The organism is Micromonospora sp. NPDC047762 (assembly GCF_043204655.1).
GTDB lineage: Bacteria > Actinomycetota > Actinomycetes > Mycobacteriales > Micromonosporaceae > Micromonospora.
In genome coordinates, this window is the sequence record NZ_JBIDCQ010000003.1 from 558,458 (window position 1) to 616,128 (window position 57,671).

A 57,671-nucleotide genomic window follows, 5' to 3' on the forward strand; every position below is an offset into this window, starting at 1 on the left:
CAACTCGTACGCGACTACAGCCCGTTGCAGACGGGCCTGCTCTTCCTTCCCTTCGCCGGCGCCCAGCTGGTCTTCGCGCCGCGCAGCGCCGCGATGGTCCGCCGCTACGGCGGTAAGGCCGTCGCCGCCGTCGGGTTGGCGTTGACGGTGGTGTCCCTCGCTGCCTTCGTCTTCATCGGCGCCTCCACCCCGATCTGGATCGTGCTGCTGGTCTTCCTCATCCAGGGCGCCGGGATGGCCAACATCATGCCGCCGGCCACCGAGTCGATCATGTCGGCGCTGCCCCGGGAGAAGGCCGGAGTGGGCTCCGCGGTCAGCAACACCATCCGCCAGGTGGCCGGCGCGCTCGGCGTTGCCGTCCTCGGCTCGGTGCTCTCAGCGGTCTACCGCAGCGACATCGGTGACGCCCTGACCGGTCTGCCCACCCAGGCCCAGGACGCGGCCAACGAGTCGATCTCCGGGGCGTACGCGGCGGCGGGCCAGCTCGGCCCGGCGGCGCCGGGGCTGATCTCGGCGGCCAACGACGCCTTCGTCACCGCCATGCACTGGGCGGCCGGGCTGTCCGCGGTGATCGCCGCACTCGGGATGATCGTGGTGCTGCGCTGGATGCCGGGCAAGGAGGACGCGAGCGTCGCCCCGGCGGCGCCGGTCGCCGAGCCCGAGTTGGCCGGCACGGCATAGGTCCGGGAAGAATGACGGAAATGACGTCCACTGCTGATGCTCCGCGGTCGCCCGGTCGACCGCGGAGCATCCGCGCCGACGAGGCCATCATCGAGGCCACCCTCGACCTGCTCGCCGAGGGCAGCACCATCGAGGCGCTCTCGATCGAGGCGATCGCCGCCCGCGCCGGAGTCGGCAAGGCCACCATCTACCGCCGCTGGGCCGGCAAGGACGCGTTGCTGCTGGACGCGTTGCGCCGCCTCAAGGGCGTCATGGCCCAGCCGGCGGGCCACTCCGTCCGCGACGACCTGGTGCTGCTGGTCGGCGCGATCGGCAAGAACGTCGACCCGCGAGCAGCCAAGATCATGCCCTGCCTGGCACCCGCGGTGAACCGCAGCGCCGACCAGTTCCAGCTCTACCAGAACATCATCTCGCCCCGACGGCAGCTGATGCGCGAGGTGCTGCGGCGCGGCATCGACGAGGGGGTGCTGCGCGCCGACATCGACGTCGAGGTGACGATGGCGCTGCTCACCGGGCCGATGCTGATCCAGCGGGTGCTCCAGTGGAACCCGGACCTGGACGAGCAGACCCTGCCCGAACGGGTCGTCGACGCCGTGCTGGAGGGCATCCGGGCCCGCTGACGCCGGGTGCTCGGTCGGCGGCGTTCCTGCCGCCGGCCGGCGTTGGTCAGCCGGCTGGTGTGCGCAGTCGGTGCAGGCGCAGCGCGAGCTGCACCTCCAGCGCCCGCTCGGGCCGCTGCCAGTCGACGCCGAGCAACTGCCCGACCCGCTCCAACCGCTGGGTCACCGTGTTGACGTGCACGTGCAGTTGCTCGGCGGCCCGGGCCAGGCTGCCGCCCACACCGAAGTACGCCTCCAGCGTCTTCACCAGAGCCGTGCCGCGTCGGGCGTCGTAGTCGAGCACCGGCCCGACGGTGGCGGTGAGAAACTCGGTCACGTCCTTCTCGCCCCGGTCCCCGACCGTGCCCAGCAACAACCCGACGAAGCCCAACTCCACGGTGCTCGCGCCCTGCCCGGCGCGGCCCAGCGCGCCCAGCGCCGTCAGGCACCGGTCCGCCTCCTGAAACGTCCCGGCCAGCGCCGACGGCGTGTTCGACGGGCCACTCGCCCCGGCGGTCACCGGTCGGCCGGTCACCCGGGACAGGTCCCGGGCCACCGCGCGGGCGCTGCCGCCCGCGTCCAACCCCGGCAGCATCAGCACCACCCGACCGTCGCGCGCCGCGGCCAGCCCGCCGCGCGCCGACGCGTACGTGGTGGCCCAGGAGAGCACCCGCTGCCGAGCCGAGCCGGTCGCGGCGATCGCGTCGTCGCCCACCGCCACCAGCACGTGCGGCGCGTCCAGGTCCACCCCGAGCCGACGGGCCCGACTGCGAAGCGCGTCGGTGTCGCGCAGCGGGCGGGCGATCAGGTCGTCCAGCAACTCGCCACGCACCCGCCCCTCCGCCTCCGCGACCGTCCGGCGGAACAGCAGCAGCAGCGCGGTCACCAACGCGGCCCGCTCCAGGATGCGCTGGTCGGCGTCGACCAACTCGTCGTCCGGGCGTAGCACCAGGGCGCCCAGGTTCTCCGCGCCCGCCACCACCGCCGCGTACCAGAGCGGACCCCGGCGCACGCTGCGCCCCTCGGTCCGGGACGCGGCCACCGCCTCGACGATGTCCGCGCGGTCCGGCTCCTCGATCTCACCCACCCGGGCCAGCAGGCGGCCCTCGGCGTCCAGCGCCAGCAGCGCGCCGCCCAGCACCTCGGTCACCGCGGCCGCCACGTCCTCCACGCCGCCGCCGCGCAGCACCAGCGCGGTCATCCGGTCGTGTGCCGCGGCGGCCCGCTCCACCGAGCTGCTGTGCGCCCGAATGGTGGTGTTCGCCGCCGACAACTCGGCCAACGCCGAACGGGTCTCGGTCAGCAGCCGGGCGGTGTCGATCGCCACCGCGGCGTGCGCGGCCAGCGACACCAGCAGCGCCACCTCCTCCCGAACGAACGGCCGGGCCGAACGGTTGGCCGCGTAGAGCACCCCGATGGAGGTCGAACCGAGCCGCAGCGGCACCCCCAGGATCGCCACCAGACCCTCCTCGCCCACCCCGGCGTCGATCTCGCCGGTGTGGTGGAAGCGCGCGTCCTCGCCGTAGTTGGCGGTGACGTACGGGGCACCGGACTGGGCCACCAGGCCACCGAGACCGGCACCCATCGGCAGACGCAGCCGCTGGAAACGGGCCGAGACCGACCCGTCGGTCACCCGCATGTAGGTGTCGCCACGTTCGTCGTCGTTTAGCGTCATGTACGCCACGTCCGCACTCAGCAGATGACGGGCCCGGTGCACGATCGCCCGCAACACGTCGTCCAGATCGCGCAGCCCCGCCAGGTCGCTGACCGTGTCGTACAGGCCGGACAGCTCGCTCTCCCGGCGGCGGCGACGCTCCAGCAGCGCGCGGACCCGCAACGCCACCGACTTGGCCTGCTCCAGCTCGGCCAGCCGGTCCGGCGGTAGCCCGGCGGCCCGCGCGGCCACCAGCGGTCCCTCGAACTCGACCGCCGCGGCCTCTCGGGCGAGCAGCTCCAGGAACTCCACCGGCGAAGACATGGTCGACATTGTGCTCAGCCCCACTAGTTGGCCGTCCAGCCCCCGTCGAGGGCGATCGACGCCCCGGTGATGAACGCCGCCGGCGGCGAGCAGAGGTACGCCAGCAGCTCGGCCACCTCCTCCGGCTCGATCAACCGTTTGATCGCGGCCCGGGCCAGCATGATCTTCTCGATCACCTCGGCCTCGTCGATGCCGTGACTGGCCGCCTGGTCGGCGATCTGGCTCTCCACCAGCGCGGTACGCACGTACGCCGGGTTGATGCAGTTGGCGGTGACGCCGTGCGCGGCGCCCTCCAACGCGACCACCTTCGACAGCCCCTCCAGGGCGTGCTTGGCCGATACGTAGGCCGCCTTGTACGGCGAGGCGCGCAACCCGTGCACCGAGGAGATGTTGACGATCCGCCCCCAGCCCCGCGCGTACATGTGCGGCAGCGCCCGGCGGATCAGCAGGAACGGCGCCTCCACCATCACCCGCTGGATGTACTCGAACCGCTCGACGGGAAAGTCCTGCAACGGTGCGACGTGCTGGAGCCCGGCGTTGTTCACCACGATGTCCACGTCCACGTCGAGCGAATCCACCGCGGCGGCGTCGGACAGGTCCACGCCCTCGGCCCGGCCACCGGCCTCGGCGGCCACCGCCTTGGCCGCCTCCAGGTTGCGGTCCACCACGAGCACCTTGGCGCCGGCCGCGCCCAGCCGCAGGGCGCACGCCCGCCCGATGCCGCCGCCACCCCCGGTGACCAGGGCGGTCCGACCGGAGAGGTCGAGCTGTACGACGTGGGGGACCACCACGGGTTCTGCCGTCATGGCGCAAGAAGTTACGAGCTGTGTGCTCCCCGGCACATGGGCCAGCGACACATACTCCGTACCAAAGCTGTGTGGCCCCACCCGTCCCCTACTACCCGATCCCACCCACCGCCCCCTTCCACCCGCTCCCGTGCCGCCCCGTCTCGCCGCCCCGCCCCGTCTCGCCTCGCCGTCCCGTCGCCCCGCCCGCCCGGCTCATCCCGTCTCGCCGCGCCTTGCGCCGCGCCGTCCCGTCTCGCCGCCGCCCCTGCTGGGCCTCGCGCCGCCCCTGCTGGGCCTCGCGCCGCCGGGCCTGGCCTCTGCCACACCCCGCCACGCCGTGCGCCGCAAGATCGCGCAACATCCTGGATGTAGTGGCATCCGGGCGCGTCGTGGCCACTAAATCCTGGATCGAGCGTGACCTTGACGGCGGTGCTCGCCCCGCAGGCCGCTCCCGGTCCTCGGAACGGTGTTTGTCGTCAAGATCCGCGCAATATCAGGGATGTTGCTGTCTCTCGCGCGCCGGAGGCAGCAACATCCGGCAAGTTGCGCAGATCTTGGGGCGAGGGCGAGGGCGAGGGCGAGGGCGAGGGCGAGGGCGAGGGCGTAGGGCGTCGGGGGCGTGGGGTGGGGTGTGGGGTGTGGGAGGGCGTGTCCCGTGGGGCTGGTGGGAAGGGCGCCGGTTAGGGTGTCGAACACACGTACTGCTGACGGCTGGGGAGGGGGCGGCGTGCGCGTGCTCGGTGTGGACCCGGGGTTGACCCGGTGCGGGGTGGGTGTGGTCGAGGGTGTGCCCGGCCGGCCCTGCACCCTGGTCGCCTACTACGTGGTCTACACCGACCCGGCCGACGACCTGGCGTTGCGCCTGTTGCACCTGGACCGGTCGCTGAACAAGCTGGTGGCCGAACATCAACCGGAGAGCGTCGCCGTCGAGCGCGTGTTCAGTCAGCACAACGTTCGTACCGTGATGGGCACCGCGCAGGCCAGTGGCATCGCCGTGCTGGCCGGGGCGCGGGCCGGGCTGCCGGTGCAGACGTACACCCCGAGCGAGGTGAAGGCCGCCGTGACCGGCTCCGGTCAGGCCGACAAGGCGCAGATGACCGCGATGGTGACCCGGCTGTTGCGGCTGGCCGAGCCGCCGAAGCCGGCGGACGCCGCCGACGCGCTGGCCCTGGCCATCTGCCACGTGTGGCGCGGCGGGACCCGCTCCAAGCTGGCCGCCGCGGCGGACAGGGCACGACGAGGAGGAGCACGATGATCGCCAGCGTGCGCGGCACGGTGACCGCGACGGGTCCGGACCAGGCGGTGATCGAGGTCGGCGGGGTCGGGCTCGCCGTGCACTGCGCCCCGGGGACCCTCGCGGAGCTGCGGGTCGGCCAGGTCGCCCGGCTCGCCACCAGTTTGATCGTGCGGGAAGACTCGCTGACTCTTTACGGCTTCGCCGACGACGACGCCAAGTCCCTGTTCGAGCTGCTCCAGACCGCGAGTGGCGTCGGCCCACGACTGGCCCAGGCGGTGCTGGCGGTGCACACCCCGGACGCGGTACGCAAGGCGATCGCCAACGCGGACACGGCCGCCCTGACCCGCGTACCTGGGATCGGCAAGAAGGGCGCGGAACGCCTGGTGCTGGAGCTACGGGACCGGATCGGCCCGGTGCCGATCGGCGCTGACGGGGCGGCCGGGGTGACCCGCGGCAGCTGGCCCGACCAGGTCCGGCAGGCGCTGGTGGGGCTGGGCTGGACGGCCGGGCAGGCCGATCAGGCGGTGGCCGCGGTGGCGGAGTCGATCGAGGGTGAGACCCCGCCGGTGCCGGTCCTGCTCAAGCAGGCCATCCGACTGCTGGGCCGCACCCGATGACCGCCCGGGCGGCACGATGAGCGCGAGGAGTGAGCCGGGTTTGCGAGCCCCGCAGTCGCGAATGAAGGCGGCACGATGAGTGAGACCGAGGGGCTCGTCTCGGCGTACGTCAGCGACGCCGATCGGGACGCGGAGGCCACGGTGCGGCCGAGGCGGCTGGCCGAGTTCATCGCCCAGGACCGGGTACGCGACCAGCTCGACCTGTTGTTGCAGGGCGCGATGCGGCGGGGGTCGCCGCCGGATCACATCCTGCTCTCCGGCCCACCCGGGCTGGGCAAGACGAGTCTGGCCAACATCGTCGCCGCCGAGCTGGGCGCGGGCATCAGGGTGACCAGCGGCCCGGCGATCGAGCGTTCCGGCGATCTGGCGGCGATCCTGACCAGCCTCGCCGAGGGCGACGTGCTCTTCATCGACGAGATCCATCGGATCGCGCGGCCGGCCGAGGAGTTGCTGTACAGCGCGATGGAGGACTTCCGGGTCGACGTGGTGGTGGGCAAGGGGCCCGGTGCGACGGCGATTCCGCTGGACGTCGAGCCGTTCACCCTGGTCGGCGCGACGACCCGTTCGGGTCTGTTGACCGGACCCATGCGGGACCGCTTCGGCTTCGTGGCGCATCTCGACTTCTACGCGCCGGCAGATCTGGAGACGCTGCTGCATCGTTCGGCGCGGATCCTGGGGGTGCCGATCACCCCGGAGGGCGCCACCGAGATCGCCGGTCGGTCCCGGGGCACGCCCCGGATCGCGAACCGGCTGCTGCGCCGGGTCCGCGACTATGCCGAGGTCCGGGCGGACGGGGTGGTCGATCTCGACACCGCGCGTGCGGCCCTGATCGTGTACGACGTGGACGCGCTCGGCCTGGACCGGCTGGACCGGGCGGTGTTGACCGCGTTGGTCGACTCGTTCCGGGGCGGCCCGGTCGGGTTGTCCACCCTCGCGGTGGCGGTGGGGGAGCAGCCGGACACGGTCGAGGAGGTCTGCGAGCCGTTTCTGGTGCGGGCTGGGCTGTTGGCCCGTACGCCCAGGGGTCGAGTGGCGACCGAGGCCGCTTGGCGGCATCTGGGGCGCACACCACCGAATGGTACATTTGGTGTGGATAGTCCACCTGTGCCCGACTTGTTCTCCTTGGACGTCGATCAGCCGTGATGTGAACGTGATCTGTGCCGCATTCGGCGTTCCCAGGTGCAGGGTTTAGACTTCGCCGCGGTCTGTACAGGACGTGAGAATCCGCCTCCGCTCCGGCACCCCGGTGCCGGGCAGGTGGCCAATGGGAAGGTCAGTAACCGTGCAATTGGCAGCAGCGGGTGGCGGGGCCGGCGGTTTCACGCCGATCCTGATGATCGCCCTGCTCTTCGGTGTCATGTACTTCATGATGATCCGGCCGCAGCAGAAGCGCCGCAAAGAGGCAGAGGCGATGCAGTCCAACCTCGGCCCCGGCGACGAGGTCGTGACCATCGGTGGGCTCTACGGCACTGTCACCGGCATCGAGGACGACACCGTCCTGATCGAGGTCGCCCCGGGCGTGCAGACCCGGTACGCCCGCCCGGCCATCGCGCGGGTGGTCACCCGCGCGGAGCTGCCGAGCGAGCCGGTCACCGAGGACGCGGACACCGTCAAGGAGTGACCCCTTCCCTCGGGGAGCGGCGATTGCGGCGTACGGCCGGTCGGCCGGCTTCCGGGGTCGTCGCGCCCGGACGGGGCAGCGGGCGAGACGTGAAAACTGGATAGTTGGGTCGACGCCGGGCGTCGGCACGTTCCCGTGACCGTCGGCGTTCCGCGCCGGGGGCGCCCGGTCCTCGTGTCGGCATTCCGTCGGCTCAAGGCAGACCCGTCGGGCGGGACCCCCGGCCCGACACCGCCGCCGCTGCGACAGCGGCGCGACCGTACAGGGAGACAGGACAGCCGTGGCACCACCTCAGGGACAGATGCGCCCCGGGCGGCAGCTCGCCGTGCTCGGGTTCATCTTCGTGGTCCTCTATCTTCTGGTGTTCTTCGCCGGCGCCAGCGGCAGCTGGAAGGACCGGCTCGAGCCCAAGCTCGGCCTGGACCTCATCGGCGGCACGCGGGTGACACTGGAGGCGACCAACAGCGTCGACGGCAAGCCCCCGACGGCGGAGAACCTCGAGGAGGCCCGCGAGATCATCGAGAGTCGGGTCAACGCGTTCGGCGTGGCCGAGGCCGAGGTGGTCACCGAGGGAAACCGCAACATCGTCATCTCCCTGCCCGGTGAGAACCGGAACCTCGACGACGTGGGCGAAGCCGCCGAGTTGCGCTTCCGCAAGGTGCTCAAGGCCGCGTCCGGCAGCGGGGTGGCCGAGGCGCCGCCCGCCGCCACGCCGACCCCGTCCGGCAGCGCCGCCCCGACCGGCAGCGCGACCCCGTCCGGTGCCGCGACCCCGTCCGGCAGCGCCTCGCCGAAGGTGACCTCGTCGCCCAGCGGCGGTCAGGGCGGAATGGCCCCGGCGTCGCCCAGCGCCACGCCGACCCCCTCCGCGTCCGCCACGGCCTCGCCGAGCGCCGCCGCGCCCAGCGCCAGCGCCAGTGCCGAGCCGGTGCCGGCCAGCGTCGAGGAGCAGCGCAAGGCCGTCGAGCAGAAGGTCGGCGCCGCCGCGTGGCAGGCCGCCAACGGGTTGCAGGCCCCGGCCGATCTGACCGCCGACCCGTCGCTGGCCGAGAAGCTCAAGCCGTTCGGCACGCTGTCTCCGCAGGAGGTCGCGGTGCTGCCGGCGCAGATGCAGTTCAACGTGCCGACGATCGGCTGCGCGCAGCTCGACCAGCGCCCCCCGGCGTCGATCTCCGACGCGAAGCAGCAGGTGGTCTCCTGCGAGGACGGCGCGTCGAAGTACCTGCTCGACCAGGCCAAGGTGCTGGGCACCGACGTGTCCGACGCCGACGCGGTGCTCGACCAGACCAACGCCTGGGTGGTCAGCCTGGACTTCACCGGCGACGGTCAGGGCAAGTGGACCTCGCTGACCCGTGAGGCGTTCAACAACGAGGGCCAGGCCTGCGACGCGACCGCCCTGGGCCAGGACGGCAAGTGCCGGGTGGCCGTCGTACTGGACAACAAGATCGTCTCTTCTCCGGAGATCCAGGGCGTGCTGACCGGCAACTCCCAGATCACCGGCACCTTCACCCAGAAGGACGCCAGCACCCTCGCCGGTCAGCTCCGCTACGGCGCGCTGCCGGTGACCTTCGAGCAGCAGGAAGCGCAGAACGTCACCGCCACGCTGGGTGCCAGCCACCTGCGCGCCGGTCTGCTCGCTGCCGGCATCGGCATGCTGCTGGTCATCATCTACGCGTTCTTCTACTACCGGCTGCTCGGCTCGGTGATCTTCCTGAGCCTCATCCTCTCCGCGCTGCTGGTCTTCGGCGCGCTGGTGGTGCTCGGCCGGCAGATCGGCTTCACGCTCACCCTCGCCGGCATCGCTGGAATGATCGTCTCGCTCGGTGTGGCGGCGGACTCGTTCGTCATCTACTTCGAACGACTGAAAGACGAGATCCGGGAGGGGCGCAGCCCGCGTAGCGCGGTTCCCCGCGCCTGGATCCGGGCCCGTCGGACGATCATCTCGGCCAACGCGATCACCCTGCTCTCCGCTGTGGTGCTCTACGTGGTCTCGGTCGGCACCGTCAAGGGCTTCGCGTTCGCGCTCGGCCTCGCCACCGTGCTGGACCTGGTCGTGGTCTTCCTCTTCCGACACCCGATCATGACGATGTTCGCCCGGACCCAGGCGTTCCTGTCCCCGCGGGTCAGCGGTCTGGGCCGAGCACTGCCGGCTCGCAACCAGCCGACTCAGCCCCGCAACCCGCGCGCCAAGGAGGCCTGAGATGGCTCAAAACGGTCTGGCGAGCCGCCTCTACAACGGCGAGGCCGGTCTCAACATCGTCGGTCGACGCAAGCTCTGGTTCGGCGTCGCCGGGCTCCTGGTCCTGATCGCGATCCTCAGCTTCTCGATCCGTGGGTTCAGCCTGGGCATCGAGTTCGCCGGCGGCAACTCGTTCCAGGTGCCGGCCAGCGTCGGCACCCTGGACGACGCCGAGCGGGAGGTCAACTCGGCCCTCGCCGCCGAGAACACCGGCGTCACGGTGGCCACCACGCAGAAGGTCGGCGGTCCGGGCGGCGACTCCTACGAGCTTCGTACGCCGCAGCTCACCGCCGAGCAGGCCACCGCGGTCAAGGCCCAGATCGCCGAGGACCTCGGCATCAACGCCGACCAGATCAGCGACAACCAGGTCAGTGAGGCCTGGGGCAGCCAGGTGACCGAGCGGGCCGTACTCGGTCTGGTCATCTTCATCGCGCTGGTGATGGTCTACCTGATCCTGCGCTTCGAGTGGCGGATGGCCGTGGCCGCGGTCGCCTCGCTGATCACGAACCTGATCCTCACCGCCGGCATCTACTCGCTGGTCGGCTTCGAGGTCACCCCGTCGACGATCATCGGCTTCCTCACCATCCTGGGCTTCGCGCTCTACGACGTGGTGGTGGTCTTCGACAAGGTCCAGGAGAACACCCGGGGCATCACCGCCAACAACAACCAGACGTACGCCGAGGCGTCCAACCTGGCCATCAACCAGAGCCTGATGCGGTCGTTGAACACCTCGGTGGTCGCCCTGCTGCCGGTCGGTGGTCTGCTCTTCATCGGTGCCGGCCTGCTCGGTGCCGGCACGCTGAAGGACCTGGGTCTGGTGCTGTTCGTCGGTATGGCGGTGGCGTTCCTGACCTCCATCCTGGTGGCCACCCCGCTGCTGGCGCTGTTGAAGAACTACGACCCGCGGATCCAGGCGCACAACAAGCGCGTCCTGACCCGGCGGGGCGCGATCAGCCGCGGCGAGGTCACCGGTAAGGGTGCTGCCGCGAGCCCGGTGGCCCAGGCGGACACGGCCGACGAGCCGGTCGACCAGGACTCCGCCGCGCTGGCCGGTGCCGCCCCCAAGGTGGGCGCTCGGCCGGCGGGCAAGCGGTCCACCGGTGCCCGGGGCGGTCGCCCGGGTGGTGGCGGCAACCGGCCGGGTGGCGCCAAGCGGCGCTGACCCGACAGGAAACACCCGAACGGCGTCCGGCATGCTGTTGCCGGACGCCGTTCGTCGTCGAAGGAGAGCGAAACAGCCGTGACGGAGACCCACAGCGCCGCAGCGCACGGGGACAGTGGCCCGGAGGTGGCCCGACTGGTCGCCAGTCGGGTGCTGGACGTGCCCGACTTTCCCAAGCCCGGCGTGATGTTCAAGGACCTGATGCCACTGTTCGCCGATGGCAGGGTCTTCCGTGAGGTGATCGACGGGATCGTTGCCCACCACGGGCGGGACACCTTCGACGTGGTGGTCGGCATCGAGGCGCGCGGGTTCGTCGTCGCGGCGGCCATCGCGTACGCGACCGGGGTGGGAGTGGTGCCGGTGCGCAAGGCCGGCAAGCTGCCGCGCCCCGCGCACTCGGTCTCCTACGAGTTGGAGTACGGCGAGGCAACCCTCGAAGTGCACGAGGACGCCTTCACCGCCGGGCACCGGGTGCTGGTGGTCGACGACGTGCTGGCCACCGGTGGCACGGCCGAGGCGACGCTGGACCTGGTCGAGCGGGCCGGCGGCACCGTCGCCGGCTTCACTGTGCTGCTGGAGCTCGGCTTCCTGGGTGGGCGCGAGCGACTGGCGCCGCGTCCCGTCCACGCCCTGTTGACCGTTTGAGCCGGTCGGCACTCTGCTGACCGTTTGGTCCCGGGCCGGCCGGATGGACGCGGCGCCGACCGTCCGGCGGAGCGGCAGGGGGCCGTCCGTGCGGGTAGCATTGCCCTTTGCTGACGCCGGCGGTATCCCGTCCGGCGGGCGAGACCAGGTCGGCCGATCTTCGGCCGGCGTGTTTCCGGCGAGCGGTGAGGAGGCCGGTGTCCCACGATGTCGTCCCTCCGGCGGAGGGCACGGTGCACCCGACAGGCGACGCTGACGGCTCGGTGACCGACCCGACAGGCGACGCGCCGGCCCGGGTGACGGGCAACGGCAACGGCTCCGGCCGGGTTCCCGGCGAGAGCGCGGTGAAGCCGACCAGCGGCCCGCCGAGCGTCGAGGCGTCCCCTGGCGCCGATGGCGTCGTGGTGCCGTTCCCGACCGACGCGGGCATCGACCCGTCGCCCAGCGGCGGGTTCGGGCTGTCCAACGCGCCCACCGGTCGGCGGGTCCGTGCCCGGCTGGCCCGGTTCAACGCACCCTGGCAGACCTCCCAGGTCAGCGAGGTGCTGGAGCCGCTCATCGCCAGCCACCGGGACAACCACCCCAAGGCGGACGCCCGGCTGCTCCAGCGCGCCTTCGACACGGCCGCGCGGTGGCACTCCGGGCAGTACCGCAAGTCCGGTGACCCCTACATCACCCACCCCCTCGCCGTGGCGACGATCCTCGGCAACCTGGGGATGGACACCACCACGCTGGTCGCCGCGCTGCTGCACGACACCATCGAGGACACCGAGTACACCCTCGACCAGATGCGCGCCGACTTCGGTGGCGAGGTCGCCCTGCTGGTCGACGGCGTCACCAAGCTCGACAAGGTCAAGCTGGGTGACGCGGCCAAGGCCGAGACGATCCGCAAGATGGTCGTGGCCATGGCCAAGGACCCGCGGGTGCTGGTGATCAAGCTGGCCGACCGGCTGCACAACATGCGCACCCTGACCTTCCTGCCCCGCCCCAAGCAGGAGCAGAAGGCCAAGGAGACCCTCGAGATCCTGGCGCCGCTGGCGCACCGGCTCGGTATGAACACGATCAAGTGGGAGCTGGAGGACCTGTCCTTCGGCACGCTGTTCCCGAAGCGCTACGAGGAGATCAACCGGCTGATCGGGGAGCACCAGCCGCAGCGCGAGGCGCTGCTGCGGCAGGTGACGCAGAAGGTGCAGACCGACCTGAAGGCCGCCAAGATCAAGGCGGAGACCACCGGGCGGCCGAAGCACCTCTACTCGATCTACCAGAAGATGATCGTGCGGGGCCGCGACTTCAACGACATCTACGACCTCGTCGGTGTGCGGATCCTGGTCGACACGGTTCGCGACTGCTACGCGGCGCTGGGGGTCATCCACGCCAACTGGCAGCCGGTGCCGGGCCGGTTCAAGGACTACATCGCGATGCCCAAGTTCAACATGTACCAGTCGTTGCACACGACTGTCATCGGGCCCACCGGCAAGCCGGTGGAGATGCAGATCCGCACGTACGCGATGCACCGCACCGCGGAGTTCGGCATCGCCGCGCACTGGAAGTACAAGGAGCACAAGGGCACCCAGATCGTCGGCCCGCCGGCGCACATCGACGAGATGACCTGGCTGCGGCAGTTGCTCGACTGGCAGCGTGAGGCGGCCGACCCGAGCGAGTTCCTGGACGCGCTGCGCTTCGACCTGTCCAGCCAGGAGGTGTACGTCTTCACCCCGAAGGGTGACGTCATCCCGCTGCCGACCGGGTCGACACCAGTGGACTTCGCGTACGCGGTGCACACCGAGGTGGGGCACAAGTGCATCGGCGCGCGGGTCAACGGCAAGCTGGTGCCCCTCGAGTCGACGCTGTCCAACGGCGACGTGATCGAGATCTTCACGTCGAAGTCCGAGACGGCCGGCCCGACGCAGGACTGGTTGGGCTTCGTCAAGAGCCCTCGCGCCCGGACGAAGATCCGCCAGTACTTCAACAAGGAGCGGCGCGAGGAGGCGATCGAGGCCGGCAAGGACGCGATCGTCAAGGCGATGCGCAAGCAGGGCATGCCGTTGCAGCGGATGCTCACCTCCGACGCGCTCATGTCGATCGCCCGGGACCTGCACCTGGCCGATGTGGCGTCGCTCTACGCGGCGGTCGGCGACAGCCAGGTCTCCGCGCAGTCGGTGGTGCAGAAGCTGATGGCCGCGTACGGCGGCGAGGAGGGCGCGGCGGAGGACATCGCCGAGACCGCCGTCGCCACCCGGCCGCCACGCAGCCGGCAGAGCAGCAGCGACCCGGGCGTGGTGGTCCGGGGCGTCAGCGACGTCTGGATCAAGCTGGCCCGCTGCTGCACACCGGTCCCACCGGACTCGGTGTTCGGCTTCGTCACCCGCTCCGGCGGGGTGAGCGTGCACCGCGACGACTGCGCCAACGCCGAGGACCTGCGCGCGCAGAGCGAGCGGGTCGTCGAGGTGAGTTGGAAGCTCACCTCCGCGTCGACGTTCCTGGTCGCCATCCAGGTCGAGGCCCTGGACCGGCACAAGCTGCTGGCCGACGTCACCAGGGTGCTCTCCGACGAGCGGGTCAACATCCTCTCCGCGACCGTCACCACCACCCGTGACCGGGTGGCGGTGAGCCGGTTCAGCTTCGAGATGGCCGACCCGAAGCACCTGGGCCACCTGCTGGCCACGGTTCGCAAGGTCGACGGCGTCTTCGACGCCTACCGGGTCACCTCGGGCGCCTGAGCGCCCGTACCCCGTACCCCGGGCACACGACAGCGCCCGCCGGCTCAGCCGGCGGGCGCTTCGTCGTGCGCGTGGGGTCAGCCCTGCGGGTTGCTCATCGTGAGGTCCTTGATGATGACCTCCTTCTTCGGGTGGCCGCCGCCGGCCTGCTGGGCGAACGCCCCGTCGTCGCCGGCCTTGGCCACGTCCTTGACCAGGTCCATGCCGCCGGTGATGGTGCCCAGCACGGTGTACGCCGGGTCCAGCGGCGAGTCGCCGTAGACGATGAAGAACTGGCTGCCGGTGCTCCCCGGATCCTGCGACTTGGCCATCGCGATGACGCCCTCCGGGTACGGCGGGCGCTTGTCGGTGGGCAGGTTCTCCTCGGCCATGCGGTAGCTCGGGCCGCCCTGGCCGTCGGTGTCCCGCCAGCCGTTGCCGGTGGCGCTGGGGTCACCGCACTGCAACACCTTGATGCCCTCGCTCACGAGGCGGTGGCACTTGGTGTTGTCGAAGAAGTTCTTCTCCGCGAGGTAGGTGAAGCTACCCGCCGTGCACGGCACCAACGACCGGTCGACCTTGGCCGTGATCGGGCCGAGGTTGGTGTCGATCGTCATGGTCTGCACGCCCGTGGCGGACTGCTCGTTGCTCGGCGCCCCCACGTCCTTGATCTGCGGGGGCCGCTGGTCGGTGGGCAGCGCGTTGTACGCGCACTCGGCCGCACCGGCCGCCGGCGCGGCGGTGTCGCTCTTGTCGTCGTCGTCGCCGCCGAGGCTCACCGCCAGCCAGACGGTGCCGGCGACCACGAGCACCAGCGCGGCAGCCGCGCTGACGATCGCCGTCGTCTGCCGGCGCTTGCGGGCCTTGGCCGCGCGCTCGGCCATCTCCTTCTCGAGCCGGGCGCGTGCCGCCGCGCGCTGCCGCTCTCTGGTGGACGTCACGCCTGGATCCTCCTGGCTGTCTGCTGCTGGGTGCCGCTTGGGTGGTTGGTGGCGCCCGGTCAGCCGGCGCTCGGGCTGCTGGCCGGGGTGCCGGAAGCCGAGGGAGCCGGTGCCGCACCGGTGACCGGCTCACCGACCGTGAGGCTCTGGATCGTCACATCGGTGCTGGGCTTGACCTTCGCCCCGGTCCCATTGTCCACGGTCGGGAGGGCGCCGATCTTCTCCACCACGTCAAGCCCGCCGGTCACCCGGCCGATGACCGGGTACTTCGGGTCGGCGGTGGTGAAGTCCTTGAAGAAGATCAGGAACTGGCTGCCGTTGCTGCCCGGCGGGTTGGAGACCATCGTCACCGTGCCCTTCGGGTACGTCGGCGGCTGGCCGGGGGCCGGACTGGCCGACGGCGACGCCGACGGCACGGTCGGCACCTCTTCGTCGTAGAACGAGTAGGTCGGCCCACCAAGACCCGTGCCGCTGGGGTCGCCGCAGCGCAGCGCGCCCTCGGCGGTGATCTCGTGGCACGTGGTGTTGTCGTAGAACGACCGGCTCGCCAGGTGGGCGATGCTCGCCGCCGCGCACGGAGAGTTGGTCAGGTTCAGTTCCGCGGTGATCGGCGCGCCCTGGTTGGTGGTCACGGTCATCGCCCGGGTGCCGTCGGTGGGCAGATCCTTGGTGGCCGGCGTGCCGACGTCCTTGAGGTTGGTGTTGGCCGTCGCGTCCTGCGGCGTCCAGAGGCAGGTGTCCTCCCCGGCCGTGTTCTGCTTCGGGTCGGAGTCGAAGGCCCCGAGCGCCCAGGCTGAGCCGGCCACGACCAGCACGAGGATCAGAGCGGCGCCAACTCCGGCCTGGATCTGCCGTCGGCGCCGCGTCGAGGCGGCCCGCCGGGCCAACTGCCGGTCGAGCTTGGCCCGCGCCAGTTTGCGCTGCCGGTCCCTGCTGGAAGCCACCGGTGCTCCCCTTTCCTCTACCTGGTCGTCGCCGGCGGCCGGTCGCCCCGGCCCGTCCGGGCGTCACGTGTGCCGCGCCACACGCCCGCCAGAGTGTACGGCTAGTGACTGGGAATGTGGTGTACGAGGTCCACCCCATCCCGAGCAGCGCTTATCGGAGGTTGTCACTGTGCCTGGCGGGACGTGTGGGACGGACGCGGCAAACTCGTTCGGCCCGCCCGATAGGCTGCTGTGCAGAACGACAGCTGCTCGACGGAAAGGACAGCGCCTGTGCTCGTGGCCGGCTTTCCTGCGGACGCCTTCGGCACCAACTGCTACGTGGTTGCCACCGCGCCGGGGGAGCAGTGCGTGGTGGTCGACCCGGGCATCGGGGTGCTCGACCAGCTCGACGCGCTGCTCGCCGAGCACCGCCTGCATCCGGCCGCCGTGCTGCTCACCCACGGCCACCTCGACCACACCTTCTCGGTCGCGCCGGTCTGCGGCGCACGCGGCATCACGGCGTACGTGCACCCCGGTGACCGGGAGATGCTGGCCGACCCGTCGAAGGGCCTCTCGACCGACCTGACGTCGCTCTTCGGCGGCCGGCTGAGCTACACCGAGCCGGAGGACGTGGCGGAGTTGACCGACGGCGCCACCCTCACGCTCGCCGGCCTGGAGATCGCCGTCGACCATGCCCCGGGCCATACCGGCGGGTCGGTGCTGTTCCGGCTGCCGGGCGCCGGGTCGGGCTGGGAGGCTGACGAACTGTGCCTCTCCGGCGACGTCCTCTTCGCCGGGTCGATCGGCCGCACCGACCTGCCGGGCGGGAGCATGCCGGCCATGCTCACCAGCCTGCGCGACAAGATCCTCCCGCTGGCCGACGACACCGTCGTGCTGCCCGGCCACGGCCCCAGCACCACCATCGGCCGCGAGCGCGCCAGCAACCCGTACCTCATCGAGGTGGCTGGCACGTCGCCGGCCGCTCCCACCCGGGGCCTCTAGATCTTCTGTCCGCGCCGCGCGCGGACCCACGACACCACCGCGCCAACGGCGCGGAACCGCAAGGAGTACGCCGATGAGCAAGCCCACGCCCATCTCCGGCTTCCCGGAGTGGACTCCCGGACAGCGGATGATCGAGCAGTTCGTGCTCGACAGGATCCGGGCCACCTTCGAGCTGTACGGCTTCGCGCCGCTGGAGACCCGCGCCGTGGAGCCGCTGGACCAGCTGCTGCGCAAGGGCGAGACCTCGAAGGAGGTCTACGTGATCCGGCGGCTGCACGCCGACGCCGAGGGTGCCGGTGGTGACGACCAGCTCGGCCTGCACTTCGACCTGACCGTGCCGTTCGCCCGGTACGTGTTGGAGAACGCCGGCAAGCTGAGCTTCCCGTTCCGCCGCTACCAGATCCAGAAGGTGTGGCGGGGCGAGCGGCCGCAGGAGGGCCGCTACCGGGAGTTCGTCCAGGCCGACATCGACATCGTCGACCGGGACACCCTGGCTGCGCACCACGAGGCGGAGATGCCGCTGGTCATCGGGGACGCGTTGCGGTCGTTGCCGATCCCACCGGTGACGATCCAGGTCAACAACCGCAAGATCTGCGAGGGTTTCTACCGGGGCATCGGGCTGACCGACCCGGAGGCGGCGCTGCGGGCCGTGGACAAGCTCGACAAGATCGGCCCGGCGAAGGTGGCCGAGCTGCTGGCCCAGACCGCCGGGGCGAGCGAGGCGCAGGCCAAGGCGTGCCTGGCGCTGGCCGAGATCTCCGCCCCGGACGCCTCGTTCGCCGACGCCGTCCGGGCGCTGGGGGTGAGCGACCCGCTGCTCGACGAGGGCATCGAGGAGCTGGTCCGGGTGGTGGACACCGCCGCCGAGCACTCGCCCGGCCTCTGCGTGGCGGACCTGCGCATCGCCCGTGGGCTGGATTACTACACGGGCACCGTCTACGAGACCCAGCTGCGCGGCTACGAGCGCTTCGGCTCCATCTGCTCCGGCGGCCGGTACGACAACCTGGCCAGCGCCGGCGCCGTCTCGTACCCGGGGGTGGGGATCTCGATCGGTGTGACCCGGCTGCTCGGTCTGCTCTTCGGCGCGGGGGAGCTGTCGGTCTCGCGGGAGGTGCCGACCGCAGTGCTCGTCGCGGTGACCAGCGAGGAGCACCGTACGGCCAGCAACCGGGTGGCCGAGGCGCTGCGGCGGCGTGGGGTGCCGACCGAGGTGTCGCCGAGCGCGGCGAAGTTCGGCAAGCAGATCCGTTACGCCGAGCGGCGCGGTATCCCGTACGTGTGGTTCCCCGGTGCCGAGGGAGCGCCGGACGAGGTGAAGGACATCCGCTCCGGTGAGCAGGTCACGGCCGGTGCGGGGGAGTGGACGCCACCTGCGGGAGACCTCAAACCCACTGTCGGTTGAATGCCCCCACTGGCGCTGACGGCCGCGGGGACCTACGGTAGCGTAAGTTACGCCACCGTAGGGAGTTTCTCGTGACCGTCAGCACCACAGTGAGCCAGACCGCGCTGCTCGTCGAGTTGGAGCCGGTTGTCGCCCGCAACCTGGACCGCCACCTCTCGCTCGCCAAGGAGTGGTTCCCGCACGAGTACGTGCCGTGGAGCGAAGGGCGGACCTTCGACGGCCCGCTCGGCGGCGAGGCGTGGTCACCGACCGACTCCACCATCCCGGACGTGGCCCGCACCGCGCTGATCGTGAACCTGCTGACCGAGGACAACCTGCCCTCGTACCACCACGAGATCGCCACCCTGTTCGGTCGCGACGGCGCGTGGGGCACCTGGGTGCACCGGTGGACCGCCGAGGAGGGCCGGCACGGCGTCGCGATCCGCGACTACCTGACCGTCAGCCGGGCGGTCGACCCGGTGGCGTTGGAGCGGGCCCGGATGACGCACATGTCGGAGGGCTACACCAACGCCCACGGCGACGAGGTGCTGCACTCGCTGGCGTACGTCTCGTTCCAGGAGCTGGCGACCCGGATCTCGCACCGTAACACCGGCAAGGCCACCGGCGACCCCACCTGCGAGGCGCTGCTGGCCCGGGTGGCCGCCGACGAGAACCTGCACATGGTCTTCTACCGCAACCTGCTCGCTGCCGCGTTCGAGCTGGCCCCGAGTCAGGCCATGCGGGCCGTCGCCGACGTGGTGGCCGACTTCCAGATGCCGGGCAGCGGCATCGACGGGTTCGCCCGCAAGTCGGTGGCGATCGCCCTGGCCGGCATCTACGACCTGCGCCAGCACCGCGACGAGGTGCTGCAGCCGGTCCTGCGTCAGTGGGACGTCTTCAACGTGACCGGCCTCAACGCCGACGGTGAGGCCGCCCGTGAGCAGCTCGCCGCCCAGCTGGAGAACCTGGACCGCGCCGCGAGCCGCTTCGAGGAGAAGCGCGACGCCCGAGCCGCCCGCCTAGCCCTCCGCTAAAAGCCCGACCCCCCACCCCCACCCAGGCCCCCAGCCCCCCAGGCCCCCTTGCTCGCGTTGATCAAGAGGTTTCGGTCACCGGAGTCCGGTTTCCTGACGCAAACCTCTTGATCACCGCAGCGAGGGCGGGCGTCTGGGGAGGGGAGGGTGGGGTCAGGGGAGGGGGAGGAGGAGGCAGGTGCTGGTGGCGTGGGCTACCAGGCGGTCGGTGGCGTCGGTGATGCGCGCCTCGGCCAGGGCCGTACGGCGGCCGCGTTGCAGCACGGTGCCCTCGCAGCGCAGGGTGCCGCTGTCGACGGTGACCGGGCGGAGGAACTTCACGTTGAGGTCCAGCGAGGTGTAGCCGACGCCGGCGGGCAGGGTGGTGTGCACGGCGCACGCCGCGGCGGTGTCCAGCAGGGTCGAGAGCACGCCACCGTGGACGCTGCCGAGCGGGTTGTAGTGGAACTCCTGTGGAGTCAGCTCGACGACGACCCGGCCCTCGTCGGCTTCCATCCTGGCCATGTCGAGAAGGTGCATCACCGGCGGCGCGGCCAGCTCGCCGGCGATCATCGCCCGGAGCATGTCGAGGCCGCTTCGCCGACCGACCTGGGCGGCGTTGGCCGCCGGGTCCGCCCACGTGAAGGTACGGCTGCGCACTGGGTCCTGCGTCTGCGTCATGGACGCAGCCTGGCAGCCGGTTGCTGAGTCTGTCAACGAGATCTAGCCTGGTCGGATGCGACCCGCGGCTCTGGACTGGTCAGTGGAGAACTGCACCATCGCCCGCGCGATGGGGGTCCTCGGTGAGCGCTGGACGCTGGTGGTCCTCCGTGAGGTGTTCACCGGCGTACGCCGCTTCGACGACATGCGGGTGCGCACCGGCATTCCGCGCCAGGTGCTGACCAATCGGCTCGCCACCCTGGTGGAGCAGGGCGTGCTCAGTCGCGAGCCGTACCGGGAGCCCGGCAGTCGGCTGCGCCACGAGTACCGGCTCACGGACAAGGGCCTGGACCTGTGGCCGGTGCTGGTCGCCGTCCTCGCCTGGGGTGACCGCTACCTCGCCGACGCGGAGGGCCCACCGCTGCGCGTCACGCACCGCGACTGCGGCGCCGAGGTACGCGCCGACCTGCGCTGCGCCGACGGTCACGACGTGGGGCGGCCACGTGACGTGGTACCCAGCCCGGGCCCCGGCGCCCGACGCCGCACCCCCTGACCCGACGCCCGCCGCGCCCCGCGCTGAGCGGCGACTCGGAGAAGACATCGATGACCGTACGCGCCGAAAGTGCGGCGGTCGCCGATTGGTGTGACGGTGGCTGTTCACCAGCGTGTCGGGGGTGTTGCGGCCGCGCGGCCAGCCGAGGTCGACGAATTCGGGCGAATCCAAGCCTTGTTAATGATCTTAAGTATGTGAATACTTCAGTCTCATCCGGCCGGTTTCCCCAGATCGGCCGGGTTGCCCTCGGGTCAGCCGCCCCCGGCAGACCCGCTCCCCCGCCCAGGAGGTTTGTTACATGCGACCCACGAGGTCCTCATTCCGTGTTGCGGCCACAGTCGCCGTTTCCGGAACCCTGGTCGTCGGCTCGCTCATCGGCGCGCCCGCCCAGGCCGCTCCTGCCGCGTCGCCCGACGCCGCCGCCGCGATCTCCGCGGAACTCGGCGACCGTTCCGCCGGCTCGTACATCGACGCCAGCGGCAAGTCCGTCGTCACGGTGACCGATGCCGCCGCCGCCAGCAAGGCGAGCAAGGCCGGCGCCGTCGTCCGCTACGTCACCCGCGGCGCCGCCGAGCTCAACCGGGCCACGGCCGAGCTGGAGCGCTCCGCCAAGATCCCGGGCACCGCCTGGTGGAGTGACCCGGTCACCAACCAGGTCGTCGTCTCCGTCGACAGCACCGTCACCGGTGCCAAGCTGGAGCGGGTCAAGGCCGCCGCCGCGCGCGCCAACGGCGCGGTCCGGGTCGAGGCCGAGGCGGGCGTGCTGAGCACCCGGATCTCCGGCGGCCAGGCCATCTACGCCGGCGGGGGCGGGCGTTGCTCGCTCGGCTTCAACGTGCGCAGTGGCAGCACCTACTACTTCGTGACGGCTGGGCACTGCACCAACATCTCGGCCAGCTGGTACTCGAACTCCGGCCAGACCTCGCTGATCGGCACCCGTACCGGCACCAGCTTCCCGGGCAACGACTATGGCATCGTGCGGCACAGCAACTCGGCCAACGCCGCCGGCAACGTCTCCCTCTACAACGGCAGCTTCCGCGACATCACCGGCTCCGGTAACGCCTCCGTCGGCCAGTCGGTGCAGCGCTCCGGCAGCACCACCGGCCTGCGCAGCGGCTCGGTGAACGCCACCAACGCCACGGTGAACTACGCCGAGGGTTCGGTCTCCGGTCTGATCCGCACCAACGTCTGCGCCGAGCCGGGCGACAGCGGCGGCTCGCTCTTCGCCGGCGGCACCGCCCTGGGTATGACCTCCGGTGGTAGCGGCAACTGCCGCACCGGTGGCACCACCTACTTCCAGCCCGTCACCGAGGCCCTGAGCCGCTACGGCGTCAGCGTCTTCTGATCCACGCACCGCTCGCGGGCCGCCGGAACACTCCGGCGGCCCGCGTCGCGTTGACAGCCACCGAACACGATGACGCTCAGCCGGGCCCGGACGGTCCCGGTAGACGCCGGGAGACCAGCACGGCGGCCAGCGGTACGCCCGCCTCGGCGGCCGCCGCCAGCCGTTCGGTCAGCCCGATCCATGCTCCGTCGGTGAAGAGCTCGGCGGCGAACCAGCCGACCAGCGCGAGGAGGACCACCGCCGCCGCGAGCGCCAGCGGGCGTACGAAAGCCGGAGCGTGGCGGTGCTCCCGGTCGAGAGACGGCCTCGCGCGACGCGGCACCGCCAGGGCCGGCCAGACGGCCAACGCCCCGAACGCCACACCGGCGGCCACGGCGTGGGTCGTCGAGTCACCGGTCGGGCGCTGCGGGAACGCGCCCACGACCAGGGTCGCCAGCCCGCCCAGTGCGAGTAGCGCTCGGCCCGCCGGTGCGGCGCTGACCAGGCCGAGCGCGGTCGTCAGGTGGCAGAGGCCCAGGCCGACCAGCCCGACCGTCATGATCCAGCGATGGTCCGCACCCGTGGCGGCGAGCGCGCTGATGGTCTGCCGCACCGGGTCGAATCCGTCGGGCTGGGCAGCCTGCGCCAGGGTCCAGCCGCCGACAAGGAACAGTGGTGCGCCGCCGGCTGACAGCAGGGCCCAACGGGGAGCGGTGGACATCGGGCGATCGTAACGATGCGAGACCGGCGCTGCTTCCGGGCCGCATGCTCGGGCTGACCGGCCGCCGGTTCGGACGCTCGAACAGGCCCGGGCGCCGGAAAGATCAGACGGGCCGGCGACTCACGGCAGCCGGTCGGGGCGCCCGGAAGCAGGCCCGCTCGGTGGTCCGAGGGGATCAGGGGGTACGACGCCGATGCTCGGCAGGTCCGGGCCGACGCGTACGGTGCCGCCGGTCGACCAGGCGAGGTGCGCCCGCCGGGCGGAGAGGACCGCCAGCAGCGGCCAGAGGGAGACCGCCACCGCCGTCACCCGCTCGGCCAACCCCGTGCGGGAGCCACTGGTCACCTCGAACGCGCACCAGCCGAAGAGCGCGAGCAGCACGAGCGTGGCGCTCAGCCCGACCGCCCGGCGGAACGCCCAGGGCGGCTCCGGTCGGGTGGGGTGCTCGGTGTCGTGGCCGCGCGGCAGCCGCAGTGCCGAGCCGGCCGGCCAGAGCACCAGGGCGAGAACGGCCACCGTCGCCGCGACGCCGTGGCTGAGTGAACCGCCGACCGGCGGCCGGGGAAAGGCGACGAGCGCGATGGTGGCCACCCCACCGATCGCGAGCAGGAAGCGGCTGGGCAGCCCGGCCGCGTGCAGGACGGCGGCGACCGACAGGTAGCAGCAGCCGAGCAGCACCAGGGCCACCACCATGATCCACGCGTCGGTGGCGTCCTGTCCTGCCAGCTCGCTGATGGTGTCCCGGACCGGGTCGTACCCGACGGGCTGTCGGGCCTCCGCCACCGTCCAACCGGCCACCAGCAGCACGGGTGCCGCCGCCGCCGTGGCGACGGCCCAGTTCGGTACGGGCCGCATTTCGCCACGTTAACCGGCTCGCCTGCCGGGGGAGTCGGGTTCGCCGGTCCACCCCACCAGCGAATCGTGCCGGCCTGCCGGGTGCCCGGAGGCGGGGCGGCCACCCCTGACAGAATGCGGGTGAGGACTGTTCCACGATGAGGAGTTGCCAGCCGTGATCCGTACCCACAATGCCGGAAGCCTGCGCGCCGCGGACGCCGGCTCGACGGTGACGCTCGCCGGCTGGGTGGCCCGCCGCCGCGACCACGGCGGGGTCATCTTCGTCGACCTGCGCGACGGTTCCGGTGTTGTCCAGGTGGTGTTCCGCGAGGAAGACGCGCACGCGCTGCGCAACGAGTTCTGTGTGAAGGTCGTCGGTGAGGTGACCCGCCGCCCGGCCGGCAACGAGAACCCGGAGCTGCCCACCGGCGAGGTCGAGGTGACCGTCGTCGAGCTGGAGGTGCTCTCCGAGGCGGCGCCGCTGCCGCTGCCGGTGGACGACCAGATCGAGGCCGGCGACGACATTCGACTCCGGTACCGCTACCTGGACCTGCGTCGCAGCGGCCCGGCGAACGCGCTGCGGCTGCGCTCGCGCGCCAGCCAGCTGGCCCGGGGCGTGCTGCACGAGCGGGACTTTCTGGAGATCGAGACCCCGACGCTGACCCGCTCGACTCCGGAGGGCGCCCGCGACTTCCTGGTGCCGGTGCGCCTTCAGCCCGGCAGCTGGTACGCGCTGCCGCAGTCGCCGCAGCTGTTCAAGCAGCTGCTGATGGTGGGCGGCATGGAGCGGTACTACCAGATCGCCCGCTGCTACCGCGACGAGGACTTCCGCGCCGACCGGCAGCCGGAGTTCACCCAGCTCGACATCGAGATGTCGTTCGTGACCGAGGACGACGTGATCGACCTTGGTGAGGCGATCGTCTCGGCGCTGTGGAAGGACCTGGCCGGGCACGAGATCAGCCGTCCGATCCCGCGGGTCACCTGGCACGACGCGATGGCACGGTACGGCTCGGACAAGCCGGACCTGCGCTACGGCGTCGAGCTGACCGAGCTGACCGAGTACCTGCGCGGCACCGAGTTCCGGGTCTTCGCCGGGGCCATCGACGCGGGCGGGTACGTCGGCGCGGTGGTGATGCCGGGCGGCGCGGCGCAGAGCCGCAAGGAGCTGGACGGCTGGCAGGACTGGGCGAAGGCGCGTGGCGCGCGCGGTCTGGCGTACGTGGTGCTGGACGCGGAGACCGGCGAGGCACGTGGCCCGGTGGCGAAGAACCTCTCCGCCGAGCACCTGGGCGGGCTCGCCGACGCGGTCGGCGCGAAGCCGGGCGACGCGGTCTTCTTCGCCGCGAGCGCCACCACCCGGGAGGCGCAGGAGCTGCTCGGGGCGGCCCGCGTCGAGATCGCCAAGCGGTCCGGCCTGATCGACGAGAGCGCCTGGGCGTTCTGCTGGGTGGTCGACGCGCCGATGTTCGAGCGCACGGACGAGGGCGGTTGGACGGCAGTGCACCACCCGTTCACCTCGCCGAACTCGGAGTGGGTCGACCGGTTCGAGGAGGCTCCGGACCGGGCCCTGGCGTACGCGTACGACATCGTCTGCAACGGCAACGAGATCGGCGGCGGGTCGATCCGTATCCACCGGGGTGACGTGCAGAAGCGGGTCTTCGACCTGCTCGGCATCACCCCCGAGGAGGCGCAGGACAAGTTCGGCTTCCTGCTGGAGGCGTTCAAGTACGGCGCCCCGCCGCACGGCGGCATCGCCTTCGGCTGGGACCGGGTCTGCATGCTGCTCGCCGGTGCCGACTCCATCCGCGAGGTCATCGCGTTCCCGAAGACCCGGGGTGGCTTCGACCCGCTGACCAGTGCGCCCACCCCGATCACCGCACAGCAGCGCACCGAGGCCGGCATCGACGCCAAGCCCAAGCCCGCCGCAACCGCCCACACCGGAACGGCCGGCCCCGCAGCCCCGGTGGCAGACCCGGTCTGACCGCACCCCCGGCCCCTGCTTGGTTGATCAAGAGGTCTGCGTCATCATCGCCCCGGCGAGATGACGCAGACCTCTTGATCGTTGGCGGGGGAGTGGGCTCAGGTGCGAGTACTTGTTGTCGGGGGTAGTGGGTTACTGGGGCGCGAGGTCTGTCGGCGGGGCCTGAGCGCCGGGTTCTCCGTTGTCGGGACGTTCCACTCCGGTGAGATCGCGGTGCCGGGGGTCGCGGCACGGCGGTTGGACGTGACCGACCGGTCCGCCGTGCGCGCGCTGGTCGCCGAGGTGCGGCCGGACGCCGTTGTCGGGACCCCCTATCGGTACGGCGACTGGGCGGTCACCGCCGACGGGGCCGCGCACGTGGCGGTCGCCGCCGCCGAGGTGGGTGCCCGGCTGGTGCACGTGTCCAGCGACGCGCTGCACGCCGGACGACCCGTGCCGTACGCCGACGACGAACCACCCACGCCGGTGCATGCGTACGGTGCCGCGAAGGCGGCGGCTGAGACCGCCGTACGGGCGATCGACCCGGGCGCGGCGCTGGTGCGGACCTCCCTGATCGTGGGGGAGGGCAGCAAGCAGATCCAGCTCTGCCGGGACGCGCTCGCCGGTCGGGCCACCCTGTTCAGCGACGAACTGCGCTGCCCGATCGACGTCGCCGACCTGGCCGCCGCCGTGCTGGAACTGGTCGCCTCGACGTACGCCGGTGTGCTCAACGTGGCCGGCCCGGACGCGGTCAGCCGAGCCGAGCTGGGCCTGCTGGTCGCCGAGCGGTATGGCCTGGACCCGACCGGGTTGAGGACCACCACCAGCGCGGCCACCGGCCTGGTCCGCCCTCTGGACGTACGCCTCGATTGCGCGCGCGCCGCCTCCCTGCTGCGGACGCGACTGCGCGGGGTGCGCGAACTCCTGTCCTCCTGAAACCCGTCGTCTGCACACTTCCTATGCACAAGACTTGTGCATAGGAAGTGTGCAGAGATATTGTGCACTTATGGAGAACCCCCCGCCCGACGGCGGCACCGAGCCACGGCGCGTCGATCTGGACGGCCGGCAGGTTCGCGTGCTGGCCCACCCACTGCGGATGCGGCTGCTCGGCTCGCTGCGTATCGACGGCCCGGCGACCGCGACGGCCCTCGCCGAGAAGCTGGGCACCAACACCGGCGCGACCAGCTATCACCTGCGGCAACTCGCCGAGGTGGGGCTCGTGGCCGAGGATCCCGACCGGGGCACCGGTCGGCAGCGTTGGTGGCAGGCCGCGCACGACATGAGTCACTTCGACCCCACCGACTTCGACGAAGACCCGGATGCCCGCGCTGCCGTCCAGTGGATTCAGGCGGATCAGGTGCGGCTGATGGGCGATCTGGCCGAGCGTTGGCTGGCCGTCGAGCACCACCAGTCTCCGGCCTGGCGCGACGCCGCCGGGATGAGCGATCTGGTGCTGCCCCTCGACCCGGACCGACTGCGTGCCCTCAGCGACGAACTCTGGGCGGTGTTGATGCGCTACCGCGACGAAGCCGCGACCGATGCCCCGGACGTCAAACCCGTGCACGTGTTCCTGGCCGGCTTCCCGCGTCTGGACGAGCGCTGGTGAGCGCGAGGAGTGAGCGGGGTTTGCGAGCCCCGCAGTCGCGAACGGAGGAGACACGGTGAGCGCGTTGACCGTACGTCAGGTTCGGCGTCGTTACCTCACGCTCTACGGCCTGCGCTGGCTGCCCACGGGTCTGATGATCCCGGTGATGATCCTGCTGATGCAGGAGCGCGGCCTGTCGCTGCCGCAGATCGGCCTGGTCGGCACGGCTCAGGGGCTGCTGGTGCTGGCGTTGGAGTTGCCCACCGGCGGGTTCGCCGACGCTCTCGGTCGTCGACCGGTGCTGCTCGCCGCCGGGGTGCTCAACCTTGTCTCCCTCGCGCTGTTCGCCGTGGCCGACTCCTTCGCGCTGTTCTTCGTGGTCTGGGCTCTGCAGGGCATCTACCGGGCGTTGGACAGCGGCCCGTTGGAGTCCTGGTACGTCGACGCCACCCTGGCCGCCGATCCGCAGGCCGAGTACGAGCGTGGCCTCGGCTACGCCGGCACCGTCGTCGGCGGCGCCATCGGCGGAGGCGCGCTGGTCAGCGGTGGTCTCATCGCGCTCGGCCCGATCGGGCCGGTCACCGCGCTCACGGTGCCCGTGTTGGCCGCCATCGTGGCGCAGGCGGCGGCGCTCGTCGCGCTCGTGGTGCTGCTGGTCGAGGAGCGGCCGGCCACCGGGGTCGCGGCGCTGCGGGCCTCGGTGGTCCAGGCGCCCCGGATGATCAGTCAGGCCGTCGGGCTGCTGCGTCGTTCCCGGGTGCTGCTGGCGTTGGTGGCCGTCGAGCTGTTCTGGGGCTTCGGCATGGTCACCTTCGAGTCGCTGCTGCCGGTCCGACTCGCCGAGGTGATCGGTGATCCGGAACGCGCCGCGGTGCTGCTCGGGCCGGCGAACTCGGCCGCCTGGCTCGCCTCGGCCGCCGGCGCGGCACTGACCCCACTGCTGCTGCGCTGGTTCGGCGCCGCTCCGGGTGCGGCCCTGCTCCGCGTCCTGCAGGGCGTGACTGTGGTCGGGATGGGGTTGTTCGCCGGGCCGGTCGGCGTGCTGGTGGCCTACCTCGCCTGCTACGCGGTGCACGGCGCGTCCAACCCGCTGCACAGTGGGCTGCTGCACCGGCAGGTCGACGGCCCGTACCGGACCAGCGTGCTCTCGCTGAACTCGATGATGGCGCAACCGGCCGGCGCGCTCGGCGGGGTGGTGCTCACCGCGCTCGCCGCCGCCACCAGCGTCAGCACCGCGATGGTGGTCGGCGCTGTGGTGTTGGCCGTCGCCGCCCCGCTCTACCTGCCGGCCTGGCTGGAGGGTCGTCGGGCCGCCCCGGCCGTCGAGCCGACCGCGGTCCCGGTGCCCGCCACCGACCGTTAGCGAAAACCCCTCGCCTGGCCGGACGGCAGACCGGTCAGGCGAGGCGGATCGAGCTGAGCGGAAGGGCGTCGGTGTAGCCGAGCCGACGGTAGAGCCTCGCCGCACCGACGTTGTGTGTGTAGACGCCGAGCCCGACCAGGTCGTGACGTGCCAGCAGCGCCCGGGTCATCCCGGCGGTCAGGGACGCGCCCAGCCCCCGACCGCGTTGGTCGGGGGCGACGGTCAGGCCGGCCAGGAAGCCGATGTCACTGTGGCTGCGGTCCGCGCCGCACGCCACCAACCGGTCGCCGGCCCAGATGCCGTACCAGTCGACCACCCGTGGGTCGCCCGGCTGGGAGGTGCTGGTGGGAAACGACTCTTCGACAAGTGCCGCCAGCGCCGGCTGGTCGGCGGCGGTGAGGCGGACCACCGGTTGTTCGTCCGGCTGCGCCGGCGGCGCCGTGTCGGTCCAGTGGAAGTCCCAGTCGCTGTGCTCGGTCACCGCCAGCCGGTCGACCAGCAGACCGCGATCGTGTCGAGGCAGGTGCAGGTGCTGTCCGGACTGGAACATCCCGTCGGCGGCCAGCGCGACACAGATCTCCAGCGCCGGCTCGGCCGGGCCGATCGCGCAGCTGGCCGGCCCGTGTTCCGGCGGCACCACCCACAGCACGGCACCGCCACGCTGGTACGCGCGCACCGGCACGGGCCGCCCGAGCGCGTGCCGGGCGAACGGGTGGTGCCCGACGGCGGCCAGGACGGCGCTCCGGTCCTGGAGCACCTGGTCGTCGTTGATCATGGGGTCCAGCCTAGGAGCCGGGGGTCGAATGCCTCCGCCGGGCCGTCGCGGCGTGGCCACCTCCACCGTGGAGATTGGCGAGTCGACCGATTGGGTACATCACGCGCCGACCTACTGGGAACCCCCACCGGAGGACCGACATGCTCGCCATTCTCGCGGCCATCGTTTTTGGCTTCGCCCTGTTGCTTGACCTGCTCGGCACCGACTTCGGAGCGCCGGACCTGTTCAACTGGAACACCCTCGTACTCATCGGGCTGCTCCTGCTCTCGCTCTACCTGGCCGGCGTGGGCAGCGGCCCGCGCGGCGGTGGCGGCGGCCGCTGGTACCGGGGCCGTCGCCCCGGGCGTGGCTGACCGGAACCGATCACCGGTGGCGGGCCCGCGGCGCGATTCCGGCGTCGTGGGCCCGGCCCGGTACTGTCTTCGTGATGGAGTCCGACGCCCTCTTCTCCCTCGGTGAACCCGCCGGGTCGCGCAGCGCGCCCGACGGTCCCGCCGGTGTCGACGGCTTCACCGCGGTGGCCGACGATTCGCCCCTGCCCGTCCGGATGCGCCCGGTGACCCTCGACGAGCTCGTCGGGCAGGAGCACCTGCTCGCTCCCGGCGCACCCCTGCGGCAGCTGGTCTCCGGCGGGGCTCCGATGTCGGTGATCCTCTGGGGCCCGCCGGGCAGCGGCAAGACCACGATCGCGCACCTGGTGGCCGGGGCCACCGACCGCCGCTTCGTCGCCATGTCGGCGCTCTCCGCGGGCGTGAAGGACGTCCGGGCGGTGATCGAGGCGGCTCGCCGCCAGCGTCGTTCCGGTGGCCCGCAGACCGTGCTCTTCATCGACGAGGTGCACCGCTTCAGCAAGACCCAACAGGATTCGCTGCTCGCCGCCGTCGAGGACCGCACGGTCACCCTGCTGGCGGCGACCACCGAGAACCCGTACTTCTCGGTCATCTCACCGCTGCTGTCGCGGTGCGTGCTGCTCACCCTGCAACCGTTGGACGACGAGGCGGTGCGGGGCCTGCTGCGCCGCGCGGTCGCCGACAAGCGTGGTCTGGACGGCGCGCTGGTGCTGACCACCGAGGCCGAGGATCACCTGGTCCGGCTGGCCGCCGGTGACGTCCGTAAGGCACTCACCGCCCTGGAAGCGGCGGCCGCCTCCGCGACGGCCCTCGGCGGCGGGCGGATCGACCTCGCCACCGCCGAGCAGGCCGTCGACGTGGCGGCGGTGCGCTACGACCGCGACGGCGACGCCCACTACGACGTGGTCAGCGCCTTCATCAAGAGCATGCGCGGCTCGGACGTGGACGCTGCGGTGCACTGGCTGGCCCGCATGCTGGTCGCCGGTGAGGACGCCCGGTTCATCGCCCGTCGCCTGGTCATCTTCGCCAGCGAGGACGTGGGCATGGCCGACCCCGGGGCGCTGAGCGTGGCGACCGCGGCCGCGCACGCGGTCGAGTACGTCGGGTTGCCCGAAGCGCAGCTCAACCTCGCCCAGGCGGTGATCCACCTGGCCACCGCGCCCAAGTCGAACTCGGCCACCACCGCCATCGGCGCCGCCATCGCCGACGTCCGGGCCGGTCGCGGTGGCCCGGTGCCGCGAGGGCTGCGCGACGCGCACTACGCCGGCGCCCGAGGGTTGGGCCACGGGACCGGCTACCGCTACCCGCACGACGACCAGCGCGGCGTGGTCACCCAGCAGTACGTCCCGGACGACCTGGTGGGCACCGACTACTACCAGCCCAGCCCGCACGGCGCGGAGCGGTCGGTGGCCACCAGGTTGCCGCTGCTGCGCCGGATCGTGCGTGGTCTGCCGGCTCCGGCCGCGCGCCCGCAGACGCCGACATCCGAGCCGTCCGTAACGGCGCAGACCGCGCCAGCGCTATCCCCGGGGGCCGCCCGTCCGACGACGGGCACGGATGCCCCCGGCACGATGCAGGACAGCGGCACCGACGCCGCAGGAGAGGGTCAACAGTGAGATCGCGTGGTGGGGACCGCCCGGACGAGGGCCCGGACGAGCGGCGCGATCCCCGCGCCAAGACCCGCCGTTGGGGTCGCGGCCGGGCTGCTGAGCCCGAGCCGGAGGAGCCGGTCGCCGGCGAGGAGTTCGGCTGGATCGACGATCTGCGCTCGGCCAAGCAGCAACGCTCCGAGCTGGGCCCGGACGGCGCACCGGCGGAGCCGAACCGGCCCCGCGGGGGTATGCCGCCGGCAGACCCGGCCGGGCCTCCGGCACAACCCGCCCCGCGTACGGCGGGAGAGCCGGCCGGTGCGCGCGGCAGTGCGCCGGAGCCCTCGGCGCCGCCGGCTCCGCGTCAGAGTGAACCGGGCGGTGCCGCCGCCCGTCGACCAGTCGACGGGCCCTGGCCCGGGGAGACGCCGCCAGCGGGTCGTCGCCCGGACAACCGGCCACCCGCATCCGGCCCCGCATCCGGCCCCGCAGCCGGGCAGCCGCCACGCCGCGGCGTTCAGCCGGTGCCCGGCGCCCGCGGTGCCGTGCCACAGTCGCCACCCCCCGCTCGCCCGGGCGGGGGTGACCCGGCCGGCCCGCCGGGGCCTCGTCCGGCACCCGACGCGCCCGGCGGCCCGGCCCGTCCGCGCGGTGCGGCCGCCCCTCCCGGCCCACCCGTGGGCCCAGCGACCTCGGGCCCCCCGGCCGGTCGTCGCCCGGACGCCGCCGCCTCGCCGGCCCGTCGTCCGGACGCCGTTGTTCCGCCGGGACGTCATCAGGACCCCGCCGCACCCGGCGGTCAACCCGATTCCATGCCGCCGCTACGCCGTCCGGACGCCGGTCCGCCGGTCCGCCGACCCGGCCCGGAGCAACCGGTCGAACCCGGCCGTGCCCGGCCTCCCGCCGACGGCCCGCCCGCCGGTCGCCGCGCCGCCGGCTCGGCACCCGACCCGACGCGGGTCGCCGGAACTCCCGCCGCTCCCGGGCCCGCCCGCTTCGACGGCGCGCCGGCTGGCGTCGTGCCGTCGACAGCGGACGGCCTGCGACCCGACCCCGCCATCGACCGTGACCCGCGTACCGCCCGACGTCGTCCGGGCCCGGCCGACCCCGGTGCACCCGAGCCCGCCGGGCGCGCGTCCGAAGGTGCCCGTCCGACGGCCGGCGGGCGTCGCCGCGCCGCGGAACCCGACGAGCCGGTCGTGCCCCGCTCCGGTAACGCGCCACCCGTGCCCCGCTCGGGGAACGCGTCGTCGGTGCCCGAGGCGACCGGCGCGCACAGTGGCGCCCTGCCCACCACCGGCCCCGCCGACGGCACCGGTCGTCGCCGGGTCGTCTCCGATGAACCGGAACGCCGAACGCCGCCCGGCGGCGAACCCCGCCCGGACCGCCCGGAGCGGCCAGCGGACTGGCTGCGCCAGGCCGGCCGCCTGCCACACACCGACCCCGGCCTGCGGGTGGTCAACCGCCGAGACGGCAGTCCGCCGGCCGGGGGACGCCGTCCGGCGCCGCCCACCGGGCCGGTGGACCTCACCGACCAGGCGTCCGGTCGGCTCGCCGTGCCCGACCCGGCCGCGGAACGCACCGCCGCCCGCCGGCCCGCCGGACCGCCGGTCGACCCCGGCGCGGACGCACCGACCGGCCGTCGCGCCGCCCGGCCCGACGGTTCGGGATCCACCGGAGAGCAGGCACTGACCTACCCCTCGCCGCCCGGTGACCGGCCCGCCCGTGGGCGGGGCGCTGCGGCGGTGCCCCCCACTCCGGACCCCACTGTTCGGCGCGGCCGTGCCGTGGCGGGGTCCGGCCCGGACGCACCGCCCGCCCCGGATCCGACCGGCCGACGACGACGTGGACCGGCCGAGCCCGGCCCTGACGGTACGGCTGTCCCCGGTCGACCGGGGACCGCGAGCGACAGTGGCGACGACCCCTACGCCGGCGGTCGACCCGGCGGCGGTCCCGCTGCTCGGGGCGCTGCCCGTTCCGTCCCACCCGGTCGGGCCCGCCCCGTTCCGGGCGACGCGCCGGCACCCGGCACCGGGCGCCGTGGCGCCGACGGCCCACCACGTCCCGGCCCGGGTGGCGATGCGGCACCCCCGGACGCGACCCGTCCGGATGGTCCGGCTCGTGCGGCCATGCCGCCGGGTGTGGACGGTCCGCCGCGTGCCCGTCCGGATGGTCCGGCTCGTGCCGCTGTCCGCCCACCCGGCGGGCAGCCGCCAGCCGATGACCGGCCCGGTGAGCCCGGCCCGGCCCGTGGTGCTGCGCCGGCCGGGCGACCCATGCCGGCCGACCGCGCCGCCGGCCGCGCCCTGCCGCCGAATCGGGAGCCCGGCCGTGCCGAGCCGAGCGGTGTCGCGCCCGTGCCGCCGCCCGGACGCGCCGGCGAGCCCGTCGGTGTGGCCCGCGCCGCCGCCGCGGTGCCCGCCACGGCCGGCCCGGTGGACCGGCCGGAACCGGAGCCCTCCGACGGGCCGGCGCTGCGCTCGGCCGGTCAGGACGCGCCGGACGACGACGCCGCACCGGGTGCCCGTTCCGAGGAACGCCGGCAGACCCGTGAACGACGTCGCCTGCGCGCGGCGGTGTTGGTGCTGGTCAGCGTCGTGCTGCTCGGCGCGGTGCCGCTCTTCTTCGGGCTCCGGACGCTGAGCCGTGACCCGGTCTTCGACAACCTGGACCAGCTCGGCGTGCCCGGCTGGGCGGCCGCGAAGACGGTCGACGACGTCAGCGGCAGCCGCTGGTGCCTGCTCGACTGCCGGCTGCGTGAGCGCACCGTGACCTCGGAGAAGGCGCCCAAGGAGACGGCGCAGGTCTACGAGGACGCGCTGCGGCGGGACGGGTGGCAGCCGTGGAAGGTGAGTCGCTGCCCGGAGCAGGAGACGAAGGGCAGCTACACCTGCTGGCGTCGCGACGAGTTGACCCTCGACCTGTGGGTACGCGAGCCGACCTGTGTGCCGCCGCCGGTGGACGGCGAGCCGGCGACCGTGCCGTCCGGCGACCCGTCGGCCGCTGCGACCGAGTGCACCGGCTCGTTGGTGTCGGTGAAGGTGCGCAATGCGATCGACGACGAGCGGACCAGGCCGCAGCCGACCACCGACCCGTCACTGACCGGTGAGGATCCGTTCCCGACGGTCAGTGCGGATCCGCTGGGTGAGCTGACACCCTCACCGTCCTGAGCCGGTCTCCATCACGGACGGTAGGGTCTGGGGCTGGCGGGCACGCCCGCTACCGGTGAGCGCCGACGGCTCGGCGGCCGGTACGGGTGGCATGGTTGTGCGTTCCGGGGACGTCGGGTCCTGCGGAACTCTGCTTGAGGAGGACAGGCGTGGGCGACATTGGAGCGATAGCGGCGCTGATCGCGGCATCCGCGTTCGCGGTGCTGGTGCTCATCCTGACGCTGCCCATCCTGCGGCTGCGGCACACGGTTGACGCCACCACCCGCATGATCAACGACCTGAATGATCGGACCGCACCGCTGCTCGGTGACGTGAACACCACTGTGAAGAACGTCAACACCGCGCTGGAGCAGGTGCAGATCTCGCTCGACGGTGTGAACCTCCAGCTGGCGAAGGTCGACACCATGACCAGCCACGCGCAGAACGTCACCGCCAACGTCGCCAACCTGGCCACCGTGGTCTCCGCCGCGGCCGCCAACCCCCTGGTGAAGGTGGCCGCGTTCGGCTACGGCGTGCGGAAGGCCGCCGCCGGCCGCCGGCACGCCGAGACCGAGCGCGAGGTACGCGACACCATCAAGCAGCAGCGGCGGGCCGCGCGACGCGGCAACAGCTGACCGGCCCGGCGCACCAGGAGGTAGCGGGACATGAGGCGCTTGTTCTGGCTCGGCATCGGGGTGGCCGTCGGGGTGATCGTGGTACGCAAGGCGACCCGGACCGCGCAGGCGTACACGCCGGCGGGCATCGCCAGCTCGTTGACGGAATCCGCTGGCGGGCTCGTCGAGTCGCTGCGTAGTTTCGTGGAGGACGTCCGGGTCGGGATGGCCGAACGCGAGCAGGAGATCCACCACGCGTTCGCCCAGGGCGAGGCGTTCGACGACAAGTTCGCCGACCTGCGGGAAGACCCGCGGATCGGCGATCGAGAAATCTTTCCGGAGGAACACCAGCGATGAAGACGGCGGAGATCAAGCGGCGGTACCTCGCGCATTTCGAGGCGAATGGGCACGCCGTGGTGCCGTCCGCTCCGCTGCCCGCCATCAGCGATCCGAACCTGCTGTTCGTCAATGCCGGCATGGTGCAGTTCGTGCCGTACTTCCTGGGTCAGCAGACGCCCGCGTACCAGCGGGCGGTGAGTGTGCAGAAGTGCATTCGTACGCCGGACATCGACGAGGTCGGTAAGACGAGCCGGCACGGCACGTTCTTCCAGATGAACGGCAACTTCTCCTTCGGTGACTATTTCAAGGCCGGTGCGATTCCGCTGGCGTGGGAGTTGTCCACGAAGCCGATCGCCGAGGGTGGGTACGGGCTGGATCCGGAGCGGATCTGGCCGACGATCTACCTCGACGACGACGAGGCGTACGAGATCTGGCGGTCGGTGGGTGTGCCGGCAGAGCGGATCGTGCGTCGGGGCAAGGCGGACAACTTCTGGTCGATGGGCATTCCCGGGCCGTGTGGTCCGTCGTCGGAGCTGTTCTACGACCGGGGCCCGGAGTATGGGCGTGAGGGTGGTCCGGCGGTCGACGAGGACCGGTACATGGAGTACTGGAACCTCGTGTTCATGCAGTTCGAGCGGGGGCCGGGCACCAACAAGGAGGACTACCCGATCCTGGGTGACCTGCCGGCGAAGAACATCGACACGGGCATGGGCCTGGAGCGGATGGCGTCGATCCTGCAGGGTGTGGACAACCTGTACGAGATCGACGAGGTCCGGCCGATCCTGGCGCGGGCGGCCGAGCTGACCGGGAAGCGGTACGGGGCGCACTCGGGGCACGTGGCGAGTGAGTCGCACCCGGACGACGTGCGGTTGCGGGTGATCGCGGATCACGTGCGTACGGCGTTGATGCTGATCGGTGACGGGGTGACCCCGTCGAACGAGGGTCGCGGGTACGTGCTGCGGCGGATCATGCGTCGGGCGATCCGGTCGATCCGGTTGCTGGGGTGGCAGGAGCGGGCGCTGCCCGAGCTGCTGCCGGTGGCGCGGGACTGCATGGCGCCGTCGTACCCGGAGTTGGCGAGTGACTTCGACCGGATCGCGGACTACGCGTACGCGGAGGAGGAGGCGTTCCTGTCCACGCTGCGGGCGGGAACGACGATCCTGGACACCGCGATCGCGGAGACCCGCACGGCGGGCGGCTCGGCGTTGTCCGGGGCGAAGGCGTTCCAGTTGCACGACACGTACGGCTTCCCGATCGATCTGACCCTGGAGATCGCCGCGGAGCAGGGCCTCAGCGTCGACGACGAGGGGTTCCGGCGGCTGATGGCCGACCAGCGGACCCGGGCGAAGGCCGACGCGCAGGCCCGCAAGACGGGGCACGTCGACCTGTCGGCGTACCGGTCGGTGCTCGACGCGGGTGGTCCGGTGACGTTCACCGGGTACGGCGAGGTGTCCCGCGAGTCGACGGTGCGGGCGCTGCTCGGCGCCGACGGCCCGCGTCAGGCGGCGACCGAGGGCGACACCATCGAGCTGGTGCTGGACACCACCCCGTTCTACGCCGAGGGCGGTGGGCAGCAGCCCGACCAGGGCATGATCACGGTTGGTGGCGGGCAGGTCGAGGTGCTCGACGTGCAGCAGCCGGTGCCCGGTCTGATCGTGCACCGCGCTCGGGTGATCCGGGGCGAGGTACGCGCCGGTGAGGCCGGTTTCGCCGAGATCGACACGACGCGGCGTCGGGCGATCTCCCGGTCGCACACCGCCACGCACCTGGTGCACCAGACAATGCGCAACTTCCTCGGAGAGTCGGCCACGCAGGCCGGGTCGCTGAACGCCCCCGGTCGGCTCCGGTTCGACTTCAACACCCCGACCGGGGTGTCGCCGAGCGTCCTTCGTGACGTGGAGCAGCAGGTCAACGAGGTGCTGCTGGCCGACCTGGAGGTGCACGCCTTCATCACCTCGTTGGAGGAGGCGCGGCGCATCGGCGCGATGGCGCTCTTCGGCGAGAAGTACGGCGAGGAGGTGCGGGTCGTCGAGGTGGGTGACTACGCCCGGGAGCTGTGCGGCGGCACGCACGTGGCCCGCTCGGCCCAACTCGGCCTCGTGAAGATCCTCTCCGAGTCGTCGATCGGCTCCGGTGTCCGCCGGGTGGAGGCGCTGGTCGGCATGGACGCCTTCAGCTTCCTGGCCAAGGAGCACCTGCTGGTCTCCCGGTTGGCCGAGCTGTATCGGGTGCCCAACGATCAGGTCGCCGACCGGGTGGAGCAGACCGTCACCCAGCTTCGGGACGCCGAGAAGGAGCTGGAGAAGCTGCGCGCCCAGTTGGTGCTGGGTGGCGCGGCGGCGCTCGCGGCGCAGGCCAAGGACGTGCGCGGGGTCGCGTACGTGGGCACGGAGGCGCCGGAGGGCGCGGCCGGCAACGATGTGCGCACCCTGGCCCAGGAGATCCGCGGCAAGATCGACCCGGCGCGGCCGGCGGTCGTCGCGGTGGCGGCGCGGTCGAACGGCAAGGCGTCCCTGGTGGTCGCGGTCAACGCGGCGGCGCGCAGCCGGGGCCTGGCCGCGTCGGATCTGGTGAAGGCGGCGTTCTCCGGGCGCGGCGGTGGCAGCCCCGATCTGGCCCAGGGCGGCGGTCTGCCCGCGGCTGAGGCGCCGAACCTGCTGCTCACCGTCGAGAAGGCGATTACTGAAGCGTGACGGATCATCACTGTGAGTCAGGGCGGGCCGATTGGTCCGCCCTGGTTCGTACCCGGTCGGTGGTGACCGTCGGTGGCTGAGCTGACGCGCGGTGTGCGGATCGGTGTGGATGTCGGTCAGGTGCGGGTGGGCATCTCCCGCTCGGATCCGGACGGGATCTTGGCAACGCCGCTGGTCACGCTGGCCCGCGATCTCACGGCGGCGCCGGACGCGGTGCCGAGTGACCTCGCCGAGTTGGCCGCGTTGGTGGCCGAGCACGAGGCCGTCGGGGTTGTCGTCGGTCTTCCGGTCAATCTCGCCGGCAAGCATGGTCCTGCGGCTGTCCATGTGAAGGCGTACGCTGACCGACTGGTCGATGTGATAGCGCCTGTCCCGGTAACGCTCACTGACGAGAGGATGTCGACCGTGGTCGCTTCTCGTAGGCTTGCCGAGCGTGGCGTCCGAGGTAAACGTCAACGTGCGGTTGTCGATCAGGCGGCCGCGGTGGAGATCCTGCAGAGCTGGCTGGACGCGCAGCGGAGGCGGACGTAATGATCGACGATCTGGATCTTGGGTTCGACGATGCGGAGCGGGGGGAGAAGGGTCGGCACCGGCGCGGCTTCCGCAAGCGCAAGAGCGGGTCCGGCGGCGGTCGGGGCAAGACGTTCCTGGCTCTGCTGATGGCCCTGCTCCTGTTGGGCGGCATCGGCGGTGGCGCGTTCTACGGCTTCGACCGTATCCAGAACTACTTCGTCACCCCCGACTACGACGGCAGCGGGGCCGGTGAGATCACCGTCGAGATCAAGAGCGGCGCGCTGCTCGCCGACATGGCCGACGCCCTCGTGGCGGCCGACGTGGTCAAGAGCCAGAAGGCGTTCATCGAGGCGGCCGAGGCCAACTCGCGCAGCAAGAACATCCAGCCGGGCACGTACAAGCTGCGCAAGCAGATGAGCGGCGCGAACGCCGTGACCGCGATGCTCGACCTGAAGAACAAGATCGTCAACGGGTTGACCATCCCCGAGGGCCGCACCAGCTTCAACATCTACAAGCTGCTCTCCGAGAAGACCAAGATCCCGGTCAAGGACTTCCAGGCCGCCGCGAAGGACCCGGAGGGGCTCGGCGTCCCGGACTGGTGGTACACGCGCGGTGACGGCAAGAAGAGCGTCAAGTCCATCGAGGGTTTCCTCTTCCCGGACACCTACGAGATCCCGCCGAAGTCCACCGCCGAGAGCATCCTCAAGCTGATGGTGAACCGCTTCCTCTCGGTGACCGGTGAGATGAAATTCGCCGACCGGGTGCAGGAGGAACGCAAGGTCAGCCCGTACGAGGCGCTGATCGTGGCCTCGCTGGCCCAGGCCGAGGCGGGCAACAAGGACGACCTCGGGAAGGTCGCCCGGGTGGCCTACAACCGCGCGTACGGCGAGTTCCCGTGCAACTGCCTGGAGATGGACGTCACCGTCAACTACTACCTGGAGTCGATCGGTAAGCCGACCAAGTCGTCCAAGCAGATGACGGCGGCCGAGCTGGACGACCCGAAGAACCCGTACAACCGCAAGCTGCGGGGCATGATCCCCACCCCGATCAACAACCCGGGCAAGCAGGCGCTGGAAGGCGCGATGGACACGCCGACCGGCAAGTGGCTCTACTTTGTGGCCATCGACAAGGAAGGCCACTCGGAGTTCGCCGAGACGTACGAGCAGCACCAGCGCAATGAGAACAAGGCTCGGGAGGCCGGCATCATCTGACCGGCCGAATCATGCCGTAACGGCTCCCTTCCCATTGCGACCGCAATTGTGGTCGTCGCCGGGAAGGGAGCCGTTACGTTGTCAGTCCTGACGCGCAATTACTGCGTCATTGTCAGTGACTCGTGCCGGTCCACGTGCCGGTGCGCGGGTTGAGGAACGTCCACACGCCATTGCTGTTCTGCTTGCGCAGACCGAACGTGCGGTTGTAGCCGTAGTAGAAGTAGCCGGTCTGGGTGCTCGTGTCGAACCCGGTGTTGCGGTTGACAGCGCCGTACGCCTTGCCCCAGGTCTGCGGCCCGACGGAGCCGTCGATGCCGATGTTCATCACGTCCTGCCAGGTCCTGGTCTTGGCAGCGGTGTTGGAGCCGAACTCCCCGTCGATGAAGCTGGTGCCGACGGTGCCGCTCAGGTCGTCGGCCCAGACGATGGCCTGCCAGAGCCGCACGATGTTGCCCGATCGCACGCAGGAGCTGGAATTGCACAGCTGGTGGTTGTCCGACCAGCTGCCCGCTGCGGCGTCCGCCTTGGCGGGCGCGCCGATCATCAGCGAAAGGCTGAAGGCTGCGGCAATTGCGACCAGGGCACGCAGAATGCGTTTGTTCAAGGTTCCCCCCATTTTCAGATCGGTCGTACCGTCGCCGAAATGCTTTCACTCCCATCGATGAGCGTCAAGCGCTGGCCGCCCCGGGCGTGGTCCTCGACAGTGGGTCTCCGGTGGCTCGATCTGCCTGCTGGGTAGGGTCGATCCGAGGGTCCGTGAGGACGGAGACGTGATGCGGAACACGACAGCAGCGCAGGGTGGTGCGGGGTGACCGAGGCGAGCCGTAGGGCCGCGGTGCTGGGCAAGCCGATCGCGCACTCCCTCTCCCCGGTGATCCACACCGCGGGTTACGTCGCCGCCGGGCTGACCGGCTGGTCGTACACCCGGATCGAATGCGCGGCCGCGGAGCTGCCGGATCTGGTCGCCGGCCTGGGCCCGGAGTGGGCCGGGCTGTCGGTGACCATGCCGGGCAAGGAGGCGGCGCTCGCCGTGGCCGACGCCGCGTCGCCGGTCGCCGCCGCCATCGGTGCGGCCAACACGTTGGTACGCCGTCCGGACGGCTCCTGGTACGCGGACAACACCGACGTCGCCGGCATGGTGCGGGTGCTCACCGACGCCGGTGTGACAGCCGGTGCCGCCGTGACGGTGCTCGGCGCCGGCGGGACGGCCCGCGCCGCGCTCGCCGCCGCCGCGCAACTGGCCTGCTCGTCGGTGACGGTGGTGGCCCGCCGACCCGAGGCGGTCGACGAGTTGCGCCCGGTGGCGGACGCGGTGGGTGTCGCGCTGACACCCGCTTCGTGGGCCGACGCGCCCCGGCGGCTCGGCACCGCCGACGTGGTCGTCTCCACGGTGCCGAAGGGGGTGGCCGACCCGCTGGCCGGCGCGGTGGCCTGGCGGCCGGGCGCGGTGTTCTTCGACGCGCTCTACGACCCGTGGCCGACGCCGTTGGCGACGGCCGCCGACGCGGCCGGTTGCCGGATCGTCTCCGGTCTGGATCTGCTGCTGGCCCAGGCGGTCGGGCAGTTCGAACAGTTCACCGGCGTGACCGCGCCGACGGCGGCGATGGCCGCCGCGCTGGCTGCCGCTCGCGCCGGCTGACGGACCGAACAGGCAGCCGCACCGTCCTGGAGGCTGGCGGCTTTCCACGGGTTCCGTTGACTGCGCGCGTTCTCCACGGGCAAGGTGTGTGGCGGGCTTCGGTCGCGCCCTGGGCAGAGGCCCTGATTTCCCCGAGGCGGTTCCTTAGCTGACGGTTAAGACGCGCTTACGGAAAACTGTCCTACCTGCCACATGTCCTGGTCATCGATACGCTGCTCACCGTTACGGACGCAGACACAGGGAGTTTCCTTGACCAGGCACGGACTGCACCGCATCACCCGGTTCCACTCCGGGCCCCGGCGTAAGGCGATTGCCATCGGCGTGGTCGGCGGTTCGGTGGTGGCCGGCATCGTGGCGACGATGATGCCGCTGCTCGCCAGCGACGACCTGTCGATCCGGGCGGCGGCCGACACCACCGCCACCGCGGTGTCGCAGGACGGTGACAACGCGGCCAAGTCGACGCTGGCCACCTGCGCGACGCGCTGCGACGGCAACCCGCGCGGTGGCCGCGAGGCGGTCATCGAGTTCGCGGTGACCACGGTGCCGTCCACCGCGGTCAACATCCGGGCGACGCTACGGGTGCACGCCTGGCAGCAGTTCCCCGCCACGGTGACGGCGCACGCCTCGCCGCTGAGCGCCCGCGAGTCGCGGCCGCCGCTGACGTCGGCCGGTGCCGCACTGGACAGCGTGACCAGCGTGTCCAAGGGCTTCAACGAGTGGGACGTCTCCAAACTGGTCACCGGCAACGGCACCTGGACGGTCTCGTTGGCGCAGAGCGGCCTGGAGAGCCGGATCTACTGGGCGTCGGTCGAGAACCGCAACCCGGACCTGCGACCCAGCCTGCTGATCAGCTACGACCTCGGGTCCCGGCCGTCGCCGGTGACGCCCACCCGGCCGGCACCGCCGCCGTCGCCGAGCGCGTCGCCGACCTCCGCCTCGCCGAAGCCGTCGCCGACCATCGCCCCGACCCGGACGGCGACCCCGAGCGCCAGCGGCACCGTTCCGTCCGGCAAGTGTGGTTCCGTCTCGGACAAGCTCGTCCCGTCCTGTGGCGCCTGGTGGGGCATGTACTCGCCCGCCGGTGCGGCCGGCGGCTGGGACCACGGCAAGGCCGTCACCGATGTGGAGACTCAGGTCGGGCGCAAGTTCGACATCGTGCACCGCTACCACGACTTCTCCAACGCCGGCAGTAACGGCGCCTTCCCCGACATGTACGAGCAGCAGCAGATGCGTGAGGGCCGGCTGATGTTCTTCGCCTGGGAGTCCCGGGACTTCTCGGCCGGCACCACACTGAAGTGGTCGGACGTCTACGGCGGCAAGCAGGACGGCACCATCGACGCGGTCGCGGGTCGGATCAAGGCCGCCGGTGTGCCGGTCTTCATCGGTTTCGACCACGAGCCGGAGGACGAGCCGAACAAGGGCAGCGACGCCGATTTCGTCCGGGCCTGGCGCTACGTCCACGAGCGGTTCGCCAGCGCCGGTGCGACCAACGCGGTCTGGGTCTGGACGATGATGGGCTGGTCCGGGCACTACTCCCGGTACGCCGGCCTGTACCCGGGTGACCGGTACGTCGACTGGGTGGCCTACGACCCGTACAACTTCCACGTCTGCAACGGCAGCACGGTGTGGAAGAGCCCGAGCACGACGGTCGGTGGCTTCTACCGGTGGCTGGACGACAACGGCATCGGTGCGGGCAAGCCCCGGATGCTCGCCGAGTTCGGCACCAACTTCAACTCCGCCGACCTGGGCGCCAAGCAGCGCTGGTTCCAGGATTTCCCGGCGGCGCTGAAGGAGCACCCGAAGATCAAGGCGGCCATCTACTTCAACTCGGCCGGCATGACCAGCCGCACGTCGACCTGCGACATGACGATGAACCACGACGCCGCGGCGGTGGCCGGCTTCGCGAAGGCCGGCCAGGACCCCTACCTGCGGCAACCCACCGGAGGTAACCGCTGACGTTCGAAACGGGCTGACCGGACGACGTTCGCCGGGGGTCGCACAGCCGATCCTCCGGCGTTCTGTCGGCTTGCGGATTCATGCACCGCCCAATCGGCGGATTTTGTTTACCAGGCTGGACGAGGCACGCTACCTCGGGTTCTCATCCAATCTGGAGGCGCAGCGTGCCCAAACTCTCGCACTTGTGGCGTTTTGCAGGACGACGTCGTACTCGGGCGGGGATGGTCGCGTTGGCGATCATCGCCGCAGCTCTGGGCGTGCCCACGACCGCGTCGGCCGCTGTGGTACCGGTCCCGGCCACGGCGACTCTGGTGTCGGCGAACCCCGCCGACACGACCCCGCACGCCCGAGACGGTGAGACCCGTGCCTTCGCGCAGGTGGGCAACACGGTCTTCGTCGGCGGCAGCTTCACCCAGCTCCGGCAGACCGCGAGTTCCGCGTGGGTGACGCAGCGCTACCTCTTCGCGTACGACCGGACCACCGGCACCATGTCGACCACCTTCCTGCCGGTGCTCGACGGCGCGGTCAACACGCTCCTCGCCGGCCCCGGCGGCACGCTGATCGTCGGCGGCACCTTCAAGAACGTCAACGGCGTCTCCCGGAAGAACCTGGTGGCGCTCAACCCGTCGACCGGCGCGATCATCGACAGCTGGGTCGGGCGTTCCGACGGCGGCACCGTCCGTGACCTGGCGCTGCACGGCAACTGGCTGTATGTGGCCGGCGCGTTCAACTGGCTCAACGGCACCGCGCACGCCGGTCTGGGCCGGCTCAACGCGACCACCGGCGCGATCGACCCGAGCTTCAGCATCGACGCCACTGTGGGACGGCACGGCACCACGTCGTACGTCTGGACCATCGACGTCGCGCCGGACGGCGGCACCCTGGTCGTCGGCGGCAACTTCACGCTCGTCAACGACCTGCCGCGCAACCAGATGGCGTTGGTGGACGTCTCCGGGACTCCCACCCTGCTCGACTGGAGCACCGAGAAGTTCGCCCCGCCGTGCGCTTCGCCGACGACCTTCGTGCACTACGTGCAGGATGTGAAGTTCGGTGAGGACGGCAGCTGGTTCGTGGTCGGCACCAACGGCGGCGGCGGCTGGCCGACCGCGTACTGCGACGCCCTGGTTCGCTTCGAGACCGCCGCGCGAGGCAGCGGCCTGCTCGCGACCTGGGTCGACTTCACCGGCAACGACACCATCACCTCGGTCGAGGTCGCGGACAACGTCATCTACCTGGGCGGGCACTTCCGTTGGCTGAACAACCCGAACGCCAGCGACAACGCGGGTTCGGGCGCGATCGACCGGCTCGGCATCGCCGCCGTCACTCCGGCGACCGGCATGCCGGTGAACTGGAACCCGCGCCGTAGCGGCAGCGCCTCGATGCCGTCGGGCACCAGCAGCTGGGGTTCGTCGGTGCCGGTTCTCTGGCGCGGCTCGGACGGCCTCTACTTCGGGCACAACTCCGATGGCATGGGCGAGGAGTACCACGGCCGGCTCGGTATGTTCCCGCTCGCCGGCGGACGCACCTTCACCGCGAAGAACCCGCCGTCGGCCACCACCGGCAACCTCTACGTCGGCACCGCCTCGGGCACCGTGGCGAAGGTGCCGTTCAACGGCACCGAGCTGGGCACCGCGACCAGCGTCAGCCAGCCCACGTACACGGCGGCCGGCGCGACGTGGCGGGTGGACGACCGGATCTACTGGTCGCACACGGTGGCCGGCACGCCCACCGGCAGTCGGATCGACATCTCGCTCTTCAACGGGGGCGCGATCGGCTCGCCGTGGGAGGCGTCCGGCTACAACGACTGGTACAACCCGGCGTTGCTGACCGGTGCCTTCTTCCTCGACGGCCGGCTCTACTACACCCGTACCGGGGCCAACAACCTCTACTACCGGTACTTCGAGATCGACGGCAACTACCTCGGCGCCACTGAGTTCGCCCTGCCGACCACGGGCGTGACCTGGTCCACGGTGCGGGGCATGGCCTGGGTGGGCGGCCGGATCGTCTACGGCTCCACCGACGGCACTCTGCGGAGCGTGCCGTTCGACCCGACGGCCGCGCCGACGGCGGTGGTCAACGGCACCACGGCGACGGTCATCAGCAGCGCGACGCCCGAGTTGTCCTGGTCTACCCCATCGACATTCTTCTCCGTACAGTAAGGGTCAACCGTTCGTAACGGAGCATCGGTAGATTGTTCACGTTGGGCCGGTGGCGGGTACCCACCGCCGCCGGCCCGCGACGGTGGGGGAGGGTCGTTGCTCGGCGCCGGTGGCATCCGAACGAGACGCGCGGTGCGTCTGGTCTTCGCGGTCAAACGCGGCTGGTATCAGCTCCGTTACCGACGGTTGACGCTCGGTCGAGACGTGGAGATCCGTGGCCGGATCCGGTTGCGGCGCGGTGTGCGGGTCACCATCGGTGACCGCACCCGGTTGAACAAACTCGTCCGCTTCGCCGGTCCCGGCGAGGTACGCGTCGGCGCGGACTGTCTGCTCAATGCCACCTGGATCGGCACCTGGACGTCGGTGACAGTGGGGGACCGCTGCCTCCTGTCGGACTGCGAGCTGCTCGACAACGACTTCCACAACCTGCCCCCCGAGCAGCGGCACGCACCGCCCGGCCCGCTCACCCGTGCTCCGATCGTTCTCGAGGACAACGTCTGGGTCGGTGCGCACGCTTTGGTTCTGAAGGGCGTGCGGGTCGGCCGGGACAGCGTCGTCGGCGCGGCGACTGTGGTCCGCACGGACGTACCGCCCGGCGTCGTGGTCGTCGGCAATCCTCAACAGACGGTGAAGAAGTTCCATGACTGATGCAGCGCCCGCCCCCTGGCCCACGGACGGCCCGTCCTCCGGCACCTCGCGTGCCGTGACACTGACCGACCTGCTGCGGGTGCCGATGCACCGGTTGCGGTTGGTCGCGGCGGTCGCCATGGTCGGCCTGCTCGCCGCGCTCGGCTATGTGCTGCTGGTGCCAGCGGCGCTGTCCGCGAGCGCCGTGGTCGCGGTCCGGCCGGTCGTGACAGACGCCTTCACCCCCAGCGGCGCGGGCGCCGACCGCGCGGTCAACATGAACGTGGAGAGCGGCATCGCCACCGGCACCGAGGTGGTGCAGCAGCTCGCCGAATTCGCCGGCGGCGACCCGCGCGACATCCGTGACGCGCTCGAGGTCGAGGTGCCCACCGGTGGGCAGATCCTGCGCTTCACCTACCAGGCGCGCGAGGCGCACCAGGCCGTGCAGAGCGCCAACAGGGCCGCCGAGGCGTACCTGAGCGTGCGCCGGACCATGTACGAGCAGCAGCGCGCCGAGATGCTGCGCTCCTACGACGCCAGCATCACCAAGGTCGCCGCCCAGCAGACCGCGTTGCAGAAGCGGGCGAACACCGCCAAGGACAGCGCCGCCGGTGACGCGCTGGTGGCCGAACTGGCCGGGATCAACAACCAGCTCACCCAGCTCAACGCCGCCCGTACCGAGATCGCCGCGGTCGACGTCAACCCCGGGTGGGTCACCCAGACCGCCGAGAAGGCGCTGGTCACCTCCGCCGGGCACCGGCCGCTCTACCTGGTCGCCGGCCTGCTCGGAGGCGCGCTGGTCGGCATCGTCCTGGCGTACCTCTGGGAGTCGACCGACCGGCGGGTCCGCTCGGTCGCCGACGGCCGGGAGGCCTCCGGCCTGCCGCTGCTCGGCACGGTGCGCCGGCCGGCGTTCCGGGGCAGCCCGCGGGCGGTCGACGCGGACATCCGGTACGTGGCGATGGCGGTCGCCGAGCGGGTCCGGCAGCCGGCCCGGGTGGCTCTGGTCACCGCCCGGGAGGACGCCACCCCGCTCACCGCCGGGCTCGCCGTGGCGCTCGCCGTCGACGGCCGGGAGGTCTTCGTCGCCGACGACAGCGGACGGATCGAGCGGCTACGGGCCAGCGTCCTCGCCGACCGGGGGCGACTGCCCATCGACCCGTCCCGGCCGCTGGTGCCCAAACCCCGGCCGGCCGGCAGCACACCGGCCGCCGGTGCCACCACGGAGAGCACGCCTGCCCGTCGGCCCTCCCCGCACCCGCCCGGCGCCCGCCCGTCCACCGACCCCGACGCCACCCTGACGCTGCCGAGGGTGGCGTCCGCCCGCCCGGAGAACAGTCGCGTCGTCACCCCCGACGAGGTTGTCGTGGGTGTGGGCAGTGTCCGGTTCGGCACCTGGCGGCAGGGCGCGGACCACGGCCTGGTTCTGTTCAACGCCCCGCCGGCCGAGTCCGACGAGCGTGGCGTGGCCGTGGCCCGGCAGGGCAGCGCGGTGGTGGTCGTGGAGCGCGACCGCACCCGGCAGAGCGACCTGCGGCGCCTGGTGGAGCGGCTGCGCGCCGCCGGGGTCACCCCGCTGGGCTTCGTGCTCACCCGAAACGGCCGGGCCTGAGCGTGTCGGTGACCCGCGCCCCGGCGACCGAACCACCACCCGGAGGCGCTCCGCAGCAGCCCGCGCCGGTGCCGCCGTCCGCGCCGCCGCACCTGCCGCTCTGGCCGCTGTCGATGATGTTCGGCCTGGTGCCGCTCTGGTGGCTGCTCGGTGCGTTCTACCTCGGCTGGCCGCTGCTGGGCGCGCTGCTGCTCGCGTTGCTGCTGACCCGGGGGCGCGTGCCGCTGCCGCCGGCGGTCGGCATCTGGCTGCTCTTCCTCGCCATCGTGGTGGTCAGCGCCACCCAGTTGTCGTCGCCCGCCTCGCTGCTCACGTTCGCCCTGCGGCTGGCCTTCTACCTGACCGCGCTGGTGGTCGGCGTCTACGTCTACGCGGCGGCCCGGGAACGCGCCAGCCTGGTGGCGGTGCTCACCCCGCTCTGCGCGTTCTGGTTCGGGCTGGTGGCGCTGGGCTGGCTCGGGGTGCTCGTGCCCCGGCTGGCCATGACGACCCCGATGGAGGTGCTGCTGCCCGGTGGGGTGGCCGGCACCCCGTTCATCCAGGACATGGTGCACCTCACCACCGCTGAATACAGCGCCCGTTCGCTCAACCCGATCTATCGGCCGGCCGCGCCGTTCGCGTACACCAACAACTACGGCAGCGCGTACGCGATGACCCTGCCCTGCGTGGTGGCCTTCGCGATGCTGCGCCGGCAGGGGCTGCTGCGCTGGGCGCTGCTGGCGTCGCTGCCGCTGTCGCTGGCGCCGGCGTTCCTCACCCTCAACCGGGCGATGTTCCTCAGCCTCGGCGCCGGGCTGGCGGTGCTCGGGGTGCGGGCCAGCCTGCGCGGCAACGTCCGGGTGGCCGCCTCCATCGTCGGGGTCGTGGTGATCGGCGGGTTGGCCACCCTGTTCATCCCGATCACCGAGCTGATCAGCAGGCGGGTCGACTCCAGCGACACGAACACCGACCGGCTCTCGCTCTACACCGAGGTGATCCGCCGGGTGCAGGAGTCGCCCTGGTTGGGCTACGGCGCTCCGGTGAACGTCGACACGGTGTCGGCGGCCGCGCCGATCGGCACCCAGGGGCAGTTGTGGATGGTGCTGTTCAGCCACGGCGTACCCGCGCTGATCTGCTTCCTGGCGTGGTTCGTCGCCGCGGCGGTGATCTGTGCGCGGGCGACGTCGGCGGCCGGGCAGTGGCTGGCGGTGGTGCCGGTGGTCTGCCTCGTGCAGGTCCCGTTCTACGGCATGGCGAACCAGAACCTGGCGGTCGCGTTCTTCGCCGTGGCCTTCGCGATGGCCCTGACCGAACGTGAACGGCTGACCCGGCTGGCCGGGTCGTCGCCGACGCCCGCGCGGACCGCGCCGGTGCCCGCGTGACCGCCGCGACCCGACCGTCGGCCGGTGCCGACGAGGGCCGGCCCACGTCCACTCCCGCCGAGGATCAGGCAACGCCGTCGCCTGCCGAGGACACCGGCTCGGCCGAGACCCGCCGCAGCGCGCGCAGCGGTGTGGCCGGGCTGCTCGGCGCGGCCACCAGTGGCCTGTTCGGGTTCGTGCTGGCGGTCGTGATCACCCGCGGCTACGGCCCGGCCGGCGCGGGAGCGTTCTTCGCCGCGATCGGGGTCGTCACAGTGGCCACCGCGATCTGCACGCTCGGCGCGGAGACCGGTCTGATGTGGGCTCTGCCCCGCCGCACCGCCGGCGTGCGCGGCGACGCCGCCCGGGTGCTCCCGGTGGCGCTGATCCCGCCGCTGTTGACCGGGCTGCTGGTCGCCGGCGCGGGCGTGCTGGCCGCCGACGCTCTCGCGCCCCGGCTGCTGCGCGGCTCCGGCGCGAGCGGCGATGCTCTGCTCACCGTCACGTTCGCCGCGGTGCCGGTGGTGGTCGCCATGACCCTGCTACTGGCCGCGCTGCGCTGCGTGCGGCCCATCCGGGCGTACGTCGGGGTGCAGTTCCTGCTGCTGCCGGTCGCCCGCCCGGTGCTGGTCGGCGCGGCCGCGCTGGCCGGGGGCGGCCTGCTCGCCGGCATGACCGGCTGGTTGGTGCCGGCGGCGTTGGCGCTGCTGGCCTGTCTCATCCTCGTCGCCGGCCCGCTCGGGCTGGGCCGGGGCGCGACGCTGCGTCCGCACCGCGCCGACTGGTCCACGTTCTGGCGCTTCGCGTTGCCCCGGGCCGCCTCGGCGGCCATCGACGCCGGCAGCATGTGGGTGGGCGTGCTGCTCACCTCGGTGCTGGCCGGGCCGGCGGACGCCGGTGTCTTCGGCGCGGTCGGCCGGTACGTGCTGGCCGGTCAGTTGGCCATGCAGGGGCTGCGGGTGGCGGTGTCGCCGCAGCTGTCCCGGCTGCTCGGGCGGGGTGAGCGGGCCGCGGCGGCGGCCGTGCACCGGCAGTTGACCACCTGGGGGCTGGTGTTGTCCTGGCCGGTGTACCTGCTGCTGGCAGTCTTCGCGCTGGCCTTCCTCCAACTGTTCGGGCCGGAGTTCACCGCCGGTGTGCCGGCGATGACGGTGCTGGCGCTGGCGATGCTCGTCAACACCGGAGTGGGCAACGTGCAGAGCCTGCTCCTGATGGGCGGGCGCAGCGGGCTGCACCTGGTCGCCACCGTTGCCGGGTTGACGGTGACCGTCTCGCTGGGTCTGTGGCTGATTCCCCGCTACGGCGCGACGGGCGCGGCGGTGGCCTGGGCGGCCGGCATCGCCACCGAGAACCTCACCGCCGCCGGGTTCGCCCGGTCGGTGGTTCGGGAGCCGCTGTTCGACGCCGCGATGGTGCGTGCCGCGGCGGCCACGATCGCCGGTGTGGGCCTGGCTGCCGGGGCCGGCGTGCTGGTGGGCGGTCGCGGCCTGCCCGGCCTCGCGGTGGCGTTGGCGGTGCTGCTGACCGGCTGCGTCGGCATGTTGACGTTGCCCCGGGTGCGCGCCGGCATCCGGGGGACCATGAGGCAGATCCGTGGAGGGGACAACGCGGCCGCGGCCGCCGAACCCACCTCGGCATCGACGAGAGGCAGGTGAGGTTCGTCGTGGTGTCCATCCGTGACCGGGTCAAGCAGTTGGTTCCGACCCAGGTGACCACCCGGGTGAGGGAGTCGCTCGTCGACTACGGCGTTCGCACCAGCGGCCGCCGGCCGCTGCCGGACTTCCTGATCATCGGGACCAAACGGGGTGGCACCACCTCCCTGTGGAACTACCTCATCCAGCACCCGTTGGTGCCCCGGCTCTTCCCCGCGTGGAACACCAAGTCGGCGCACTACTTCGAGGAGCACTGGGGCCGCGGCGAAGCCTGGTACCGCTCGCACTTCCCGACCGAGCGGCAGCGCGAGGCCCTGGCCAAGCGGCACGGTGGGCCGGTCCGGGTCGGTGAGGCCGCCCCGCTGTACATGTTCCACCCGCTCGCCGCGGAGCGGGTCTCCGCGCTGATGCCGTCGGTGAAGCTCATCGTGCTGCTGCGGGACCCGGTGGAACGCGCGTACTCGCACTGGAAGGAACGCCGCACCCACGGCATCGAACCACTGGACTTCGCCGCCGCCCTCGCCGCCGAGCCGGAACGCACGGCGGGGGAGCGGGAGCGGTTGATCGCCGAGCCGGAGTCGTTCAGCGAGCCGTACGACTGGTACACGTACCGGGCCCGGGGGCGTTACCTGGAGCACCTGGAGCCGTGGCTGGAGCGCTTCGACTCGGGGCAGATCCTCTTCCTGCCCAGCGAGGACCTGTACCGCGACTCGCGGGCGACCTACCGACGGACCCTGGACTTCCTCGGTCTGCCGGCGTACGACCTGCCCAACTTCAAGGTCTACAACGATCGACGCTCGGCACCGTTGGAGCCGAGCGTGCGCGCCGAGCTGACCGACTACTACCGGCCGTACAACGACGCGTTGCGGCAACGACTCGGGCTGGACCTCGACTGGGCGGACCGGGCGGCGTGACGACAGGGGTGGGCCCGGCCACCGACCCGCGTTCGCGGGTGGACGGCCTGGGTTGGGTGAGCCGCGCGGTCTTCCCGGACGACCGGGTCGGCCTGACCGTGGCCGGTGCCCTGCCGGCCGGTCACCAGGCGGTGGCCCGGTACGCGGTGGTGCCGTCGGTCGCCCGGGCCCGGTTCCTGGTGCCGTTGGGCGCGCCCCGGGCCGGGGCGGCGTCCCTGTTGGCGTACAACGCCCTGCGGCCACCGAAGGTGCGCGCGCTGCGGGCGGTGCTCGGCGGGCTGGCCCGGTTCGGTCGGGCGGGGCTCGCGCCCTTTCCCACCTTGACCGTCTCGGTGCCGGCCGGGGTGCCGGCCGCGGAGCTGCTGCTGAGCGAGCGGCTCTCCGCCGACCTGGGTGACACGCCGCTGCTGGCCGCGTTCGGGGTCCGCCCACCCGACCCGAACGGCAAGCCCACCCTGCAACTCTTCAGTGCCGACGGGAGTCCGCGCGGCTACGCGAAGATCGGCTGGAACGACGCGACCCGCGCGCTGGTCAGCGCGGAGGCGGCGGCGCTGCGGGCATTGCGGGAGGTGGTCGGTGTCGCCGACCATCCGACGCCGCCGCGACTGCTCACCGAGACGTCGTGGGCGGGTCAGGTGGTCGCGGTGATCGAGCCGCTGCCCCCGGCGGTACGCGGGGTGCCGGTGGACGACCCGCCCCGGATCGCGGCGCTGCTCGCGGTCGCCCGGCGGGGCGGCCCGGCCGGCACGCCTCGACCGTTGGTCGACTCGACCTTCCTGCGTCGGCTGGCCGATCAGGCCGGCCGGGCCGCCGCGACCGAGCCGGCCGGTGCGCGGGCGGTCGCTGCGGTCTCGGCGCTGGCCCGCCGGCATGGCGACACCAGCGTCGAGTTCGGTCACTGGCATGGTGACTGGGTGCCGTGGAACCTGGGCTGGCACGCCGGCCGGTTGGTCGCCTGGGACTGGGAGCACAGCGGGCCGGACGTGCCGGTCGGCTTCGACCTGGCGCACGACGCGTTCCAGCGGGCCCTCGTGCTGCGTGGGGAGCCGGCCGCCGCCGCCGCCTCGGCTGTTGACGGACACCTGAGCCGGCACGGCGAGCGGCTCGGCCTCGACGCCGCGCAGCGCCGGCTCGTCGCCGACGCGTACCTGGTGGAGATGTGGTTGCGGACGTGGCGGCTGGCCGATGCGGGCGCGGGCTGGAACGCCGCCCTGCATCCCGCACTCTTGGACGTCATCGAGAAAAGACATAGCGGCTGATCTGGAGGAATCGCGGCGACGACGGTGCGCCGCAGAGTGACGACATAATCGCAGGTGGTGATGACGATCGATGGACCTCGGACGTTCGGTGCACCGCACCGCCCGCTGTGGAGATCGTCGGCTCGGCCGGTCGCGCTATTCAACGACCGGGGATCGTGTGATCTGCTTCTGCCTGGCGTGAACTGAAATTCCAAGCGAACTTGTGGGGAGTCGCGTGGACACGAACAACGACGACAGTGGGGCACCGGTGCTGCTGCTGGTCGGCTCCAGCGGTGGCCATCTGGCCCAACTACTGGCTCTGCGGCCCTGGTACGAACAGTGGCAGCGCTGCTGGGTCACCTTCGACACCCCGGAGGCGGTGTCGCTGCTGGATGGCGAGGACCTGGTGCCGGCGCACCACCCGACCACCCGCAACGTGCCGAACCTGCTGCGCAACGCGCTGCTGGCCTGGCGGGTGCTGCGGGCCCGGCGGGTCGCCGCCGTGGTCACCACAGGCGCCGGGGTGGCGGTGCCGTTCGTGGTGCTGGCCCGGCTGCGGCGCATCCCGACCGTCTACATCGAGGTGTACGACCGGATCGACACCCCGACGTTGACCGCTCGGCTCTGCCGGCCGTTCCTGTCCGCGATGCTCGTGCAGTGGGACGAGCAGCGCCGGCAGTACCCCGAGGCGACAGTCGTCGGGACGCTGCTGTGACCGGGGAGACGGGCACCGCCCGGCGTCCGCAACCCCGACCGGGCACCGAGGCGGCCCGCCTGCCGCGCCAGCGTGACAGCTCGGCGGTCGCCCAGCTCCGACTGCTGGTCGCGGTGGGCACCGACAAGCACCCCTTCGACCGGCTCGTCGACTGGGTGGCGCAGTGGCACGCGCAGGCTGCCGGCCCGATCGGGCTGACCATGCAGCACGGGCACACGACCGCGCCCCAGCTCAGCGGCGCGGTGCCGTTCCTCGGCCACGACGCGTTGCAACAGGCGATGATCGACGCGGATCTGGTGGTCTGCCACGGTGGCCCGGCGACCATCCTGGAGGCCCGCCGGCACGGCCACCTGCCCATCGTGGTGCCCCGCGACCCGGCTCGCGGTGAGCACGTCGACAACCACCAGCTCCTCTTCGCCCGCCGGCTCGGCGCCGCCGGGCTGGTGGCGCTCTGCGAGACCCGGGAGGCCCTGCACGACGCGTTGGCCGCCGGGCTGGCCGACCCGTCCCGGTACGCGGTGGCCGCCGACCCGGAGGCACACGAGGCACGACGGGCGGCGGTGGCCCGGGTCGGGCAGATCGTCGACGACCTGGTGGCCCGTTCGACCCCGCGCCCATCCCGGTGGCGGGCCTGGTCCCGGCCGCGCCCGGGTACGGAGGAGATTCGATGACCCAGCAGCCGACCGTCAGCGTCGTGGTGCCTACCCGGGACCGCCCCGAGCTGCTGCGGGCCGCGGTGCGCGCGATCCTGGCACAGGAGCACCCGGCCCTGATCGAGGTCGTCGTGGTGTTCGACCAGTCCGTGCCGGACGAGTCGCTGACCGAGCTGGGGAGCGGCCCGGCCCGGGTGGTGCGGGTGATCCGCAACACCCGTACCCCCGGGTTGGCCGGTGCGCGCAACAGCGGCACCCTCGCCACCGAGGGTGAGCTTGTCGCGTTCTGTGACGACGACGACGAGTGGCTGCCCGGCAAACTGGCCGCCCAGGTCGACGCGCTGGCCGGCGACCCGGCCGCCGAGTTCGTCTGCTGCGGCATCCGGGTCAACTACGACGGGCACACCGTCGACCGGGTGCTCGACAAGGACCGGATCACCCTGGACGACCTGCTCCGCGATCGGATGACGGAGCTGCACCCGTCGACCTTCCTGATCCGCGCCACCGCCTTGCGCGACGGGTTCGGGCTGGTCGACGAGGAGATTCCGGGCAGCTACGCGGAGGACTACGAGTTCCTGCTGCGGGCCGCGCGCAGCGCACCTCTGATCAACCTGCGGACGCCGTCGGTGCTGGTCCGCTGGCACAAGCGCTCGTACTTCGCGCAGCGGTGGGACACCATCTCCGAGGCGTTGCAGTGGTTGCTCCAGCGCTACCCGGAGTTCGCCAGTCAACCGGCCGGCGAGGCCCGTGTCGCCGGGCAGATCGCGTTCGCCCAGGCCGCCTCCGGCGACCGCCGGGGCGCGCTGCGCTGGGCCCGGCGCACCCTGCGGAGCAACCCCCGCGAGCCGCGCGCCTACCTGGCCCTCGCCGTCGCAGGTCGGGTGGTCCGGGCCGACGCGGTGCTGCGCACCCTGCACAAGCGCGGTCGGGGGATCTGAGCCACCGTCGCGTCGCGTCGCGCGACGCGACGCGCGTCGCGTCGCAGTGGCGGGTGCAGAGCAAACGCCGTCCGTGGGTGCGTCGCGGGTTGCCGCGGCGGCGGGTCCAGAGCAACGGATGTCCTGTTCAGCGGGCGGCGGCGTCCGCTGGGCGGGACGCCCCGGGGAGCGCGCCGCGTCGGTGGCCCGCCGTGACAGACTGACCGCTGTGTTGCGCTGGCTGACTGCAGGTGAATCGCACGGTCCCGCCCTCGTCGCGATGTTGGAGGGGGTGCCGGCCGGCATCGAGGTGACCACCACCGAGATCGCTGACGAGCTGGCCCGTCGACGGCTGGGCTACGGGCGGGGTGCCCGGATGTCGTTCGAGCGGGACGAGGTCGAGCTGCTCGGCGGCCTGCGGCACGGCGTGACCCTCGGCAGCCCGGTGGCGATCAGGGTCGGCAACTCCGAGTGGCCGAAGTGGCAGACCGTGATGGCCGCCGACCCGGTCGACCCCGACGAGCTGGCCCGGCAGGCCCGCAACGCCCCGCTGACCCGCCCCCGGCCGGGCCACGCCGACCTGGCCGGCATGCAGAAGTACGGCCACACCGACGCCCGGCCGATCCTGGAGCGCGCCAGCGCACGGGAGACCGCCGCCCGGGTGGCTGTCGGCACGGTGGCCAAGGCGCTGATCCGTCAGGCGCTCGGGATCGAGATCGTCTCGCACGTCGTCGAGCTGGGCCCGGTGGCCGCGAAGCCCGGGCTGCGTCCCACGCCGTCCGACGCCGCGCGCATCGACGCCGACCCGCTGCGCTGCCTCGACCCGGAGGCCAGCGCCCTGATGGTCGCCGAGGTCGATGCCGCGAAAAAGGCCGCCGACACCCTCGGTGGCGTGGTCGAGGTGCTGGCGTACGGGGTGCCACCAGGGCTGGGCAGCCACGTGCAGTGGGACCGCAAGCTCGACGCCCGGCTGGCCACCGCGCTGATGTCCATTCAGGCGATCAAGGGCGTGGAGATCGGCGACGGCTGGCAGCAGGCCCGGTCCCGTGGCTCGGAGGCGCACGACGAGATCATTCCGTCGGCCACCGGTGTCCGCCGGGTCACCGACCGGGCCGGTGGGCTGGAGGGTGGCATCACCACCGGCGAGCCGCTGCGGGTCCGCGCCGCGATGAAGCCGATCTCCTCGCTGAACCGGGCCCTCTCCACTGTGGACGTCACCACCGGTGAGCCGGCCACCGCGATCAACCAGCGTTCCGACGTCTGCGCGGTGCCCGCAGCGGCGGTGGTCGCCGAGGCGATGGTGGCGCTGGTGCTGGCCGAGGCGGCCACCGAGAAGTTCGGTGGAGACTCGATCGCCGAGATCCGCCGCAACCTGGCCGGGTACCTCGACGCGCTGGTCATCCGCTGATGGCACCGGTCGTCGTGCTGGTCGGTGCCCCCGGCTGCGGCAAGACCACTGTCGGCCGGGCGCTCGCCGCCACCCTCGGCGTGGAGTTCCGCGACACCGACACCGACATCGAGCAGATGGCCGGGAAGCCGATCCCGGAGATCTTCATCGACGAGGGTGAGGCGCACTTCCGTACCTTGGAACGGGCCGCCGTGGCCGCGGCGCTGGCCGGCGGCACCGGCGTGCTCGCCCTCGGCGGCGGCGCGGTGCTGGCCGAGGAGACCCGGGCGGCCCTGATCGGGCACCGGGTGGTGCACCTCTCGGTCGAGTTGCCTGACGCGGTCAAGCGGGTCGGGCTCGGCGCCGGTCGGCCGCTGCTGGCGATCAACCCACGGGCCACCCTCAAGCACCTGTTGGACCAGCGCCGGCCGCTCTACGCCGAGGTCGCCACCGAGACGGTGGTCACCGACGGCCGGGCCCCGGCGCAGGTCGTCGCGGACGTCGCCGCCCTGCTCCCGCGCTGACGCCCCCCCCGCGCCCCCGCGCCGCCCCTTGCGCCGATCTTGCACTTGCTGCTCCGACGTAAGGAGCATTCACCGCATTTCGGCAACAGGAAGTGCAAGATCGGCGCAGGAGGGGTGGGGCGCGGGGCGCGGGGGCGGGGCGCGGGGCGGGGTGGGGTGGGGAGGCAGGGGGTCAGGTTTGGGCTATCAGGTCCAGGACGTCGGACAGGGCTTTCGGCTCGCTGAGCATCGGCCAGTGCCCGGTGGGCAACTCGTGCAGCTGGCCGTCGGCCAGGCCGGTGAAGAACGGATGCTCCTGTTGGATCATCTGCCGCACCACACCGAGCGGGAAGGTGCTGGCGACCAGCGCGGTCGGAACGGGGTGCCCGCCGGTGCGTCGGACCGGGTCGGTGGCGGCCCGCAGCGGCTGCGGGGTGGCCCGGTCACGCAGCAGCGCGAGCGTCGGCTCGTCCAGGCCGGCCAGGTTCGTCGGGTCGGCGGCCGGGTCCCAGGCCGGCGGCGGCAGCAGGTGCCCGCTGCCGATCGCTTCGCGTAGCCGCTGCTGCTCCTCCGGCGGCAGCGTGTCGAACTGTGCCGTGC

50 protein-coding genes and 1 pseudogene (2 of these 51 running past the window's edge) are annotated in these 57,671 nt (G+C 72.0%); 41 read left to right on the top strand and 10 right to left on the bottom strand.

Annotated elements, in window-relative coordinates; genetic code table 11:
* Window positions 1-681 carry the end of an MFS transporter gene (locus tag ACGF3C_RS13370; RefSeq protein WP_357233021.1) on the top strand. Its footprint begins 888 nt before the window's first position, so only the last 681 of its 1,569 coding nucleotides appear in the window; the start codon falls outside the window, past its left edge; its stop codon occupies window positions 679-681.
* 11 nt (window positions 682-692) lie between these two features.
* Window positions 693-1,301, top strand: coding sequence for a TetR/AcrR family transcriptional regulator (locus ACGF3C_RS13375; protein WP_357233019.1), 609 nt, complete (start codon window positions 693-695; stop codon window positions 1,299-1,301).
* Between the two features lie 46 nt (window positions 1,302-1,347).
* Here ACGF3C_RS13375 and ACGF3C_RS13380 read toward each other — a convergent pair whose 3' ends face one another.
* Together ACGF3C_RS13380 and ACGF3C_RS13385 are read right to left on the bottom strand one after the other, a co-directional pair.
* Window positions 1,348-3,267 carry a helix-turn-helix domain-containing protein gene (locus ACGF3C_RS13380; RefSeq protein ID WP_393221716.1) on the bottom strand — a complete coding sequence of 640 codons (1,920 nt, stop codon included), beginning with the start codon at window positions 3,265-3,267 and terminating at the stop codon, window positions 1,348-1,350.
* A 14-nt stretch (window positions 3,268-3,281) separates the two neighbouring features.
* Window positions 3,282-4,064 carry a 3-hydroxybutyrate dehydrogenase gene (locus tag ACGF3C_RS13385; protein ID WP_355007310.1) on the bottom strand — a complete coding sequence of 261 codons (783 nt, stop codon included), beginning with the start codon at window positions 4,062-4,064 and terminating at the stop codon, window positions 3,282-3,284.
* Window positions 4,065-4,773: 709 nt separating this feature from the next.
* Here ACGF3C_RS13385 and ruvC point away from each other — a divergent pair.
* From ruvC to ACGF3C_RS13425, 8 genes are all read left to right on the top strand, one after another.
* The gene (gene ruvC / locus ACGF3C_RS13390; RefSeq protein WP_112584546.1) at window positions 4,774-5,301 is read left to right on the top strand and encodes a crossover junction endodeoxyribonuclease RuvC; all 528 of its coding nucleotides are present in this window, start codon (window positions 4,774-4,776) and stop codon (window positions 5,299-5,301) included.
* Window positions 5,298-5,900, top strand: a complete 603-nt coding sequence (gene ruvA / locus ACGF3C_RS13395) for a Holliday junction branch migration protein RuvA (RefSeq protein WP_210784947.1) — start codon at window positions 5,298-5,300, stop codon at window positions 5,898-5,900. The genes ruvC and ruvA overlap by 4 nt, the downstream gene beginning before the upstream one ends.
* Before the next feature lie 75 nt (window positions 5,901-5,975).
* A complete protein-coding gene (gene ruvB / locus ACGF3C_RS13400) occupies window positions 5,976-7,043 on the top strand; it encodes a Holliday junction branch migration DNA helicase RuvB (protein WP_355007311.1) in 1,068 nt (355 codons plus the stop codon).
* A 121-nt stretch (window positions 7,044-7,164) separates the two neighbouring features.
* Window positions 7,165-7,521 (top strand): preprotein translocase subunit YajC, encoded by a 357-nt coding sequence (gene yajC, locus ACGF3C_RS13405; protein WP_355007312.1) that lies wholly within the window; start codon window positions 7,165-7,167, stop codon window positions 7,519-7,521.
* 280 nt (window positions 7,522-7,801) lie between these two features.
* Window positions 7,802-9,721, top strand: coding sequence for a protein translocase subunit SecD (secD, locus tag ACGF3C_RS13410; protein WP_393221722.1), 1,920 nt, complete (start codon window positions 7,802-7,804; stop codon window positions 9,719-9,721).
* Between the two features lies 1 nt (window position 9,722).
* Window positions 9,723-10,922, top strand: a complete 1,200-nt coding sequence (gene secF / locus ACGF3C_RS13415; RefSeq protein WP_393221725.1) for a protein translocase subunit SecF — start codon at window positions 9,723-9,725, stop codon at window positions 10,920-10,922.
* A gap of 78 nt (window positions 10,923-11,000) precedes the next feature.
* The gene (locus ACGF3C_RS13420) at window positions 11,001-11,567 is read left to right on the top strand and encodes an adenine phosphoribosyltransferase (RefSeq protein WP_357231744.1); all 567 of its coding nucleotides are present in this window, start codon (window positions 11,001-11,003) and stop codon (window positions 11,565-11,567) included.
* A gap of 197 nt (window positions 11,568-11,764) precedes the next feature.
* Window positions 11,765-14,287, top strand: coding sequence for a RelA/SpoT family protein (locus ACGF3C_RS13425; protein WP_393221728.1), 2,523 nt, complete (start codon window positions 11,765-11,767; stop codon window positions 14,285-14,287).
* Between the two features lie 77 nt (window positions 14,288-14,364).
* Here ACGF3C_RS13425 and ACGF3C_RS13430 read toward each other — a convergent pair whose 3' ends face one another.
* The gene (locus tag ACGF3C_RS13430) at window positions 14,365-15,207 is read right to left on the bottom strand and encodes a peptidylprolyl isomerase (RefSeq protein ID WP_357231738.1); all 843 of its coding nucleotides are present in this window, start codon (window positions 15,205-15,207) and stop codon (window positions 14,365-14,367) included.
* A gap of 59 nt (window positions 15,208-15,266) precedes the next feature.
* Window positions 15,267-16,151, bottom strand: coding sequence for a peptidylprolyl isomerase (locus ACGF3C_RS13435; protein ID WP_393221731.1), 885 nt, complete (start codon window positions 16,149-16,151; stop codon window positions 15,267-15,269).
* Between the two features lie 270 nt (window positions 16,152-16,421).
* Between ACGF3C_RS13435 and ACGF3C_RS13440 the strand changes: the two genes are divergently transcribed.
* From ACGF3C_RS13440 to ACGF3C_RS13450, 3 genes are all read left to right on the top strand, one after another.
* Complete coding sequence (locus tag ACGF3C_RS13440; protein ID WP_238659786.1) at window positions 16,422-17,132, top strand: MBL fold metallo-hydrolase; 711 nt, start codon at window positions 16,422-16,424, stop codon at window positions 17,130-17,132.
* Window positions 17,133-17,205: 73 nt separating this feature from the next.
* On the top strand, window positions 17,206-18,534 hold the full coding sequence (gene hisS, locus ACGF3C_RS13445) for a histidine--tRNA ligase (protein ID WP_393221736.1): 1,329 nt from the start codon (window positions 17,206-17,208) through the stop codon (window positions 18,532-18,534).
* A 71-nt stretch (window positions 18,535-18,605) separates the two neighbouring features.
* On the top strand, window positions 18,606-19,547 hold the full coding sequence (locus tag ACGF3C_RS13450) for an acyl-ACP desaturase (protein WP_181518646.1): 942 nt from the start codon (window positions 18,606-18,608) through the stop codon (window positions 19,545-19,547).
* A gap of 153 nt (window positions 19,548-19,700) precedes the next feature.
* Here the strand turns inward: ACGF3C_RS13450 and ACGF3C_RS13455 are convergent, their stop codons facing one another.
* The gene (locus ACGF3C_RS13455) at window positions 19,701-20,207 is read right to left on the bottom strand and encodes a PaaI family thioesterase (protein WP_393221740.1); all 507 of its coding nucleotides are present in this window, start codon (window positions 20,205-20,207) and stop codon (window positions 19,701-19,703) included.
* Window positions 20,208-20,262: 55 nt separating this feature from the next.
* On the opposite strand from ACGF3C_RS13455, the gene ACGF3C_RS13460 reads away from it, so the two are divergent.
* Both ACGF3C_RS13460 and ACGF3C_RS13465 read left to right on the top strand, forming a co-directional pair.
* Entirely contained in the window at window positions 20,263-20,739 is a 477-nt protein-coding gene (locus ACGF3C_RS13460; protein ID WP_357234324.1) for a helix-turn-helix domain-containing protein, read from the top strand.
* 298 nt (window positions 20,740-21,037) lie between these two features.
* Window positions 21,038-22,084, top strand: a complete 1,047-nt coding sequence (locus ACGF3C_RS13465) for a S1 family peptidase (RefSeq protein WP_357206823.1) — start codon at window positions 21,038-21,040, stop codon at window positions 22,082-22,084.
* A 76-nt stretch (window positions 22,085-22,160) separates the two neighbouring features.
* Here ACGF3C_RS13465 and ACGF3C_RS13470 read toward each other — a convergent pair whose 3' ends face one another.
* Together ACGF3C_RS13470 and ACGF3C_RS13475 are read right to left on the bottom strand one after the other, a co-directional pair.
* Window positions 22,161-22,784 carry a DUF998 domain-containing protein gene (locus tag ACGF3C_RS13470; RefSeq protein ID WP_357234512.1) on the bottom strand — a complete coding sequence of 208 codons (624 nt, stop codon included), beginning with the start codon at window positions 22,782-22,784 and terminating at the stop codon, window positions 22,161-22,163.
* Window positions 22,785-22,904: 120 nt separating this feature from the next.
* Window positions 22,905-23,639 carry a DUF998 domain-containing protein gene (locus tag ACGF3C_RS13475; RefSeq protein ID WP_357234515.1) on the bottom strand — a complete coding sequence of 245 codons (735 nt, stop codon included), beginning with the start codon at window positions 23,637-23,639 and terminating at the stop codon, window positions 22,905-22,907.
* A gap of 154 nt (window positions 23,640-23,793) precedes the next feature.
* On the opposite strand from ACGF3C_RS13475, the gene aspS reads away from it, so the two are divergent.
* The 4 genes and pseudogenes from aspS to ACGF3C_RS13495 all read left to right on the top strand — a co-directional run.
* Window positions 23,794-25,599, top strand: coding sequence for an aspartate--tRNA ligase (gene aspS / locus ACGF3C_RS13480; protein WP_393221745.1), 1,806 nt, complete (start codon window positions 23,794-23,796; stop codon window positions 25,597-25,599).
* Window positions 25,600-25,701: 102 nt separating this feature from the next.
* Window positions 25,702-26,514, top strand: a complete 813-nt coding sequence (locus ACGF3C_RS13485; RefSeq protein ID WP_357232794.1) for a sugar nucleotide-binding protein — start codon at window positions 25,702-25,704, stop codon at window positions 26,512-26,514.
* 70 nt (window positions 26,515-26,584) lie between these two features.
* Window positions 26,585-27,184, top strand: coding sequence for a helix-turn-helix domain-containing protein (locus ACGF3C_RS13490; RefSeq protein ID WP_357232796.1), 600 nt, complete (start codon window positions 26,585-26,587; stop codon window positions 27,182-27,184).
* A gap of 55 nt (window positions 27,185-27,239) precedes the next feature.
* Window positions 27,240-28,587 (top strand): annotated as a pseudogene (locus tag ACGF3C_RS13495) (MFS transporter); the annotation flags it as partial.
* Here the strand turns inward: ACGF3C_RS13495 and ACGF3C_RS13500 are convergent.
* Entirely contained in the window at window positions 28,561-29,301 is a 741-nt protein-coding gene (locus ACGF3C_RS13500; RefSeq protein ID WP_393221749.1) for a GNAT family N-acetyltransferase, read from the bottom strand. The pseudogene ACGF3C_RS13495 and the gene ACGF3C_RS13500 overlap by 27 nt on opposite strands.
* Window positions 29,302-29,441: 140 nt before the next feature.
* Here ACGF3C_RS13500 and ACGF3C_RS13505 point away from each other — a divergent pair, with 140 nt between their 5' ends.
* From ACGF3C_RS13505 to mltG, 8 genes are all read left to right on the top strand, one after another.
* Window positions 29,442-29,654, top strand: coding sequence for a hypothetical protein (locus ACGF3C_RS13505; RefSeq protein ID WP_124855015.1), 213 nt, complete (start codon window positions 29,442-29,444; stop codon window positions 29,652-29,654).
* A gap of 74 nt (window positions 29,655-29,728) precedes the next feature.
* Window positions 29,729-31,267 (top strand): replication-associated recombination protein A, encoded by a 1,539-nt coding sequence (locus ACGF3C_RS13510; protein ID WP_393221752.1) that lies wholly within the window; start codon window positions 29,729-29,731, stop codon window positions 31,265-31,267.
* A gap of 2,447 nt (window positions 31,268-33,714) precedes the next feature.
* Entirely contained in the window at window positions 33,715-34,410 is a 696-nt protein-coding gene (locus tag ACGF3C_RS13515) for a hypothetical protein (protein ID WP_357226111.1), read from the top strand.
* Between the two features lie 149 nt (window positions 34,411-34,559).
* Window positions 34,560-35,024: a DUF948 domain-containing protein gene (locus tag ACGF3C_RS13520; protein WP_124823092.1), complete on the top strand. Its 465-nt coding sequence runs from the start codon at window positions 34,560-34,562 to the stop codon at window positions 35,022-35,024.
* A 30-nt stretch (window positions 35,025-35,054) separates the two neighbouring features.
* The gene (locus tag ACGF3C_RS13525; protein ID WP_091401860.1) at window positions 35,055-35,360 is read left to right on the top strand and encodes a hypothetical protein; all 306 of its coding nucleotides are present in this window, start codon (window positions 35,055-35,057) and stop codon (window positions 35,358-35,360) included.
* Window positions 35,357-38,035, top strand: a complete 2,679-nt coding sequence (gene alaS, locus ACGF3C_RS13530; protein ID WP_357226080.1) for an alanine--tRNA ligase — start codon at window positions 35,357-35,359, stop codon at window positions 38,033-38,035. The genes ACGF3C_RS13525 and alaS overlap by 4 nt, the downstream gene beginning before the upstream one ends.
* Before the next feature lie 72 nt (window positions 38,036-38,107).
* Entirely contained in the window at window positions 38,108-38,566 is a 459-nt protein-coding gene (ruvX, locus tag ACGF3C_RS13535; RefSeq protein WP_184184558.1) for a Holliday junction resolvase RuvX, read from the top strand.
* On the top strand, window positions 38,566-39,759 hold the full coding sequence (gene mltG, locus ACGF3C_RS13540) for an endolytic transglycosylase MltG (RefSeq protein WP_393221757.1): 1,194 nt from the start codon (window positions 38,566-38,568) through the stop codon (window positions 39,757-39,759). The genes ruvX and mltG overlap by 1 nt, the downstream gene beginning before the upstream one ends.
* Window positions 39,760-39,871: 112 nt before the next feature.
* Here the strand turns inward: mltG and ACGF3C_RS13545 are convergent, their stop codons facing one another.
* Window positions 39,872-40,303 carry a peptidoglycan-binding protein gene (locus ACGF3C_RS13545; RefSeq protein ID WP_355009217.1) on the bottom strand — a complete coding sequence of 144 codons (432 nt, stop codon included), beginning with the start codon at window positions 40,301-40,303 and terminating at the stop codon, window positions 39,872-39,874.
* A gap of 264 nt (window positions 40,304-40,567) precedes the next feature.
* Here ACGF3C_RS13545 and ACGF3C_RS13550 point away from each other — a divergent pair, with 264 nt between their 5' ends.
* The 14 genes from ACGF3C_RS13550 to ACGF3C_RS13615 all read left to right on the top strand — a co-directional run bounded on the left by ACGF3C_RS13550 (window position 40,568) and on the right by ACGF3C_RS13615 (window position 57,092).
* Complete coding sequence (locus tag ACGF3C_RS13550; RefSeq protein WP_393221760.1) at window positions 40,568-41,398, top strand: shikimate dehydrogenase; 831 nt, start codon at window positions 40,568-40,570, stop codon at window positions 41,396-41,398.
* Between the two features lie 249 nt (window positions 41,399-41,647).
* The gene (locus tag ACGF3C_RS13555) at window positions 41,648-43,354 is read left to right on the top strand and encodes a glycoside hydrolase (protein WP_357226093.1); all 1,707 of its coding nucleotides are present in this window, start codon (window positions 41,648-41,650) and stop codon (window positions 43,352-43,354) included.
* A gap of 221 nt (window positions 43,355-43,575) precedes the next feature.
* A complete protein-coding gene (locus ACGF3C_RS13560; protein ID WP_393221763.1) occupies window positions 43,576-45,513 on the top strand; it encodes a hypothetical protein in 1,938 nt (645 codons plus the stop codon).
* Between the two features lie 132 nt (window positions 45,514-45,645).
* Window positions 45,646-46,161, top strand: coding sequence for a DapH/DapD/GlmU-related protein (locus ACGF3C_RS13565; RefSeq protein WP_355009213.1), 516 nt, complete (start codon window positions 45,646-45,648; stop codon window positions 46,159-46,161).
* On the top strand, window positions 46,154-47,752 hold the full coding sequence (locus tag ACGF3C_RS13570; RefSeq protein ID WP_357226102.1) for a lipopolysaccharide biosynthesis protein: 1,599 nt from the start codon (window positions 46,154-46,156) through the stop codon (window positions 47,750-47,752). The genes ACGF3C_RS13565 and ACGF3C_RS13570 overlap by 8 nt, the downstream gene beginning before the upstream one ends.
* Before the next feature lie 68 nt (window positions 47,753-47,820).
* Window positions 47,821-49,113: an O-antigen ligase family protein gene (locus ACGF3C_RS13575; protein ID WP_393221940.1), complete on the top strand. Its 1,293-nt coding sequence runs from the start codon at window positions 47,821-47,823 to the stop codon at window positions 49,111-49,113.
* On the top strand, window positions 49,110-50,747 hold the full coding sequence (locus tag ACGF3C_RS13580) for a lipopolysaccharide biosynthesis protein (RefSeq protein ID WP_393221767.1): 1,638 nt from the start codon (window positions 49,110-49,112) through the stop codon (window positions 50,745-50,747). Before ACGF3C_RS13575 ends, ACGF3C_RS13580 begins: the two co-directional genes overlap by 4 nt.
* Window positions 50,748-50,755: 8 nt before the next feature.
* Window positions 50,756-51,658 (top strand): sulfotransferase domain-containing protein, encoded by a 903-nt coding sequence (locus ACGF3C_RS13585; RefSeq protein ID WP_393221943.1) that lies wholly within the window; start codon window positions 50,756-50,758, stop codon window positions 51,656-51,658.
* Window positions 51,655-52,917 carry a hypothetical protein gene (locus ACGF3C_RS13590; protein WP_393221770.1) on the top strand — a complete coding sequence of 421 codons (1,263 nt, stop codon included), beginning with the start codon at window positions 51,655-51,657 and terminating at the stop codon, window positions 52,915-52,917. The genes ACGF3C_RS13585 and ACGF3C_RS13590 overlap by 4 nt, the downstream gene beginning before the upstream one ends.
* Before the next feature lie 214 nt (window positions 52,918-53,131).
* Window positions 53,132-53,611, top strand: coding sequence for a UDP-N-acetylglucosamine--LPS N-acetylglucosamine transferase (locus ACGF3C_RS13595; protein WP_357233751.1), 480 nt, complete (start codon window positions 53,132-53,134; stop codon window positions 53,609-53,611).
* A complete protein-coding gene (locus tag ACGF3C_RS13600; protein WP_393221773.1) occupies window positions 53,608-54,282 on the top strand; it encodes a glycosyltransferase in 675 nt (224 codons plus the stop codon). The genes ACGF3C_RS13595 and ACGF3C_RS13600 overlap by 4 nt, the downstream gene beginning before the upstream one ends.
* Window positions 54,279-55,202, top strand: coding sequence for a glycosyltransferase family 2 protein (locus ACGF3C_RS13605; RefSeq protein WP_393221776.1), 924 nt, complete (start codon window positions 54,279-54,281; stop codon window positions 55,200-55,202). Before ACGF3C_RS13600 ends, ACGF3C_RS13605 begins: the two co-directional genes overlap by 4 nt.
* A gap of 208 nt (window positions 55,203-55,410) precedes the next feature.
* On the top strand, window positions 55,411-56,589 hold the full coding sequence (aroC, locus tag ACGF3C_RS13610; protein WP_357196238.1) for a chorismate synthase: 1,179 nt from the start codon (window positions 55,411-55,413) through the stop codon (window positions 56,587-56,589).
* Window positions 56,589-57,092 carry a shikimate kinase gene (locus ACGF3C_RS13615; RefSeq protein ID WP_355009205.1) on the top strand — a complete coding sequence of 168 codons (504 nt, stop codon included), beginning with the start codon at window positions 56,589-56,591 and terminating at the stop codon, window positions 57,090-57,092. The genes aroC and ACGF3C_RS13615 overlap by 1 nt, the downstream gene beginning before the upstream one ends.
* Window positions 57,093-57,264: 172 nt before the next feature.
* Here ACGF3C_RS13615 and ACGF3C_RS13620 read toward each other — a convergent pair whose 3' ends face one another.
* A protein-coding gene (locus ACGF3C_RS13620) for an alpha/beta fold hydrolase (RefSeq protein ID WP_393221780.1) crosses the window boundary here: on the bottom strand, window positions 57,265-57,671 show its 3' portion. 322 nt of this gene lie beyond the right edge of the window; only the last 407 of its 729 coding nucleotides appear in the window; the start codon falls outside the window, past its right edge; its stop codon occupies window positions 57,265-57,267.

Coding starts and splice junctions, on each gene's coding strand:
- ACGF3C_RS13375 (WP_357233019.1), top strand. CDS start 693: ATGACGGAAATGACGTCCACTGCTGATGCTCCGCGGTCGCCCGGTCGA.
- ACGF3C_RS13380 (WP_393221716.1), bottom strand. CDS start 3,267: ATGTCGACCATGTCTTCGCCGGTGGAGTTCCTGGAGCTGCTCGCCCGA.
- ACGF3C_RS13385 (WP_355007310.1), bottom strand. CDS start 4,064: ATGACGGCAGAACCCGTGGTGGTCCCCCACGTCGTACAGCTCGACCTC.
- ruvA (WP_210784947.1), top strand. CDS start 5,298: ATGATCGCCAGCGTGCGCGGCACGGTGACCGCGACGGGTCCGGACCAG.
- ruvB (WP_355007311.1), top strand. CDS start 5,976: ATGAGTGAGACCGAGGGGCTCGTCTCGGCGTACGTCAGCGACGCCGAT.
- yajC (WP_355007312.1), top strand. CDS start 7,165: ATGGGAAGGTCAGTAACCGTGCAATTGGCAGCAGCGGGTGGCGGGGCC.
- secF (WP_393221725.1), top strand. CDS start 9,723: ATGGCTCAAAACGGTCTGGCGAGCCGCCTCTACAACGGCGAGGCCGGT.
- hisS (WP_393221736.1), top strand. CDS start 17,206: ATGAGCAAGCCCACGCCCATCTCCGGCTTCCCGGAGTGGACTCCCGGA.
- ACGF3C_RS13455 (WP_393221740.1), bottom strand. CDS start 20,207: ATGACGCAGACGCAGGACCCAGTGCGCAGCCGTACCTTCACGTGGGCG.
- ACGF3C_RS13460 (WP_357234324.1), top strand. CDS start 20,263: ATGCGACCCGCGGCTCTGGACTGGTCAGTGGAGAACTGCACCATCGCC.
- ACGF3C_RS13465 (WP_357206823.1), top strand. CDS start 21,038: ATGCGACCCACGAGGTCCTCATTCCGTGTTGCGGCCACAGTCGCCGTT.
- ACGF3C_RS13470 (WP_357234512.1), bottom strand. CDS start 22,784: ATGTCCACCGCTCCCCGTTGGGCCCTGCTGTCAGCCGGCGGCGCACCA.
- ACGF3C_RS13475 (WP_357234515.1), bottom strand. CDS start 23,639: ATGCGGCCCGTACCGAACTGGGCCGTCGCCACGGCGGCGGCGGCACCC.
- ACGF3C_RS13490 (WP_357232796.1), top strand. CDS start 26,585: ATGGAGAACCCCCCGCCCGACGGCGGCACCGAGCCACGGCGCGTCGAT.
- ACGF3C_RS13500 (WP_393221749.1), bottom strand. CDS start 29,301: ATGATCAACGACGACCAGGTGCTCCAGGACCGGAGCGCCGTCCTGGCC.
- ACGF3C_RS13505 (WP_124855015.1), top strand. CDS start 29,442: ATGCTCGCCATTCTCGCGGCCATCGTTTTTGGCTTCGCCCTGTTGCTT.
- ACGF3C_RS13510 (WP_393221752.1), top strand. CDS start 29,729: ATGGAGTCCGACGCCCTCTTCTCCCTCGGTGAACCCGCCGGGTCGCGC.
- ACGF3C_RS13525 (WP_091401860.1), top strand. CDS start 35,055: ATGAGGCGCTTGTTCTGGCTCGGCATCGGGGTGGCCGTCGGGGTGATC.
- alaS (WP_357226080.1), top strand. CDS start 35,357: ATGAAGACGGCGGAGATCAAGCGGCGGTACCTCGCGCATTTCGAGGCG.
- mltG (WP_393221757.1), top strand. CDS start 38,566: ATGATCGACGATCTGGATCTTGGGTTCGACGATGCGGAGCGGGGGGAG.
- ACGF3C_RS13545 (WP_355009217.1), bottom strand. CDS start 40,303: ATGATCGGCGCGCCCGCCAAGGCGGACGCCGCAGCGGGCAGCTGGTCG.
- ACGF3C_RS13560 (WP_393221763.1), top strand. CDS start 43,576: ATGGTCGCGTTGGCGATCATCGCCGCAGCTCTGGGCGTGCCCACGACC.
- ACGF3C_RS13570 (WP_357226102.1), top strand. CDS start 46,154: ATGACTGATGCAGCGCCCGCCCCCTGGCCCACGGACGGCCCGTCCTCC.
- ACGF3C_RS13605 (WP_393221776.1), top strand. CDS start 54,279: ATGACCCAGCAGCCGACCGTCAGCGTCGTGGTGCCTACCCGGGACCGC.
- ACGF3C_RS13615 (WP_355009205.1), top strand. CDS start 56,589: ATGGCACCGGTCGTCGTGCTGGTCGGTGCCCCCGGCTGCGGCAAGACC.